This is a genomic window from Streptomyces sp. DT2A-34 (genome assembly GCF_030499515.1).
Classification (GTDB): domain Bacteria; phylum Actinomycetota; class Actinomycetes; order Streptomycetales; family Streptomycetaceae; genus Streptomyces.
The window spans coordinates 56,413-112,159 of sequence record NZ_JASTWJ010000001.1 but is presented as its reverse complement, the minus strand read 5'-3'; the positions used below and the strand labels follow the sequence as shown (position 1 = coordinate 112,159).

The 55,747-nt window shown below is 70.1% G+C and carries 51 protein-coding genes and 13 pseudogenes (2 of these 64 running past the window's edge); 31 read left to right on the top strand and 33 right to left on the bottom strand.

Going from position 1 to position 55,747, the window contains the following annotated elements:
• The 3 genes in view from QQM39_RS00605 to QQM39_RS00595 are tightly spaced (at most 17 nt apart) and all read right to left on the bottom strand, a layout consistent with a single transcriptional unit that may run on beyond the window.
• Positions 1–1,278: the 5' portion of a HAMP domain-containing sensor histidine kinase gene (locus QQM39_RS00605; RefSeq protein WP_301994590.1), read on the bottom strand. Its footprint begins 141 nt before the window's first position; only the first 1,278 of its 1,419 coding nucleotides appear in the window; the start codon lies at positions 1,276–1,278; its stop codon lies beyond the left edge, outside the window.
• A gap of 17 nt (positions 1,279–1,295) precedes the next feature.
• Positions 1,296–1,967: a response regulator transcription factor gene (locus QQM39_RS00600; RefSeq protein WP_301994589.1), complete on the bottom strand. Its 672-nt coding sequence runs from the start codon at positions 1,965–1,967 to the stop codon at positions 1,296–1,298.
• A gap of 16 nt (positions 1,968–1,983) precedes the next feature.
• Entirely contained in the window at positions 1,984–3,330 is a 1,347-nt protein-coding gene (locus QQM39_RS00595) for an MFS transporter (RefSeq protein ID WP_301994588.1), read from the bottom strand.
• A 156-nt stretch (positions 3,331–3,486) separates the two neighbouring features.
• Between QQM39_RS00595 and QQM39_RS00590 the strand changes: the two genes are divergently transcribed.
• The gene (locus QQM39_RS00590) at positions 3,487–4,587 is read left to right on the top strand and encodes a DUF3533 domain-containing protein (RefSeq protein WP_302003425.1); all 1,101 of its coding nucleotides are present in this window, start codon (positions 3,487–3,489) and stop codon (positions 4,585–4,587) included.
• A 98-nt stretch (positions 4,588–4,685) separates the two neighbouring features.
• Here the strand turns inward: QQM39_RS00590 and QQM39_RS00585 are convergent, their stop codons facing one another.
• The 7 genes from QQM39_RS00585 to QQM39_RS00555 all read right to left on the bottom strand — a co-directional run bounded on the left by QQM39_RS00585 (position 4,686) and on the right by QQM39_RS00555 (position 11,106).
• On the bottom strand, positions 4,686–5,813 hold the full coding sequence (locus tag QQM39_RS00585) for a hypothetical protein (RefSeq protein ID WP_301994587.1): 1,128 nt from the start codon (positions 5,811–5,813) through the stop codon (positions 4,686–4,688).
• Positions 5,814–5,963: 150 nt separating this feature from the next.
• Positions 5,964–7,877 (bottom strand): polyprenyl diphosphate synthase, encoded by a 1,914-nt coding sequence (gene uppS, locus QQM39_RS00580; RefSeq protein WP_301994586.1) that lies wholly within the window; start codon positions 7,875–7,877, stop codon positions 5,964–5,966.
• A gap of 16 nt (positions 7,878–7,893) precedes the next feature.
• Positions 7,894–8,286: a DUF6114 domain-containing protein gene (locus QQM39_RS00575; protein ID WP_301994585.1), complete on the bottom strand. Its 393-nt coding sequence runs from the start codon at positions 8,284–8,286 to the stop codon at positions 7,894–7,896.
• Entirely contained in the window at positions 8,283–8,885 is a 603-nt protein-coding gene (locus QQM39_RS00570; RefSeq protein ID WP_301994584.1) for a DUF6230 family protein, read from the bottom strand. The genes QQM39_RS00575 and QQM39_RS00570 overlap by 4 nt, the downstream gene beginning before the upstream one ends.
• Positions 8,886–8,974: 89 nt before the next feature.
• Positions 8,975–9,538 carry a 2'-5' RNA ligase family protein gene (locus tag QQM39_RS00565; protein WP_301994583.1) on the bottom strand — a complete coding sequence of 188 codons (564 nt, stop codon included), beginning with the start codon at positions 9,536–9,538 and terminating at the stop codon, positions 8,975–8,977.
• Between the two features lie 265 nt (positions 9,539–9,803).
• Positions 9,804–10,238, bottom strand: a complete 435-nt coding sequence (locus tag QQM39_RS00560; protein WP_301994582.1) for a hypothetical protein — start codon at positions 10,236–10,238, stop codon at positions 9,804–9,806.
• A gap of 28 nt (positions 10,239–10,266) precedes the next feature.
• On the bottom strand, positions 10,267–11,106 hold the full coding sequence (locus QQM39_RS00555; RefSeq protein WP_301994581.1) for a DUF1206 domain-containing protein: 840 nt from the start codon (positions 11,104–11,106) through the stop codon (positions 10,267–10,269).
• A 419-nt stretch (positions 11,107–11,525) separates the two neighbouring features.
• On the opposite strand from QQM39_RS00555, the pseudogene QQM39_RS00550 reads away from it, so the two are divergent.
• Positions 11,526–12,389, top strand: a pseudogene (locus QQM39_RS00550) (FAD-dependent oxidoreductase); the annotation flags it as partial.
• Positions 12,390–12,530: 141 nt separating this feature from the next.
• Complete coding sequence (locus tag QQM39_RS00545; RefSeq protein WP_301994580.1) at positions 12,531–13,358, top strand: trans-aconitate 2-methyltransferase; 828 nt, start codon at positions 12,531–12,533, stop codon at positions 13,356–13,358.
• 432 nt (positions 13,359–13,790) lie between these two features.
• Here the strand turns inward: QQM39_RS00545 and QQM39_RS00540 are convergent.
• Positions 13,791–13,940: pseudogene (locus QQM39_RS00540) on the bottom strand (SAM-dependent methyltransferase); the annotation flags it as partial.
• A gap of 30 nt (positions 13,941–13,970) precedes the next feature.
• Between QQM39_RS00540 and QQM39_RS00535 the strand changes: the two are divergent.
• A pseudogene (locus QQM39_RS00535) lies at positions 13,971–14,305 on the top strand (alkene reductase); the annotation flags it as partial.
• 116 nt (positions 14,306–14,421) lie between these two features.
• Here QQM39_RS00535 and QQM39_RS00530 read toward each other — a convergent pair.
• Positions 14,422–14,562 (bottom strand): annotated as a pseudogene (locus QQM39_RS00530) (ATP-binding protein); the annotation flags it as partial.
• Between the two features lies 1 nt (position 14,563).
• On the opposite strand from QQM39_RS00530, the pseudogene QQM39_RS46030 reads away from it, so the two are divergent.
• Positions 14,564–14,926: pseudogene (locus QQM39_RS46030) on the top strand (transposase family protein); the annotation flags it as partial.
• 316 nt (positions 14,927–15,242) lie between these two features.
• Here QQM39_RS46030 and QQM39_RS00520 read toward each other — a convergent pair.
• The 3 genes from QQM39_RS00520 to QQM39_RS00510 form a co-directional block, all read right to left on the bottom strand.
• Positions 15,243–15,878 carry a glyoxalase gene (locus QQM39_RS00520; RefSeq protein WP_301994577.1) on the bottom strand — a complete coding sequence of 212 codons (636 nt, stop codon included), beginning with the start codon at positions 15,876–15,878 and terminating at the stop codon, positions 15,243–15,245.
• A gap of 184 nt (positions 15,879–16,062) precedes the next feature.
• Positions 16,063–16,452, bottom strand: a complete 390-nt coding sequence (locus tag QQM39_RS00515) for a hypothetical protein (RefSeq protein ID WP_301994576.1) — start codon at positions 16,450–16,452, stop codon at positions 16,063–16,065.
• 148 nt (positions 16,453–16,600) lie between these two features.
• Complete coding sequence (locus QQM39_RS00510; protein ID WP_301994575.1) at positions 16,601–17,035, bottom strand: subtilase-type protease inhibitor; 435 nt, start codon at positions 17,033–17,035, stop codon at positions 16,601–16,603.
• Positions 17,036–17,332: 297 nt separating this feature from the next.
• Between QQM39_RS00510 and QQM39_RS00505 the strand changes: the two are divergent.
• Positions 17,333–17,431: pseudogene (locus QQM39_RS00505) on the top strand (IS5/IS1182 family transposase); the annotation flags it as partial.
• A gap of 711 nt (positions 17,432–18,142) precedes the next feature.
• Positions 18,143–18,943, top strand: a complete 801-nt coding sequence (locus QQM39_RS00500) for a hypothetical protein (protein WP_301994574.1) — start codon at positions 18,143–18,145, stop codon at positions 18,941–18,943.
• Here the strand turns inward: QQM39_RS00500 and QQM39_RS00495 are convergent.
• The 8 genes from QQM39_RS00495 to QQM39_RS00460 all read right to left on the bottom strand — a co-directional run bounded on the left by QQM39_RS00495 (position 18,856) and on the right by QQM39_RS00460 (position 27,356).
• Entirely contained in the window at positions 18,856–19,785 is a 930-nt protein-coding gene (locus QQM39_RS00495) for a DUF6215 domain-containing protein (protein WP_301994573.1), read from the bottom strand. The two genes, QQM39_RS00500 and QQM39_RS00495, sit on opposite strands and share 88 nt — an antisense overlap.
• A gap of 265 nt (positions 19,786–20,050) precedes the next feature.
• A complete protein-coding gene (locus QQM39_RS00490) occupies positions 20,051–21,265 on the bottom strand; it encodes a beta-ketoacyl synthase (protein ID WP_301994572.1) in 1,215 nt (404 codons plus the stop codon).
• A complete protein-coding gene (locus QQM39_RS00485; RefSeq protein WP_301994571.1) occupies positions 21,265–21,525 on the bottom strand; it encodes an acyl carrier protein in 261 nt (86 codons plus the stop codon). The genes QQM39_RS00490 and QQM39_RS00485 overlap by 1 nt, the downstream gene beginning before the upstream one ends.
• Positions 21,498–22,607, bottom strand: a complete 1,110-nt coding sequence (locus tag QQM39_RS00480) for a beta-ketoacyl-ACP synthase III (RefSeq protein WP_301994570.1) — start codon at positions 22,605–22,607, stop codon at positions 21,498–21,500. The genes QQM39_RS00485 and QQM39_RS00480 overlap by 28 nt, the downstream gene beginning before the upstream one ends.
• A gap of 68 nt (positions 22,608–22,675) precedes the next feature.
• On the bottom strand, positions 22,676–23,518 hold the full coding sequence (locus QQM39_RS00475; RefSeq protein ID WP_301994569.1) for an SDR family NAD(P)-dependent oxidoreductase: 843 nt from the start codon (positions 23,516–23,518) through the stop codon (positions 22,676–22,678).
• Positions 23,515–24,588: a 3-oxoacyl-ACP synthase III family protein gene (locus tag QQM39_RS00470; RefSeq protein ID WP_301994568.1), complete on the bottom strand. Its 1,074-nt coding sequence runs from the start codon at positions 24,586–24,588 to the stop codon at positions 23,515–23,517. Before QQM39_RS00470 ends, QQM39_RS00475 begins: the two co-directional genes overlap by 4 nt.
• A complete protein-coding gene (locus QQM39_RS00465) occupies positions 24,585–26,441 on the bottom strand; it encodes an acyl-CoA dehydrogenase (RefSeq protein ID WP_301994567.1) in 1,857 nt (618 codons plus the stop codon). Before QQM39_RS00465 ends, QQM39_RS00470 begins: the two co-directional genes overlap by 4 nt.
• A gap of 30 nt (positions 26,442–26,471) precedes the next feature.
• Positions 26,472–27,356, bottom strand: coding sequence for an acyltransferase domain-containing protein (locus QQM39_RS00460; protein WP_301994566.1), 885 nt, complete (start codon positions 27,354–27,356; stop codon positions 26,472–26,474).
• A 317-nt stretch (positions 27,357–27,673) separates the two neighbouring features.
• Between QQM39_RS00460 and QQM39_RS00455 the strand changes: the two genes are divergently transcribed.
• The 17 genes and pseudogenes from QQM39_RS00455 (at position 27,674) to QQM39_RS00375 (ending at position 42,644) form a co-directional block, all read left to right on the top strand.
• Positions 27,674–29,032 carry a hypothetical protein gene (locus QQM39_RS00455; protein ID WP_301994565.1) on the top strand — a complete coding sequence of 453 codons (1,359 nt, stop codon included), beginning with the start codon at positions 27,674–27,676 and terminating at the stop codon, positions 29,030–29,032.
• 193 nt (positions 29,033–29,225) lie between these two features.
• On the top strand, positions 29,226–30,347 hold the full coding sequence (locus QQM39_RS00450; protein WP_301994564.1) for a 4-hydroxy-3-methylbut-2-enyl diphosphate reductase: 1,122 nt from the start codon (positions 29,226–29,228) through the stop codon (positions 30,345–30,347).
• Positions 30,348–30,951: 604 nt separating this feature from the next.
• Entirely contained in the window at positions 30,952–31,302 is a 351-nt protein-coding gene (locus QQM39_RS00445; RefSeq protein WP_301994563.1) for a hypothetical protein, read from the top strand.
• Positions 31,242–32,150 carry a site-specific integrase gene (locus QQM39_RS00440; RefSeq protein WP_301994562.1) on the top strand — a complete coding sequence of 303 codons (909 nt, stop codon included), beginning with the start codon at positions 31,242–31,244 and terminating at the stop codon, positions 32,148–32,150. The genes QQM39_RS00445 and QQM39_RS00440 overlap by 61 nt, the downstream gene beginning before the upstream one ends.
• A 574-nt stretch (positions 32,151–32,724) precedes the next feature.
• Positions 32,725–32,946 carry a hypothetical protein gene (locus QQM39_RS00435; protein ID WP_301994561.1) on the top strand — a complete coding sequence of 74 codons (222 nt, stop codon included), beginning with the start codon at positions 32,725–32,727 and terminating at the stop codon, positions 32,944–32,946.
• A gap of 352 nt (positions 32,947–33,298) precedes the next feature.
• Positions 33,299–33,487, top strand: a pseudogene (locus tag QQM39_RS00430) (transporter); the annotation flags it as partial.
• Positions 33,488–33,489: 2 nt separating this feature from the next.
• A complete protein-coding gene (locus tag QQM39_RS00425; protein ID WP_301994560.1) occupies positions 33,490–33,816 on the top strand; it encodes a hypothetical protein in 327 nt (108 codons plus the stop codon).
• A gap of 108 nt (positions 33,817–33,924) precedes the next feature.
• Positions 33,925–35,172 carry an MFS transporter gene (locus QQM39_RS00420; protein ID WP_301994559.1) on the top strand — a complete coding sequence of 416 codons (1,248 nt, stop codon included), beginning with the start codon at positions 33,925–33,927 and terminating at the stop codon, positions 35,170–35,172.
• A gap of 602 nt (positions 35,173–35,774) precedes the next feature.
• Positions 35,775–36,200 carry a WXG100 family type VII secretion target gene (locus tag QQM39_RS00415; RefSeq protein ID WP_301994558.1) on the top strand — a complete coding sequence of 142 codons (426 nt, stop codon included), beginning with the start codon at positions 35,775–35,777 and terminating at the stop codon, positions 36,198–36,200.
• Positions 36,201–36,264: 64 nt separating this feature from the next.
• Complete coding sequence (locus QQM39_RS00410) at positions 36,265–37,881, top strand: peptidoglycan-binding protein (protein WP_301994557.1); 1,617 nt, start codon at positions 36,265–36,267, stop codon at positions 37,879–37,881.
• Positions 37,882–37,898: 17 nt separating this feature from the next.
• Positions 37,899–38,339 carry a protease inhibitor I42 family protein gene (locus QQM39_RS00405; RefSeq protein WP_301994556.1) on the top strand — a complete coding sequence of 147 codons (441 nt, stop codon included), beginning with the start codon at positions 37,899–37,901 and terminating at the stop codon, positions 38,337–38,339.
• A gap of 17 nt (positions 38,340–38,356) precedes the next feature.
• Complete coding sequence (locus tag QQM39_RS00400; protein WP_301994555.1) at positions 38,357–38,746, top strand: hypothetical protein; 390 nt, start codon at positions 38,357–38,359, stop codon at positions 38,744–38,746.
• Positions 38,747–39,163: 417 nt separating this feature from the next.
• A pseudogene (locus tag QQM39_RS00395) lies at positions 39,164–39,841 on the top strand (BTAD domain-containing putative transcriptional regulator); the annotation flags it as partial.
• Between the two features lie 210 nt (positions 39,842–40,051).
• A pseudogene (locus tag QQM39_RS00390) lies at positions 40,052–40,357 on the top strand (HAD family hydrolase); the annotation flags it as partial.
• A gap of 57 nt (positions 40,358–40,414) precedes the next feature.
• Positions 40,415–40,939 (top strand): hypothetical protein, encoded by a 525-nt coding sequence (locus QQM39_RS00385; protein WP_301994554.1) that lies wholly within the window; start codon positions 40,415–40,417, stop codon positions 40,937–40,939.
• Positions 40,939–41,397 carry a hypothetical protein gene (locus QQM39_RS00380; protein ID WP_301994553.1) on the top strand — a complete coding sequence of 153 codons (459 nt, stop codon included), beginning with the start codon at positions 40,939–40,941 and terminating at the stop codon, positions 41,395–41,397. The genes QQM39_RS00385 and QQM39_RS00380 overlap by 1 nt, the downstream gene beginning before the upstream one ends.
• A gap of 455 nt (positions 41,398–41,852) precedes the next feature.
• A complete protein-coding gene (locus QQM39_RS00375; protein WP_301994552.1) occupies positions 41,853–42,644 on the top strand; it encodes an IS5 family transposase in 792 nt (263 codons plus the stop codon).
• On the opposite strand, the gene QQM39_RS00370 is transcribed toward QQM39_RS00375, so the two are convergent.
• The 5 genes and pseudogenes from QQM39_RS00370 to QQM39_RS00355 form a co-directional block, all read right to left on the bottom strand.
• Positions 42,601–43,152: a hypothetical protein gene (locus tag QQM39_RS00370; protein ID WP_301994551.1), complete on the bottom strand. Its 552-nt coding sequence runs from the start codon at positions 43,150–43,152 to the stop codon at positions 42,601–42,603. The two genes, QQM39_RS00375 and QQM39_RS00370, sit on opposite strands and share 44 nt — an antisense overlap.
• A 109-nt stretch (positions 43,153–43,261) precedes the next feature.
• Positions 43,262–43,897, bottom strand: a complete 636-nt coding sequence (locus tag QQM39_RS00365; protein WP_301994550.1) for a helicase associated domain-containing protein — start codon at positions 43,895–43,897, stop codon at positions 43,262–43,264.
• Between the two features lie 279 nt (positions 43,898–44,176).
• Complete coding sequence (locus QQM39_RS00360; protein ID WP_301994549.1) at positions 44,177–44,614, bottom strand: cytidine deaminase; 438 nt, start codon at positions 44,612–44,614, stop codon at positions 44,177–44,179.
• Positions 44,615–44,635: 21 nt separating this feature from the next.
• Positions 44,636–44,761 (bottom strand): annotated as a pseudogene (locus QQM39_RS46025) (transposase); the annotation flags it as partial.
• A gap of 42 nt (positions 44,762–44,803) precedes the next feature.
• Positions 44,804–45,680, bottom strand: a pseudogene (locus QQM39_RS00355) (IS5 family transposase).
• 322 nt (positions 45,681–46,002) lie between these two features.
• Between QQM39_RS00355 and QQM39_RS00350 the strand changes: the two are divergent.
• Complete coding sequence (locus tag QQM39_RS00350) at positions 46,003–46,575, top strand: hypothetical protein (protein ID WP_301994548.1); 573 nt, start codon at positions 46,003–46,005, stop codon at positions 46,573–46,575.
• A 164-nt stretch (positions 46,576–46,739) separates the two neighbouring features.
• Here QQM39_RS00350 and QQM39_RS00345 read toward each other — a convergent pair whose 3' ends face one another.
• Both QQM39_RS00345 and QQM39_RS00340 read right to left on the bottom strand, forming a co-directional pair.
• Positions 46,740–47,303, bottom strand: coding sequence for a hypothetical protein (locus tag QQM39_RS00345; RefSeq protein WP_301994547.1), 564 nt, complete (start codon positions 47,301–47,303; stop codon positions 46,740–46,742).
• Positions 47,304–47,647: 344 nt separating this feature from the next.
• Entirely contained in the window at positions 47,648–47,803 is a 156-nt protein-coding gene (locus QQM39_RS00340; RefSeq protein WP_301994546.1) for a hypothetical protein, read from the bottom strand.
• Positions 47,804–48,243: 440 nt separating this feature from the next.
• Here QQM39_RS00340 and QQM39_RS00335 point away from each other — a divergent pair, with 440 nt between their 5' ends.
• A complete protein-coding gene (locus QQM39_RS00335) occupies positions 48,244–48,600 on the top strand; it encodes a hypothetical protein (RefSeq protein WP_301994545.1) in 357 nt (118 codons plus the stop codon).
• Positions 48,601–48,979: 379 nt separating this feature from the next.
• Complete coding sequence (locus QQM39_RS00330; protein ID WP_301994544.1) at positions 48,980–49,495, top strand: putative immunity protein; 516 nt, start codon at positions 48,980–48,982, stop codon at positions 49,493–49,495.
• Between the two features lie 261 nt (positions 49,496–49,756).
• Here the strand turns inward: QQM39_RS00330 and QQM39_RS00325 are convergent.
• Positions 49,757–49,872: pseudogene (locus QQM39_RS00325) on the bottom strand (IS5/IS1182 family transposase); the annotation flags it as partial.
• Here QQM39_RS00325 and QQM39_RS00320 point away from each other — a divergent pair.
• A pseudogene (locus QQM39_RS00320) lies at positions 49,873–50,118 on the top strand (transposase family protein); the annotation flags it as partial.
• 19 nt (positions 50,119–50,137) lie between these two features.
• Here QQM39_RS00320 and QQM39_RS00315 read toward each other — a convergent pair.
• Positions 50,138–53,668, bottom strand: a complete 3,531-nt coding sequence (locus QQM39_RS00315; protein WP_301994543.1) for a CHAT domain-containing protein — start codon at positions 53,666–53,668, stop codon at positions 50,138–50,140.
• Positions 53,669–53,737: 69 nt separating this feature from the next.
• On the opposite strand from QQM39_RS00315, the gene QQM39_RS00310 reads away from it, so the two are divergent.
• Positions 53,738–54,094: a hypothetical protein gene (locus QQM39_RS00310; RefSeq protein WP_301994542.1), complete on the top strand. Its 357-nt coding sequence runs from the start codon at positions 53,738–53,740 to the stop codon at positions 54,092–54,094.
• Positions 54,091–54,987, top strand: a complete 897-nt coding sequence (locus tag QQM39_RS00305; protein WP_301994541.1) for a hypothetical protein — start codon at positions 54,091–54,093, stop codon at positions 54,985–54,987. Before QQM39_RS00310 ends, QQM39_RS00305 begins: the two co-directional genes overlap by 4 nt.
• 320 nt (positions 54,988–55,307) lie before the next feature.
• Here the strand turns inward: QQM39_RS00305 and QQM39_RS00300 are convergent, their stop codons facing one another.
• Complete coding sequence (locus QQM39_RS00300; RefSeq protein WP_301994540.1) at positions 55,308–55,490, bottom strand: hypothetical protein; 183 nt, start codon at positions 55,488–55,490, stop codon at positions 55,308–55,310.
• 148 nt (positions 55,491–55,638) lie between these two features.
• Between QQM39_RS00300 and QQM39_RS00295 the strand changes: the two genes are divergently transcribed.
• Positions 55,639–55,747, top strand: partial view of a hypothetical protein gene (locus QQM39_RS00295; protein WP_301994539.1) — the 5' portion only. 47 nt of this gene lie beyond the right edge of the window; only the first 109 of its 156 coding nucleotides appear in the window; it begins with the start codon at positions 55,639–55,641; its stop codon lies beyond the right edge, outside the window.

Sequence of the window (55,747 nt, the reverse complement as noted above, 5' to 3'; positions counted from 1 at the left end):
ACCGAGGCCGCTGCCGCGTACCTCGCGGTGCCGCTCCGAGCGCCAGAAGCGGATGCCTGCCTGGGGGAGTTCGCCGGTGGCGAGGCCCGGGCCGTCGTCCCGTACCTCGAACACCGCGTCCGGGCCGTCGGCGAAGCAGCGCGTCTCGACGCGGGCGCCGCTCCCGGCGTACTTGATCGCGTTGTCGAGCAGGATGTCGGCCACCTGGGCCAGTTCGCCCTCCGTGCAGACCATGCGGACGGAGGAGCCGGTGGTGAACTCCAGCTGGACTCCGGCCTGTTCGGCCACCAGGTGCCACAGCTGTGCCTGGGCGGCGGTGACCGCCGTCGCGTCGCAACACGCTTGCGGCCCGTCCGCCACGGCCAGTTCTCCGGCGCGGTGTTCGGCGTTGGCGAGGGCGAGCAGGTCGTCGAGGAGGTGCTCCATGCGTTCGAGTTCGGCGGTCACGCCGGTGTAGGTGCGGGTGGCGGAGTCGGGCAGGCGGGGCTGGAGGGAGTCGATGCGCAGGCGCAGTGCGGCGAGCGGATTGCGCAGCTGGTGCGAGGTGTCGGCGACCAGGCGGCGCTGCTGTTCCAGCGCGGTGGTCACCGCGTCGGCCATGCGGTTGAAGCCGGTGGCCAGCTGGCGCAGTTCGGGCGGGCCGCCGGCCCGGGCGTGCTCGGCGGGCAGCCCGGCCGCCAGCGCGCCGACCGCCCGGTCGAGGCGGTGCAGCGGGCGTACGACCCACCGCGTGGCGGCGCGGGCGAGGAGCACGCACGCCACCGCGAACAGACCCGCACCGGCCAGCACCAGCGCCCAGCGCAGGGCGATGTCGTCGGCGGCTGCCCGTACCGAGGCCCGCAGCACCACGGCGCCGGACACCCGGGTGCCCGTGCCCACCGGGCGGGCGAGCAATTTGTCGCCGCGCGACCAGGGGCGCAACGTGCCTCCGGGGGAGACGGGTTGGTTGCGCAGCGCCGCGTCGACCAGGCGGGCGACGGCCGGGTCCGCGGCGCGCATGCCGCCGGTCTGCGCGACCGGGGCACGGCGGGCGTCGACGACCACGACCGCCTCGCCGTACAGCTCGGTGTACCGGGTGACCTCGGCGGTCAGCGCGCCGGTGTCGCCGCTTACGGCGGCCTGCTCGGCCAGCCCCGCGAAGCGGTCGAGGTCGGCGGTGCGGGCCGCGACGAGCTGCTCGGTGCGCTGGGTGGCGGTGACGCCGAGCAGCGGGACGGCGAAGCCGGCCACCGCGAGCACGGCGAAGGCCAGGACGACGGTCAACACCCGGGTACGCATACGAGGCCCCTGCCGGCTCAGCCGCCGAACCGGTAGCCGAAGCCGCGGATCGTGGTCAGCACCTCGGGCCGGCCGATCTTGGCCCGCAGCTGGGTGAGATGGACGTCGAGCGAACGGGACACGGCCAGGTAGGCGTCGCCCCACACCTCGTCCATCAGCTGCTGGCGGCTGACGGCCGTACCGGCCCTGGTCGCCAGCGCGGCGAGGACCGCGAACTCCTTGGTGGTCAGCCGCACTTCGGCACCGCCGACCGTGACCCGGCGCGCGTCGAGGTCGACCTCGACGTCCTCGGCGCGGACCGTACGCGGCGCCGGAGCGGCGGCTGTCGCGGCGGCCGTCGTGGCGCGGCGGGTGACGGCCTCGATCCGGGCCAGCAGCTCGGCCAGCCGCACCGGCTTGACCAGGTAGTCGTCGGCGCCCAGCCGCAGGCCGCGCACCACCGACCGTTCGTCGCCCCGCGCGGTGAGGACCACCACCGGCAGACCGCTCACCGCGCGCAGCTTGCGCAGTACCTCCAGCCCGTCGAGGTCGGGCAGACCGAGGTCGAGCAGCAACAGGTCTGCCTGTCGGTGGCGGACGAGGACCTCCTCGCCGCGCCGGACCCGGGTGGGGAGGTGACCGTGCTCGTACAGGGCCTCGGTGAGGGCGTCGGCCACCCCGTCGTCGTCCTCGGCCAGCAGCACACGCACGGTCGCCTCCCTTCCGTCAGTGGTCGCGGATCTCGGTCTCCAGCGGCGATCCGTCGGACGTCTCGCGCATCCGAATGTAGACGAGCAGCGAAATCAGGACACAGGCGGTGACGTAGTAGAAGTACCAGCTCTCGTGACCGGCGTTCTTGAACCACAGGGCCACGTACTCGGCCGTCCCGCCGAACACGGCCACGGTCAGCGCGTACGGCAGACCGACGCCCAGCGCCCGGATCGAGGTGGGGAACAGCTCGGCCTTCACCACCGCGCTGATCGAGGTGTACAGGGAACTGACCGCCAGCGGCCCGACCATGAGCAGGAACGCGTACACGGGATCGCTGGTGTGGGACAGCAGCGTGAGCGAGGGCACCACCACCACGGCCCCCAGCACTCCGAACGCGATCAGCATCGGACGGCGACCCACCCGGTCGGACAACAGCCCCATGACCGGCTGCAGCACCACGAACACCAGCAGCGCGAAGAAGTTGATCCAGGCCGCCGTCGGCTTGGCGATACCGCTGGTGTTGACCATGAACTTCTGCAGATACGTGGTGTACGTGTAGAAGAACAGCGTGCCGCCCATGGTCAGCCCGACCACGACCAGGCACTGCCGGGGGTACGACAGCAGCATCCGCAGACTGCCGCGCGCCGGCCCACCGCTCTCGCCGTCGTCTCCCTCGGCCGCCGCACGCTCGAAGCTCTCCGACTCGTCCATGCCGCGCCGCAGCCACAGCACGACGACCGCCCCGGCGGCCCCGACGACGAACGCGACCCGCCAGCCCCACGCCTCCATCTGCGCGGCGCTGAGCACCTGCTGCAGGACGATCTGCAGACCGAGCGCCGTCAACTGGCCGGCGATGAGCGTGACGTACTGGAAACTGGAGTAGTAGCCGCGCCGACCGGGCGAGGCCACCTCCGACATGTAGGTGGCCGACGTCGAGTACTCACCGCCGACCGACAGCCCCTGCAGCAGCCGCGCCGTCACCAGCAGGACCGGCGCGGCGACCCCGATCGCGCCGTACGACGGGGTCAGCGCCACGATCAGGGAACCGGCCGCCATGAGCGTCACCGACAGCGTCAACGCCGCACGCCGTCCACGCCGGTCGGCGTAACGGCCGAGCACCCAGCCGCCGATCGGGCGCATCAGGAACCCGACCGCGAACACCGCGGCGGTGTTCAGCAACTGCGCGGTCTGGTCACCGGACGGAAAGAACGCGGCGGCGAAATACACGCTGAACGCGGTGTACGCGTACCAGTCGTACCACTCGATCAAGTTGCCGATCGATCCGCGCACGATGTTGCTGACGACCCTGCGCTCACCGTGGCGCGACTCCCGCGCGCTCACGGGCGTGGTCTGTGTGGCCATCGAAAACTCCCTTGTCTGCGGCCCGGGAGCACACAGAGTCGACGGCACGACAGGGCCGTTCAACAGCGCGAACGAAGTCCTAACAGTCCCTTAGGGCTGAAGCGGCGGGGCGTACGACATCCACACCGAGGGGCTCGTTCACATACCCATGCGATCATCAGACCCGTGAACTCCCAGTCCAGCCCACCGCCGGGCATACCCCCCACGGACGCCGCCGCCGACGCACCCGTCGACGCCGCCGCCAAGGCCCCTGCTTTCGTCGCCGAGTTGAGGGACGCCGTAACGCTTCGGGCGTTCGGGCTCGTGCTCGGTGGCCTGCTCGTCCAGCTCGCCTTCGTCGTCTCCTACGTCGGCGCCTTCCACTCGCCCACGCCGCACCGGATCCCGGTCGCGGTGGCCGCTCCGCAGCAGGCGTCCGCGAAGATCGTCGCCCAGCTCAACGCCCTCGACGGCGACCCGGTCGAGGCCACGGCGGCAGCCGGCGCCGCCGCCGCCCGCCAGTGGGTCCTCACGAGGAAGGCGGATGCCGCCTTCCTCTTCAACGCGACCGGCACCAAGGACACCCTCCTGGTCGCCTCGGCGGGCGGGCCTTCGGTGTCGCAGACCGCCACGCAGATCGCCCAGAAGATCGAGGCGGCGCAAAAGCGCCAGATCACCGTCACCGACATCCGGTCGCCGAACGCCGGGGACGGGCGCGGCATGACGTCCTTCTACCTCGTGCTCGGCTGGGTGATCGGCGGCTACCTCACCGCGACGATCATGGGCATGGCCGCGGGTTCCCGGCCCGCCAACCGCCACCGCACCCTCATCCGGCTCGCCGTCCTCGTGCCGTACGCCCTCGTGTCGGGCATCGCCGGAGCGGTGATCGTGGGGCCGGTGTTCGACGCGCTCGGCGGTCACTTCTGGGCCCTGAGCGGCCTCGGCGCCCTCATCGTCCTCGCCTCGGCGGCGACCGCGCTCGCCCTGCAGACCCTGCTCGGCCTGCTGGGCACCGGCGTGGTCATCCTCCTCTTCGTGGTGCTGGGCAACCCGAGCTCCGGCGGTGTGTACCCGGCGCCGCTGCTCCCGTCGTTCTGGAGCGCGATCGGCCAGGCCCTGCCGCCCGGGGCGGGCACCACCCTGGTCCGCAACACCGTGTACTTCTCGGGCAACGCGACCACGTCGGCACTCTGGGTGCTCGGCGCCTACGCCGCGGGCGGTGCGCTGCTCGCCTGGTCGGCTTCGTGGTGGCGCGAACGCGGACACGCCGACGCCTGACCCGCGCTACGACGGGGCCCACGCGAGGGCATCGCGTGGGCCCCGGCTGTCGAGGATCAGGGGGCTGGATTCGGCCCCAGCCGCGTACGGGATCCGCGTCAGGCCTCGATGCGTTCCGTGTACGCCTCGGTCGGCGGGGCCGGTGCAGGACTCGTCATGCCCGCCGACCAGAACCCCGCGGTACCGGGAATCCACGTCACGTCGTTGAGGTACGGCGCCGGCGCCGTACCGGCCGGGCCTCGGACGACGGTCCAGGTGTCACCGTGCCGGCGCAGGTACGTACTGCGGCTCTGGTCCTGGTAGTTCCAGCCCGCTATCCACGCGGCGCGCCCCTGCGCATCGCCGGCGATTCCACTCAACGACCCGACGGTGAAGCCCGCTTCCACCCGCGTCCAGGCCGTGCCGTCCCAGTGGCTCAGGGCGGGGTTGCCGGGACGGCCGGGCGGCCCGCCGACACCGGCCTCGGTGCCCACCGCCCAGACATCGTCGGGACCGGCCGAGTGAAGATCGGCGATCCCCAGACGCAGGCCCGCGATCGGGGGCAGGACCGTCCAGGCTCCGTCCCAGCGGGCCACGAGCCCGGACCATCCTCCGCCGTTCGACTGGTCGCCGCTCACCCAGACCTCGCCCGGCGAGCGCAGTACGACCCGGTACAGATTCGCGCTCGCGACGGGCAGCGGGTCCAGCCATTGCCATCGTTGCCCATCCCAGTGCAGCAGACGGGCGGCGCCGCCTCGGCTGCCGCAGATCCACACCCGCCCGTCGTGGCCGACCGCCACCGCGTCCAACCGAACGTCCGGCTCGCCCCTGCCCGGGAACGTGGTTTCCCGCCAGGTGGTCCCGTCCCAGCGCAGCAGCGGGCTGCCGCTCCCGGCAGGCCGGCCCACACTCCACGCCGCGGTGGAGCAGACGCCGGCGACGTCGCTCAACCGTGTGTGGTCCAGGTGCGACAGGTCGGTCCTGGTCCAGGCGCCGCCGTTCCACAGCATGGCCAGCCCCCGCCCCTGCGACGACCCGGCCCGGCCCTCCTCGCCGACCGCCCAGGCCAGCTGGGATCCGGCTGCGGCGATACGGCGCAGCTGCGCGGCCGGAGTGCTGCCGGGCGCCGGCACGGCCTGCCAGCCTTGCGCACGGGGCGTCGCCTCGTCGGCCCGGACCGGAGCCGGGCCGAGCCCGATCCCCGACAACGCGCCGATCGCCCCTGCGACAAATCGCCTTCGTCTCACTGCGGAATCCCTCCAGGCGGACAGCGCCGGACAGTGCCGGACAGTGCCGGGCAGCGCCGGTCAGGGACCGACAAGGCCGGACAGGAGGGACCACCGTGAACCAGCGAACCGCGGAGGTCTAGATACTCACGTGACAAAGCCCGTATCGCGTCATGGCTTCGAAGGTCCGGTGGCGGAGAGCTGGGCCGGGATGCGGGGGAGTGAGCCGTAGCGGCGGCTGCGGCGGGCGTACTGTTCGATCGCGTCCCACAGGTCACGGCGGTCCACCTCGGGCCAGGGGGTGTCCAGGAACAGCAGCTCGGCGTAAGTGGCCTGCCAGGGAAGGAAGTTGGAGGTCCGCTGGTCGCCGCCCGTGCGCAGCAACAGGTCCACGTCGGGCAGTTCGGGGACGTGCAGGTATCGGGCGAAGGCATGCTCGGACACGGAGCCGGGGTCGACCCTGCGGGCGACCGCTTCCTGGGCGAGCTTGGCCGCGGCCGCCGTGATCTCGGAGCGGCCGCCGTAGTTCACACACATGGTCAGGGTCAGCCCGGTGTGGTGGCGGGTGGCCCGCTCGGCCTCGACGAGGGTCTCGACGACGTCGGCCGGCAGGCGGGAGCGCACTCCGGCCCAGCGCACGCGGACGTCCAGTGTCGTGTCGCCGTCCGTCAGGCGACGCAGGCACTCGGGGATCTCGTACATCAGCGCGTGCAGTTCGTCGGCAGGGCGCTTCCAGTTCTCGGTGGAGAACGCGTACACGGTCAGGTGTTCCAGGCCGATCTCCAGGGCACCGTGGACGACGTCGATCAGTGCCTCGGCGCCCGCCCGGTGGCCGTCACTGCGCGGCAGCCCGCGGGCGACAGCCCAACGGCCGTTGCCGTCCATCACGATCGCGACGTGGCAGGGCATGGCCTCGGCGGGCAGCCGGGGCGGGCGGGCGCCGGACGCGTGCGGGGCCGGAGGAACCGTCGGACGCCGCTGGGCGGCAACCGAGCGCATCTCCTCGGCCCAGCCGGACGCTTCGGGCGCGTCTGCCGGGGCGAGGCCCGGCGGGCAGGACCGGATGGGGTCCGGCGAGCAGGTCCGGATGGGGAAAGGGAACAGGCCCCAGGCCAGCGCGGCCTTCGCCCGGGCAGGCAGCAACAGGCGCAGCCGGGCGCCCCGCGGCAACGCCGGGCGGCGGTGCAGCAGCGCGGCGGGGGCGTCGGCCGCCGCCTTCAGGCGCAGCCGGTACAGGTCGGTGTAGGCGCCGAGCGCGACGCCGACCGCCGGGTGCAGCACCGGTGGCAGCGGGGTGCGGTCCAGCCATGCGCGGGCCCGGTCGGCCAGGCGGCGCACCAGTTCCTCGAACTCCGGGGTGGCGCGCCGGGCCAGCAGGTCCGCCCGGCACACGCCGACCTCGTCCAAGGCCTCCTGCGGCAGTGGCACATGGCCGCGGCCCAGGTCCTCGGAGAGGTCGACGAGGGCGTCGGTGAGATAGAGACCGTCGACGGCGGTCTGCCACGCCACGGCCGCGTCGGGCACGCCCGCGGCGATCGCCTCCGGCTCGGCGGGCAGGCCCGCGACCCGCAGCACCAGTGAGCCCGCGCGCAGCCAGAACGGGGTGTTGACCAGGCTGCTGTAGCGCCGCCACTCCTGCCACGTGGCGAACTGCCGCCCGTGGACGTCCTGGCGCAGCTCCTCGAACACCGTGTGCAGGAATCCCGGCGGCAGGTTCCAGGTCAGCATGGTGTGGATCAGCGCCTGCCGTACCGGGTCGCTGCTGCGGCCGTCGCGCAGGTCGGCGTCGAACGCCGAGATCCACGCCTCCAGCCGCCCGGCCCGCCCCGGATCCCTCCCGTCGCCGCCGGTTCCGCTCCGGCTGCCAGGGGGTTCTGTGCCGTCGGCTGCGTCGGCCAGGTCGTCCACGGCTCGTACGGCGCCGTACAGGGCCCAGGTGGCGGTCCGCAACGGCGGCGGCAGCAGCAGCGAGACGGCGTACTCGATCTCGCCCGTCGCTCGGGTGGCGCGGCGGCACGCGTCGTAGCCGCGGCGCAGGGCCGCGTCGTGGATGCCGCTGCGCTGGTAGACCCGGGCGGTGGGCACAGCCGGAAACCTCACCTCACGCCTCCACTTCTGCGGTCGAAGCTGCCGGCCGGGGGACCCAGGCCAGGGCCAGGGCACTGCCGACGGCGGTGAGCAGGAAGCCCAACAGCAGGCCGCCGAGGTTGGCGGCGACCAGACTGACCAGGGACAGCACCGCGGCCAGGACGCCGGAGAAGTAGCGCAGGGCAGGGTGGTGCCACGTCGTCACACCGGCGACGACGAACAGCGCGCCGAGGGCCCACGACGCGGCGCCGGCGGTGCCGGTGAACCGCAGGAAGCCCAGCCCCACCCAGGAGACGCAGATCAATTCCAGCCCGCCGAGGCCCAACAGCAGCCCCGCCGTGAACGGGCGGCTCCGCCGCCATCCTCGCCGGCCGAACCGCCGGTCAGGCCGCATTGCCGTACTCATCGGGCCGCTCCCGGTGCGCAGCCGCCCGCACCCTGGCGCACATCGATGGAGACACCCCGGGACGTGATCGTCCCGGCGGTGAAGGCATGCGGCTGCGTGGTCACCGTGCTGCCGCTGACCTTCTGCGCTCCGACGTTGAACAGGCCCGTGGGCTCCTGCAGGGACAGCCGCGGGGTGCTGAACCTCGCGCCGGAGAGCTTCACCGACCGGGCCGTGGCCTTGCCCGCCTCAACCGTCAGGCCAGTGGCGGAGGCCTGCTCGATACGTACGACGGCCGTGACCGCTCCGACGACCGGCAGGCGGGCGGTGGAGGTGACGCAGGCGTCCTCCACCGTCGCCTGCTCCGCGCGCGTCGCCAGCGCGGGCAACAACCCGCCGCGGCCGGCGGCGGCCGGCGAGGCCGACACACCCGATACGGACACCCGCGCGGCATGCACGGTGACCGGAACCTCCCCCGCGAACGCCACGGACACGGCCCCTGCCGCGCTCCCGGCCAACAGGACGGAGGCACCCACGAGCAGGGGAGCCAGCGCCAGAGCGAAGCGGCGGCGGCTTGTCCGCCCGCCGCTGGTCATCACGGGGAAGTCGTCATCGATCACGACCGACCCAACGACCGACCCGGACCGAAGTACCGCCAAACCCACGATCGGCTGATACGACTCCGACTCCGCGGCCGGTCGCCGCACACTCAGTACGTGCCCGGGTCGCGGACCTCGCCCGTGCCCAGGGCGATCACGGCCCGGGGCACCATGGGCTCCTCGCCCCGGCGGGAGAGCAGAACCACCTCCTCGACCGACGCCGACAGCGTGCCGAGCCGGAGGGCACACTCGGTCGCCAGGGTCTTCGGGTCCTGCGTGCGGCCGAGGGACAGATGCGGGGTGAAGCGGCCGCCGCGCCCCTGGCAGAGCGGAAACCGCAGCCGCAGCTCTCGGTGGAGGCGGGCCCATGGCGCCGTGTCCGCCGCGGCCGGATCGAGCCAGACCGTCGCGTATTGCCGGTGCCGGAAGTACCGCACACCGGCCAGGCGCGCCGTGAACGGCGTGCTCTGCGCCGCGACGGTGGAGAGCAGCGGCGCGGCCCGGTCGAACGCCTCCTCCGGCACGAAGCCGAACAGCAGGTTCACATGCGGCGGCCAGCGCCGCACCTGCGGATCGTGCTCCCAGCGGATGTCCTGAATGGCCGGCCACAGCTCCCGCGGCGGAAGCCACGCCACCGCAGTCCGGGCCGTCGGCGCCACCTCGAGCGCATCCATCGGCTCGATCCCACCGAAAGCCGGATTCCCGTCCACCTGGCCATGCTCCCAAATCGGGCCAGTTCTTGGTGTAGCCCAAGTGGGGCCACTACTACTGGTTCGTACCCGATGTGATCACCGGCCCCGCCCCGAACGGCATTCCCCAGACCGACCGACCAGCGCCCACAGTTCGCCGAGGCGATCACATGATGGCTGCATCTCGATCGCCTGGGCGGTCGGCAGGGCAGCTACCGCAGACCCTCAGCGCTGCCGCTGCCGCTGCCGTTCAGAAGTCCGTGGGCAGCCCGCTCACCTCGGCGATGCCCCGCAGCTCTTCCGTCTGCTTGTTCCGTTCCCTGATGTATGCGGCGATCTCGCCGAGGCGGACGGGATCGGAAGCGGTGGTCGCGTCCGTGACGATCCTGACCGGGCCGGTCTCGTCGACATCGATCTCGATCACTTCATTGTCCAGGCGGCCGGTGACAGCGGTGGCGATCACGAGCGCGGCCTCGTCACGGACCTCCTGGGGCAGCTCGTCGCCGTCCCCCGTGTCGAGCGCGAGGTCGAGGCTGGAGAGGCGCTCCTCCTCGATCGCCTGGAGGGCGGGTTCCACCACGCGCAGCAGAAGGCGGTAGTCGTCCGTGTCCATCCGGATGCGCAGGAGGTCCAGGTAGACGTCCACGGGCCGGCCGTCGCCATGCGGAATCTCGGATTCACTCATCCGCTTCGTGTTCCCCACAGAACGCCGCTCAGACCCGTCGCCAGCGGGCCATGGCGAAGGAGAACACACCGAACAGCACCAGCCCGGCCGCGACGCAGACCAGCAGCCAGGGGCCGAGCGGGGTCTCGGCGAAGGTGCGCAGGGTGTCGTCCAGCCCCTTGGCCTGTTCGGGTTCATAGTCGATGGCCGCGCGGACGGCGAAGACGCCGGCCAGGGCGAACACCAGCCCGCGGGCGGCGCCGCCGGCCACCCCGGTGACGTCCACCAGCTGCCGCGTCCGGTGGCTCATCTGCCCGAGCCTGAGCTGGTCGCGGTACTTGCGCAGGACCGCCCGTACGCCGATCCAGCCGCCGGCCACGACGATGGCGACACCGGCCGCGCCCACGAGCCACTGACCGGCGGGTATCTCCAGTGCCCGGGCGGTGGCGTCCCGGGACTGCTGGTCGCTGGATCCGCCGCCGCTGTGGTTCCGGCTCGCCGCGAACGACAGCACGGAATACGCGACGAAGACGTAGAACGCGAAACGAACGGTCGCCAGCAGCCGCTTGCGCGCGCTGCGACCGTCCTGCCCGACGGAGCCGAAGAGCGCCTCGGACAACCGCCACAAGGCCATGCCGACGAGTCCGATGCCCAGCGCCCACAGCAGCACCGCGCCGAACGGCTTCTGCGACAGCTCCGCCAAGGCCCCTGCGCGGTCGGCCTGCTTGTTCGTGTCGCCGAAGGCGATCTGCAGCGCCAGCACACCGACGAGCAGATAGATCACACCCCGTGCGGCGAGACCCGCCCGCGCCGCCCCTTCGGTGACCGAACCCCGCGCCACCCGCCGGGCCCGGAAGCGCCCTGTCCATGCCAACGCACTCGTGTCCATGTAGACCTCCTGGCAGTCCGAATGCCCCGGCACGGCCACCACACACGCGGCTGTGCCGCCGGCCAGGGGAGTAGGCCGTGCAGGGCGACGATGAGCAGCCGCTTCGCGGCCCGTGTACGGCACGGACCGCGACCACCCAAGGCGCATTCGGGATCCGGGCGGTCCTGTCGCCGGCGGGCGGTGGTGGATGCTGCGTGACCGTGAGTGCTGTGCCGGGCGGCGCCGGACGGCGGGCCCGGGGCGGGCGGGTGTGTTCGGGGAGGCGTAAAAGGGCTTGAACGCGGTCAACCCGTCCTGCGGAGCGGGATACTGGTGGCTTCTCGCGTCGTGGCGATCAGGGGAGCGGCTGAGTGAACTCTGCCGGAGGAAAGGGCGGTTGGGGCGTGGGCGACGGCTGGGGTGGGCGGCACGCGGTAGTGGTGGGCGGGAGTCTCGCGGGGATGCTCGCGGCGCACGTTCTGGCGGGGCATGCCGACCGGGTGACCGTCGTGGAGCGCGACCGGTTCCCGGAGGGGACGAAACCGCGCCCCGGCGTACCGCAGGGCCGACATCCACATGTCCTGCTGGAGGGCGGGCAGGTGGCCATGGAGTCGCTGCTGCCGGGCTTCCTGGCGGAGTTACGGGCGGCGGGGGCCCCGCGGGTGGGCATGCCGTCGGACATGGTGCTGTGGCAGAACGGCCGCTGGTTCCGCCGACTGCCCGCGACGACGCACATCTACACGGGTTCCCGCGCGCAGCTCGAGGAGCTGGTACGGCGGCGGGTTCTGGCCAACCCGGTGATCAGCGCGGTGGACGGGACCGATGTCGTAGGGCTCCTCGGCGACGCCTCGCGCGTGCGGGGCGTGCTGCTGCGGGACCGCACCGGCGACGCCCGCGGGGACCAGCGGGCCCTCGAGGCCGACCTGGTCGTCGACGCCTCCGGCAGCGGCACGAAGGCCCCGCAGTGGCTCACGGCGATCGGGGCCGAGGCCCCGCACGAGGAGACCATCGACACGGGACTTGCGTACGCCTCGCGCGTCTACCGCGGCAAGAACGGCGTCCTCGACGGCGACACCCTCGGCTACTACGTCTACCCCGGCCCCGACCAGGTCCACGCCGGCGGTGCGCTGCCGTTGGAGGACGGCAGCCATCTGGTCATCGTCTCGGGACTGCGCGGCGACGAACCGCCCACGGACGACGACGAGTTCGTGACGTACACCAAGAGGCTGCCGCATCCGCTCCTGCACCGGTGGCTGGACGAGGCCGAACCCCTCTCGCCGGCCTTCGGCTACCGACGCACCGCCGGCGACACCGGAGCAACCGGCGGTCTGAGCGAGGCACAGTCCTAATCGTTCACTGGATTCGACGCCTTGGGCGGGCGAGGCGTACTCCGCACGTCTCTGGCTCCGCTCCTGACGCACCGGACAGGCCCTATTGTGCTGCCCATGCGCGACGACACGCCTGACGAAACGCGCCGTGTCCGCCTGAGCCGGACCTTCGACGAGGACGCGGAGCTGTACGACCGGGCCAGGCCCGGATATCCGCCGGAGTTGTTCGACGACCTCGCCGAGGTGGCCGGAACCGGCCCCGGCTGTCGTGTCCTGGAGGTGGGAGCAGGCACAGGCAAGGCGACCTTGCCGCTCGCCGAGCGCGGTTGCCGGATTACCGCTGTGGAGCTGGGCGCGGACATGGCTGCCGTCGCCCGGCGCAATCTGGCCGGCTTCGAGACGGTGGAGATCGTGACAGCGGACTTCGAGACCTGGCCGCTGCCGCAGGAGCCGTTCGACGCCGTGGTTTCGGCGACGGCGTTCCACTGGATCGATCCGGCGGTGAGGATGGCAAGAGCCGCCGACGCGCTGCGGCCCGGTGGCGCCCTCGCGGTAGTCGCCACGCAGCATGTGGCGGGCGGCAGCGAAGACTTCTTCGTCGAGGTTCAGGGCTGCTACGAGTGTTTCGATCCGCACACTACTCCGGGACTGCGGCTTCCTGCCGCGGCCGATGTCGACACCTCGGATCACGCGGATGAGGTCGCACGCAGCGGCCGGTTCGGACCTGTCATCTTCCGCCGTTACGTGTGGGACCTGACGTACACCACGGCGGAGTATCTGGCAGTGCTGCGGACCTACTCCGGCCACCGGGCGCTGTCGCCGCAGGCCAGGGAGGGCCTGCTGGAGTGCATTGCCGGGCTGATCGACAGGCGCTACGGAGGCCGAGTCACCAAGCGGTATCTCACGGAGCTGCGGGTGTCACGAACGGCTCCGGCCCTACGGTAGGCGCACCTCCACCCGTGCCCACCCGCACATCTCCATCTGGCAACGCACCGCGCCTTTGTCGCATGTTCCGGCTGCCCACTATTTCGACTACGGCGCTGACCGCAACGTCGTTCCTGCCGCGATCAACAATCTCACCACCCGCGAACGGATCACCAAGGGCTAGACGACTTCCTGGGGGTGCAGGACCTGCCAGACGCGGTAGCTCGGATCGGTCTGCGACCGGGCGATCCGGTGTTCCTGAGACCGGATCGCCCGGTCGGTGAAGATCTGCTGGACTACGTCCGTTCCAAGGAATTCCGGAATCTGGAACGCGAGTCGAAGCGGAATTACGCGACGGATACCCGGCTGCTGCTGGAATTCTTGTCCTCCCGCGGAGTGGCGTGGCGGAAGGCGACCGAGCAGGACTTGGCTGACTATCGGGCGCGTCCCGTTTCAGCTCACCTGCCGCCTGAACAACCCCGTCCACAAGAAGTCCTCCCCGAACCACGGCGAGTCCGCCGTCTCGTCGCGCATCCGGCACAGTTCCACCTCCGTCAGCTCCGAGAAGATCCACCGCAGGGACTCGGTTGTGTACGCGAGCCCGACGCTCCCGCAGCCACGGCGACGGAGCTGATGGCGACCTATTACGCCCAGCGAGCGAGCGCCGGACTGATCATCACCGAGGGCATCCAGCCGTCGGTCGGCGGCCAGGGCTACACCAACATCCCGGGCCTGCACTCCGCCCAGCAGGTCGACGCCTGGCGGAAGGTGACCGACGCCGTCCATGCCCAGGGCGGCACGATCTTCGCCCAGCTGATGCACACCGGCCGGATCAGCCACCCCAGCCTGCTGCCCGACGGATTCATCCCCGTCGCCCCCTCCTCCGTCGCGGCGGCGGGCCAGGTGTTCACGTACCAGGCCCCCAGGACTACGTCACGCCGAAGGAACTGGACCAGGACGACATCACTTGACCTGAAAAGAAGTCATCATCCGCGAGTGCGGGCGAGGCAAGACGCCGCGTGGCCGCAGTGTGCGCGTACTCGTGCGAGTGCGCCACCTCGTACGAAGCTTTGTGCACCACGGCTCAGGCCGCGTCGGTGTCCCGCTGGATGGCCTGGAGGCGGTTCTTGAGCCGGCAACTGTTGCTGTTGATCGAGACGGCCTCGCAGCGGTGCAGGAGGCGGTCGAGGATCGCGGTGGCCAGGACCTCGTCGCCGAAGACCTGGCTGCTGTGGGTCTCGGCGGCCCGACCCGGACGCACCTCGGAGATCACCGCCTGCCGCCACGACCAGCTCACCGCCAAACTGCGGGCGGCCGGACTCGGGGCCATCGCAGACCTGGGATATGTCGGCCTCGACGACAGTGATCCCGACGCCGACCCGGCCGTGATCACCGGCTACAAGACCGCCCGGAACCGGCCCCTAACGCGAGGTCAGAAGCTGTCCAGCAAGGCGCTGGCAGCCGTGAGGGCGCCGGTCGAGCACGGCTTCGCCCACCTGAAGAACTGGCGGGTCCTCGGCAAGGTCCGCACCGACCCGACATGGGCGACCGCCCTGGTCAGGGCCCTGCTGGTCCTCACGAACCGCGAGCCTCCCGATGACCGACGATCTTCGCCGAAGTCATCCGCCCACGACCAGCACGAGCACCCCGCCCCCCCCGCACACCAGACCCGTGACCGGCAACTTCACGATGCATACCGCTCATTGTCGACGGCATGCCAGAGGGAGAAGGACGTGCTGGTGAGTGCCTGCTGGGGCACTTTCGTGCTTTGGTGGCACTGACACAAGCCCCCCGCTTGCTCACGCCAGTACCTGGGGAAATGCGTGAACTTCTGTCTGGGGAATTGCGCGAGGCACAGCAGACATACGGCGAAACCCCTTACGCCGATGGCGGCGTACGCCTGCCTCACCCCTTCCCCGGCGAGGCGGCCTCCAACGCGGTCGTCCACGCGAAGCCGTCCGGGTCGGTGAACGGCCCCGCATCGCCGCCGATCGTGAGCCGGTGCGATCCGGTGCCGCCGGCGGAGACGCCGACCACCTTGGCCAGGGCACGGCGCTTGTACAGCGCCAGCTTGACGGGACCCGACCCAGTCACGAACTCTACGTACTTGCTGCCAAAGCTCTTCGCCACGGCCAGGCCGCGATCGACGTAGAACTGCTTGCTCGCCTTCACGTCCTCGACACCGAGCAGGAGCACGATCTCGTCGACCTGCCAGGTGGCCGGCCCGGTGTCCTTCTTCGACGACGATGCGACCTGCCAGACCGTCCCGTCCGGGGCCTGTACGACGCCTCCGTAGCCCCAAAGCGACTTGGCGGCAGGCTTCAGCGTCGCGGCGCCGGCGTCCACGGCTGCGTCGACGAGGGCGTTGACGTTGGCCGGCTGGGACACCACGAGCGACAGCGTGAACCCGCGGAAGCCGGTTGTCGGTGCTTCCGAGGACCGCAGTTGTATCTGGCTGCCCAAGCCGAAGGCCGCGGTGTAGAAGCGGTGGGCGGCGGTGGGGTCGGCCACCTCAAGGGTGACGGATTTGATCGAAGTCATGACGACGACGCTAGCTACGGCTCTCAAGCCTGCGCTTCTCGATTCCTGACCAGAACGAAGACCTGGCAGAGCCCTGAGGCCTCGCCCCTCTACGGCAAGCACACTCCTTCCGCCTACGAAGCGGTGGACTACCACGACTGAAAGCGGATTTGGCCAGAGGTGACGGCCAAGCGGTGGGGCTGCGTCAGGCACAAACATCGCCTGTCCGGGCATTGCCTTCGCCGCCCTGCACTTCGCCCTCAACGGCGGACCGGGCTTCCAGGGGCATGTCGCCGGTTTGCAAGTGTAGGGCGGCGGTATGCAGGAAGGCATCGATAGCTGTATGTGGGTCAATGCAGCCCATGCTGGAGGCCGAAGCACGGTCGTGGTTGCCGGCTGCAGCAGTCAACTCGCCGTCGTAGTGGGCCTGCTCGAGGCGCCCGGGGTCGTGTTCGGCGCGACACAGGTTGTGCAGCGCTTCAGCCGAGGCACAAGAAGCCGCGAGTCGTTCACTGCGTGTTCGCTCGTCTCTTGGAAACCGCTCGTTGCGCTCGGCGATGCGCGCTTGGAATACATGGCGTTCGGCGAGTGCCAAGAGTTGAGGTTGGGACCGTGCCGTGTGCGTACGGCGCGGCCCCATGTGTGATTCTGCCGAAGTTGTGGCCGCCGATGCGGCCGGATCCTCCTTACTCCAGTACGACCACTAGGTCCGGCCCGTGAGAGGCCTTACTGGACGTGGTGGCTCAGAAGGCGAATACCGATGCGCCTTGGGTTTCCTTGATGCAAGGATTGGCGAAGGTGTGCTCGTAGTTCACGCGTGTACCGCGCCATACGCCTTGTACGGTGACCACAACGGGGCGGTATTCCTTCGTGCAGTGTCGTCCTGTCCCATCAGCGCGGAGTGTGGCCAGGCGCTCGAGGTCTCCGTTCACGCGATCCAGATCCGTGCACGCTTGTCGCGGATCGGGGTGAGTTCCCGAGGTGGTGTATGCGCAGTTCACGGTTACTGCGCGCTCCGGTGCTGTTGTGGCGGCGTTCTCGCCGTGGCCGGTGGTCAGGACCAGGGCCGAAGGGGCGTACAGCGCGGCGGGGGCGCTGTGGGCGGGCATGGCCAGGGGACCTGTCAGGGCTGCGGTGAGCAGTACTCCTGTCATTGCCCAGCGTGTCATTGGTCGCATGGTGCATCTCCCTTCTTCTTGCGGTGTTCAGTGCCTCGAAGTACCCACTGTGTTGCTCACGTCTCAGGGCGGAATAGCTGAAGTGTTTCCCGTCACTGAAATTCAGACTCGATTGCCAATTCAATCACTGGCTTGATTGGCTAAGCGGCCTTCATGACTGAGGAGGTGAGCGATCCTTCACCCTGTTCGCCGGCGGAAGGCGTGGCCGATGTGACCGGGGTGTGAAATGGCCTGAAATTGGTGAGCATACTTTCGGCGGCGGGTGTGTGAGCGACGGTGTACGGCGATGCGGCAGCCCCTCTAACCAGACCGGATGCGGTCCTGGCCGACAAAGGTTTCTCCTCACACGCCATTCACGACTACCTGATCAAGCGCGGCATCCGAGCAGCCACACCCGCCAACATGGGCGGAACGCCCGACATACACAGGCGGTTTGGCCCTTCACCCCCTGGCGATTGGGGACATGGACGAGTTCACCGACAGGTGGGGGCGCCCTGGTTCGCACAGGCGGCGAACGGCCGGCTCGCCCACTCCAGCCACATGCCTGGACGCACTCCCCAGGGACCCTGGCGGCAGCGGTGACCATCACGCGGGTTCCTGCAGATCCTGGTACGCCCCCACTAATCGGCAGGGCCGTATCAGCCGACCTCGCGCTGGGGTCGGCACCATGATCTCGTCTGGCCGGTGTGAGAGACGCCAGGGGCGGTGGGGCCCTGGGAGAGATAGAGAGAGCCATGACATCTCCCGGGCCCCTGGCGTATGGAGCCGTACGGTTCAACCGATCACGGCCCCAGGGATCACCACCCCACAACGGGTCGAAGATGCGGCACATCGTCGGCGACACGGGCTCCGTCCACCACCAGCACCGTCCGCCCCCGCCGGCCCGATCACCGGTAACGACCGGAAAACCCAGCCCCCGAACACACGATCCGCCCGCCATCCAACGGGCGCAGGCGCAGCCCGCCGACTCCCCGGCGACCGAAGCAGACCAGCACTCCCGCTCAAGCGCCGCCCGGCCCAGCATGCGCAGGTGGACGACTTTGCAATCCGCCAACGGTGAAATCTTGCGTCGAAGTTCGGCCGAAACTGGGGAATGCCCACCGCCTGATGGCCGCCCGTGTCAATCTCCCGCCAGTACGACGCCGAACCGAGGAAGTTATGCGACTGCGAGTACTGACGTGGATGTTTCTCCTGGCCGTTGCCGGTCTTCTGCTGACTTCCTGCGGCGCGGGGGGCCAAGAGTACGCCGACCAGGTCTGGAACGCTCGCAAAGCACTGGTCGATGGTCAGATCAGCTACGCCCCGCTGCGGGGGATGGAAGTCGGCGAGACGAAGTTCTTCACCGCCTACGTCGGCGGCGTCGAGCGGGCCCAATCCACGAAGGACAAGCAGCAGACGAAGCACAGGAGAGTGCCCGTCAACGCTGACATCGGCGTAACCCTGACCTGTAGTGGAAACGTCACCTGTCAACCTGATGGACCGACTCGCCAGGTCGTACTCGCCGGCGACACCAGGGAATGGAACTGGTCGGTCCGCCCGACCGGAAGCGGGAAGTTCACCCTCGTGGTGACAGTGACGGCGTACCTCGCCGACACGAACACCGTGGTAGAGGCGGTTCACCTGCCTCCCCTGAGCATGGACGTCCCCCCGTCGCTCACCGAGTTGTTGAAGAGCGTGCTCAGCGTGTGGGTCATCGGGATCGTGGGGGGCCTGTGCCTCGTGTTCGCCGCCCTATGGCCGGTCTACCGGGACATCGCCGACCGGCGTACCACCCGCCGACGCCGGCAAGAAGCAGAGCAGGCCTCTGCCGCCCAGGCCGATCACTCCGACGAAAGCCCACCTGCGGCCCCACCAGCTGACTCCGACTCCGATGCACCGCCGAAGGCCGAGCGGAGCCCTGGCTCCTGAACCGGACCAGGACCAGGACCGGGACCACCGACTGGTCCACGAATCTTCAGCTTCATGGTGTGATCCGAGGAGAAAACCGCCGGCCGGCCGAGAACCGTGAGCGTCTTTACGTCTTTCTCGCCCCCCATCTCCATCAGCTTCACGTACTGGTCGGTCGACAGCTTGTTGTAAGTGGCCGAGATATTCACGGTGTACGTGCCGAATGTGACCTCGGCCTCCGGCTGGGCCACTCTGCCGTCGGTCAAGGGAGCCGTGTTGCTGGTGCCGGAAGCCGTGGTCGCGCTCTCTCCGGGCGTTCCAAGGAGCTCGGCCAGGTCTGGCCGGTTGAGTGCCTCGCACAGCTCTTCACCAGTCACAGCCTGGGGCGTCTCCTTGTAGGCCCTCGGGAGCTCCTCGTGTTCGCCGCCCGAACACGAGGCGGGCTGCGGGGTGCTGTCGTCAGACGGCATCACGCGGGGGGCCACCCACAGGGCGGCCGCGAGTGCCCCGAACACGGCCACGGCCGCGACCGCCTGGCCCCAGGCGTTGGGCTCCTTCTCCGTAGTGTCCGGGCCGGGACGCGGCCCGGCTCCGGCCTGGGCCTGGGCATGGGCGGCAGCATCGACCGCTGCCCCGTCTACCGAGGCCACCGGACCCGGGTTCCGGCGTGCGCGCAAAGCCCGCACCACTGCGTGGACACGTACTGCGGTGAACAGGAGGAACACCACGCCGAGACCGGCCGCGACCCGGTCGTGATCGCGGACGGCGAGGTACATGATGCGTATGCCGAGAACGGACCCGACCGCGATGAACAGGGGTTCGCGGACCCAGAATGGCAGGAGACGGAGGAGGAAACCGAGCATCCGGTGATCTCACCAGGACAAGACCAACGTTCGCCGTGGTGGAAGCCACAGTTCCGGGCACGTGCAGGGCCTGCCGAAGCCAAGGCCGCTCATGGAGATCGAGCCTTGGGGCGGTGGGGTGCCCGATCTGTAGGTTGAGCGTGCAGATCATGACGGCGACCAGGCTCACGACGCAGTCGGGCAACCAGCCGCGCGGATCGTCGCGGGCGCCCCTCCTGCTGCTTCTCCGCGGCCGCGCAGGGTCGGATCGTGCCGAACCCGCGGTTCAGGCCGACGTGAACGCGAGCACGGTGTTGTGTCCGCCGAAGCCCAGCGAGTGGCTGAGAGCGAGCCGGATGGGTTGTGGGCGGCTGGTGCCGTGGACGATGTCGATGCCGGTGGTGCTGTCGTCCGCGGTGGTGAAGTTGGCGGTGGGCGGGACGGTCCGGCGGGCGATGCTCATCGCCGTCAGGGCCGCTTCGATGGCGCCGGCCGCTCCCATCGTGTGTCCCAGGACGCCTTTGGCCGAGGTGACCGTCGGGTGTCTGGGGGCGTAGAGGTCCCGGATCGCTGCTGCCTCCGCCGCGTCGTTGAGCGGAGTGCTGGTGCCATGGGCGTTGACGTGGTCGACGTCGGTGGGGTCGGCTCCGGCACCGGTGAGTGCCATCGAGGTGGCCGAGCGCAGCCCCGCGCCTGTGGGGTGCGGCGCCGTGGGGTGGTGGGCGTCGCTGGTGGTGCCGTGGCCGGCCAGGACCGCCAGGACGCGTGCGGCGCGTGCGTCCGCATGCTGCCTGCGCTCCAGCACGAGCAGGCCGCAGCCCTCGCCGAGGACGAAGCCGTCGCGGTCCTTGTCGAAGGGGCGGGAGGCACGGGCGGGGGCGTCGCACCGTGTGGAGAGGGCGCCCATCTTGGCGAACGCGGCGGCGCACAGGGGGGTGACCATGGCGTCGGTGCCGCCGGCGACGGCGATGTCGCAGGCTCCCGCTCGCAGCAGGAAGGCGGCCGTGATGAGGGCCGTGGCTCCCGAGGCGCAGGCCGTGGAGGTCTGCAGGGAGGGGCCGGTGACGCCGAGTTCGAGCGCGAGGTGACCCGCGGCCATGTTGGGCAGGAAGGCCGGCAGCGTCATGGGGGAGAGTGCGGTGGGGCCGGTGGCGAGCAGCTTGTGGTGCTGGGTTTCCAGGGTGCCGATGCCTCCTGCCGCGGTGCCGATGACCACCGCCACGCGTCCACAGTCCCAGTCGGCCGGGTTCAGTTGGGCGGAGGCCAGGGCTTCCCGGGCCGCGATCAGCAGGAAGCGCGTACTGCGGTCGAAACGCCACAGCCGGCCGCGCCCGGACTCCAGGGGCGGTACGCGGCAGGACAGGTCCACCGGCGCGTCGCGCAGGGCGGGGTCGGTGTGTGCGGTGGACCGGCCCGCGCACACTGTCTCCCAGGTCTGCTCGGCGCCGATGCCGCCGGGAGTCACCAGCCCGATTCCGGTGACGGCGATCTCTTCGCCCACTACGCCGTCCCGCGGCCGGGTGCCTGCGCGCCGAGGAGTTCGGTCACCGTGCGGGCCACGTCCTCGACGGTGAGGTCGGCGGTGGCGGCGGAGTCGTCGAGGGGGATCTTCCACTGCTCCTGGAGGGTGACGTACAGCTCCACGACGGCGAGGGAGTCGAGCTCCAGGTCGCCGAGGGTGGCGTCCGGGGCGATGCGGTCGGCCGGGACTTCGAACTTGTCGCCGAGAAGGGTCACGAGGTGGTCGTAGACGCGGTCCACGGGTGGCTCCTTGAGAGGTCGGTGGTGGACAGGGGCTTGGTGCCCGGACGGGCGGGCGGCGCTTCGTGCCGAGGCACCGCCGAGGGCCAGTTGAGGGCGACGGATGCCCAGGTGAGGCCGCCGCCGAAGGCCGTGAACAGACTCCGCTCTCCGGGCGCGACGGCGGTGTGCACGGTGGGGTCGGCCACGACGAGGGGGATGGAGGCGGCCGCGGTGTTGCCGAGCTCGTGGATGTTGCCGAACCGGTGGGCCGGGGCGATGCCCAGGCGTTCGCCGACGGAGTCCAGGATGCGCTGGTTGGCCTGGTGGCCGATGAAGGCCCGGACGGTTTCCGGTGCCCAGCCTGCTTGCCGGAGTGCCGAGTTGGCGGACTGGGCCATGCGGCGGACCGCGTGGGCGTAGACCGCCCGGCCTTGCATACGGAAGGAGTACGGGTCCGGGGAGGACGGAGGCAGTCGGCGCGGGTGGCGGGAGCCGCCGCCGGGGACGGTGATGAGGTCGTGGCCGCTGCCGTCGGCACCCAGATCGGTGGCGATGACGGCTCCGGGATCGTCCCGGGCACCCGGGCGCAGTATGACCGCGCCGGCGCCGTCGCCGAAGATCGGCGCGGTCTGCCTGTCCCGCGGGTCCACGATGGAGGTGTAGGTGTCGGCGCCGATCACCAGCGGCATGGCGCAGGCGCCACCGCGTATCAGGGCGGTGGCGGTGGTCAGGGCGTACAGGAATCCGGAGCAGACCGCCGCGAGGTCGAAGGCGGGGACGGTGCCCAGACCCAGGCGGTGGGCGACGGCGGGGGCGGTCGCGGGGCACGGGTGGTCGGGCGTGGTGGTGGCGAGGAGCAGCATGTCGGGGCGGTGGTCCCCGGCGGAGGCGATGGCCGCCCGTCCCGCGCCGACGGCGAGGTCGCCGGTGCTGGTGCCGGGTGCGGCGTGGCGGCGGCGCGCGATGCCGGTACGGTCGCGGATCCAGGTGTCGTCGGTCCGCAGGGCACCGCGTGCGATGACGGTGTCGTTGTCGACGACACGGTCCGGGAGACAGGCTCCGATTCCGGTGATGACCGCGGTGGTGTCGGTCGGCCGCATGCTGTTCCTTCCCGGGGGTCTTTCAGGCGGGTCTTTCAGGCAGGCCTTTCCTGTGGGCGGGCGGATGTTCACGCCGCGGCGAAGGGCGAGGGGGGTTTGGGGTGGCCGGCCAGACCTCCGTCCGGGACGGCCAGTCCGCCGTCGACGACGAGCGCGTGACCGGTCACGAAGGACGAGGCGGGGGAGGCGAGGAAGAGCGTGGCGCCGACGACCTCGTCCGTGGTGGCCCAACGGCCGAGCGGGACGTGGCTGGTGAGCCAGTCGGACAGCGGTCCGGTCCCGCTGGCGAACGCGGTCATGTCCGTCCGGGTCCAGCCGGGGCACAGGGCGTTGACGCGGATGCCCTGGCGGGCCCAACCGACCGCCAGGCTGCGGGCCAAGGAGAGCTGCGCGGCCTTGGTGGCGGCGTACGCCTCCATCATGGGGGTGCCGACGAGACCGGCGACGGAGGACATCAGGATCAGGCTTGCGCGGTCCGATTCGGCCAGGTGGGGGTGGGCCGCGCGGCACAGGGCGGCTGTGGCGTTGAGGTTGACGGCGACGACGGCGTCCCAGTCCTGCTGGCGGGCGGCCTGCAGCGGTGCCAGCAGCGGGGTTCCGTCCTCGGCCGCGGGGAGGGTTCCGGCGTTGTGCACGATGACGTCGAGACCGCCCAGCGCGGACGCCGCCCGGTCGACGAGGCCGGCCGCGACGCCCGGCTCGGCGAGGTCGCCTTCGAGGGCCACGGCTTTCCTGCCGCGGTCCTCCACCGCGCGCACGGTGGCGTCGAGGGCGGGCAGGGTACGCGCGGTCACCGCCACATCGCAGCCCGCGTCGGCGAGGCCCTGCGCGACGGTCTTGCCGATACCTCGTGAGGCGCCCGTCACCAGCGCGCGGGCGCCGTCCAGACGGAAGAGATCCAGAGCGTTCATTGCGGAGAACCTTCCGGCTCGCAGAGAGGGAACAGAGGTGTTCCTGGTGCCCCCGGCACCCCGAGCGCCGGTGCTCCGCTCCAGGTGAGCAGTGCGCTGCCCCAGGTCATGCCGGCGCCGAAGACGGCCACGAGAACGCGGTCGCCGCGGCTGAGGCCGTGCCGCTGTGCGGCGCGGGCGAGTGCGTACGGCGCGCTGGCGGCGCCGATGTTGCCGACCTCGTCGCCCACGACGATCAGGCGGTCGGGAGGAATGCCGAGGTCGTCGGCGATACGCCGGAGAAGTACGGGGTTGGGCTGGTGGGCGACGACACAGGCGATGTCCCGCATGCTCAGCCCGGCGCGGTCGAGGATGTCGGTGATCAGCCGGGGGAAGACATCGGTGATGAAGCGGCTGATCGTCCGGCCGTCCATGCGGATGCAGTGCGCTTTGTCGACGACCGTGTCCGGCCCCGCCGGGAGGCGGCTGCCGCCGGCCGGGATGAGGACACGGTCGGCGAGGGTGCCGTCGCTGCCCAGGTCGAAGTGGGTGAAGCCCTGGGTGGTCTCCACCGGGCCGAGGATCGATGCTGCGGCTCCGTCGGCGAACAGTACGGCGGTACCGCGGTCGGCCGGATCGAGGAACTTCGAATACGCCTCGACGCCCACCACCGCGGCGTAGCGGATGTCCGGGGAGCCCTGCAGCCAGTCGTGCGCCACCTTGGTGGCGAACAACCAGCCGGAGCAGGCGGCGCTGACGTCGAGGGCGACTGCGTGCGAGGCGCCGACCGCCGCCTGGACGCGGCACGCGGTAGACGGGCCCAGTTCGTCTGGTGTGGAAGTCGCGCAGACCAGGAGGCCGAGGTCGCTCACGTCGATGTGGGCGGCGGCCGCCGCCGAGCGGACCGCGTGCGCGGCGAGGTCGGACGCCGCCTGGTCGGGAGCGGCGACGTGGCGCGCGTGGACGCCGGTCCGTTCGCTGATCCAGTCCGCCGTGACTCCGGCGCCGCGCGCCACCTCGGCGTTGGTGCGCACCGTGGGCGGCAGATACGTGCCCATGCCCAGGACTCCGATGCGGCGGGTGCCCCTCATACCGCCCCTCCACGGGTCCAGGTCAGTGTGGCGTCCATGGCCGCGGTGCAGTCCGTCGCGGCCATGGGAGCGCCGACGAGGTCCTCGGGGTGGGCGAACGCCTCGGTCAGCAGCGGCAGATGGGGCAGCACCGCGTCGCACAGCCGGTCGGCGGCACCGGACAGGGCCTCGATGTCCGTGCGCCCGAGCGTGCCCAGGGTGAGCAGGGGGCCGGCCCAGCGGCGTGCCGTCATGACGCCGTGCAGGGCTGCCAGAGGTGTGAGGGCGTCCGTCAGGGTACGGTCCTGGATACGGTCGAGCACGCGCGTCAGGTCCTCGGCCACGAGTCGCATGGCGTGCGTCCCGCCCAGCTCGCCGGCCTCCTCCAGCAGCGGGTTCCATACGTCGAAGTCGGCCGTGTCCCGGGCTCCCGGGTCGCTCAACTGCCGCAGACGCCCGGTCAGCAGGGCCTCGTGACGGCGCACGACCGTGGCCCACCAGTGCGGGGACACCGGCGGTGGGTCCGGGGGCGTTGGGGACGCCGGGGCGGGGGAGCGCTGCTCAGCCAGGGCGCGTCCGATGTCGTAGAAGATGAGCTGGCTGTCGCCTCCCGCCGGGTCGAACGCGTGATGGAAGCCGTGGTAGGCGGCGAGCCGGTTCACGTCCAGGTGTCCGGCAAAGCCGCAGCGGCGCCGGCAGTCGGCGATGACCCGGGCTGCCGTACGGACCGCGACCGCCTTGTACGCGGCCAGCGGCTGGTGAACGGCGGTCCAGGGTGTGAAGCCCATCGCCGCGTCGGCGGGGCGGAGTTGAGGGCCCGTGGCGGACTCGGCCCAGAGGCCGGCCGCCCGGTGCGCGGCGCACGTCAGGGCGAAGGCGTCGGCCAGTGCGCCCAGGACGGCGCGCTGCTGGGTCCGGTACGAGAGCAGCGGGGCGCCGGGCGCCAGCCGCCCCTGAGTGCGGCGCTGCCGTGCGTAGTTGACGGCCAGTACCGCGGCCTGGCGGGAGGTTGCGGCGGCGACCGCGGGCATGGTCGCCCACAGCCCCTGCCCCACGCGCAGGGTGCGCTGCAGGCGCAGATCAGCCGAACCCGCCGGGTCGTGGAAGGCTCCGTCGTCGCCGATACGGGCACCGTCGCCGAGCCAGTGGGCGTACGGCACCCGGACATGGTGGAAGCGCACCTGGACGTAGTCGAGCGGCAGGGCACTCAGCCCGAGTGGCGAGGACATCTCGATGCCGGGCAGCAGACCGTCGCCGTCGGTGAGGCCGACCACGAACGCGAACACGCCACGGTCGGTGCCCCCGACGAACAGCCGGGCGAGAACCACGGCCGTCTGCGGGACACCGCGCGTCCCGGCGCTGCCGAACTTGGCGGCGCGCGGGTCAGGAGTGTGCAGCACGAACCCGCCTGTGCCGGGGTCGAAGTCGGCCCGGGTCCCGGGGGCGAGGTGGCTGTTGGCTCGGCCCACCTCGGTGATCAGGTAGACACCCTTGGCCCGCCCCGACTCCAACGCCGCCATGTGCGTCTCCAAAGGCTCGCTTTCGCCGGAGAGCTGTGCCATGGAGCCCAGGCAGAGCAGGTAGTGCACGAGTGCCGCCAGACAGAGGGAGGGATCGGCGACCGCCGACCAGGCGTGGACGGTGGCAAGCTGCGCGGGCTCGTCGAAGAGGCGGCGGGCCGGGGGCAGCAGTTCACCCAGCACGCGCAGCCGCCGCAGGATGCGCTCGCCGTCGCCGACGGACGCCGCGGTCTGGGGTTCGGGGCCGGTGGCGAGCGCCTTGTGCAGGGAGGCGAGGAAGGCGGGATCGACAGGCCCGTGGACGAGTCGGTGCAGTTCGTCGTGGGTGGCTGTGGGCAGGGACGCGAGGAGCATCGCCGGTCTCCAGAGCAGGGAGTGGGGGGATCACCAGGGAAAGTCGGGTTCCGCAAGCGGGGCGTGGATGGCCGGTGGGCTGTCGGCGAGCACCCTGCGGGCGCTCAGCGCGAGCGACTCGCCCGTACCCGCCTCGAAGAGAACGCCCGGCTCGTGCCGGGCCGCCTGACGCAACACCGCGGGCACCATGGCGGGGCGGATCAGACAGTCGGCCAGCCGCCGGGGCAGATCGTCCGTCGCGTCGTACGGACGACCGGCCACGGCCGAGTAGACCGGGAAGCGCGCCGCGGACCGGGGGTAATCACGCACGGCGTCGGCGAACGCCTCAGCCGCGAAGCCGAGCGCGGGGTGGTGAGAGGCGAACGGCAGGCGCAACCGTACGGCGGCCAGGCCCCTGTCCGCTGCCGCCTTCTCGACGTGGGCCAGCGCCGCCGGCGGACCGGCGACCACCACGGACCGGTCGTCGTTGACCACGGCTACCACCGCGTCCCGGGCCCCCGCGTGTTCCAGCAGGCCGCGCGCGGCCTGCTCCGAGCAGGTGAGCAGCGTCAGTCCGCCGGGACAAGAAGACAGGACGAGCGCGAGGTCATGGGCCGCGCGTGCGCCGTCGCCGACCGTGAACACCCCGGCCGCGGTCAGTGCGGCGATCTCACCGAAGCTCACCGCCACAGCGGCCGACGGCATCCCATAGCGGTGGCACAGCGCTTCGTGCACCGCCAACGACGCGCCGAACAAGGCGAGTTGCGACGTGCCCGCGGCGGCGTGCGCCAGGTCGCGTCCGTTGGGCGGCTGTGGACCCAGCAGCCAGGGACCGAGCGGTGGCAGCCCGCGCTCGACGGCGACCTGGTCGACCTGCTCGAAGACCTGCTGGATGGCCGGCTGTATGACCCCGCCCGCGTGGAAAGCTCTTACCAACGAGGTGACGGAGAAGTCTCCTTGCCCCGGGAACAGATGGACCGAGCGCCCCCGGCCGAGTGGGTGACTGGGGGTCCTGGCCGGACTCGTGCGCATTCCAATCCTTCGATCGAGCAGGTCATCGTGGTGTGAGGGGGCGCACGGCTGCGGGAGGTGCGCCTCGAGTGCGCACTGCACGCGGTCACGGACGGCGCCTCAGTCTGAGTCTGCTCCCCGGCACGCGCTTTCCGCGCAGGTGCACGGCGCAGGAGCGTTGAACCCATGCGGATGTTGAACGTCCGCGCTGATCCGGGGTCGTGGGGGACAGGAGGAGGAGTGTGCGATCTCCCCGTACACCGAATCAGGCACTGCGTGCCCTCCTGGCCGAGGCCGGGTGGAGCGGGGCCCAACTGGCGCGCGAGGTCAACGCCCTCAGCCTCGCGCAGGGAACCGTGCTGCGTTACGACCGCACCACGGTGGCGCACTGGCTGGCCGGCAGCAGGCCCCGCCTTCCCGTGCCCTCCCTCGTCGCAGAAGCCCTCTCCCGGCGCCTCGGCAGATCCGTCCGGACGCAGGACACTGGGCTGATCGACGGCGTAGACGCGGGCCTCACGCCCGGAGCGCCCGTGTCCGAAGGGAGCGGTGTGGACCGCCTCGACCACCTGCTGCACACCACCGGCCGGTGCGGCATCGCCATGGCCGGCGCCTACTCGCTCGCGGCGCTGGCGATACCCCCCGGGCGGGTGCCCGCGGGTGGGACCCCGGACCCCACGCTCCGTTCACCGGCATCGGCCACCCGGGCTCAGGTGGAATCCGCCCGGGAGCTCCTCGCCGTGTTCTCGTGCAGTGACGCCGCCTTCGGAGCCGGATCGATACTCCGGCCGCTGCGCCAGTACCTGTCCGCCACGTTGCTCCCCTGGTTGCGAGGCGACATGAAACCGGCGGTCCGGCGCGACCTGTTCACCGTGGCCGCACAGCTCACCTACCTGTGCGCGTTCGCCCACTTCGACATGAACCGCCATGCCGAAGCACAGCACTTCTACCTCGCGAGTATCGAACTCGCCCGTGAAGCCGGAGACCGGGTGGGATACGCGCTCGGGCTGCGGGGCCTGAGCGTCCAGGCCCACGCCCTGCGGCACTTCCCCGAGGCCCACCGCCTCGCGGAGCAGGCCGTGACCGTCGGCCTGCGGCACACCCCACCCCATCAACAGGCCTTCCTTCTCGGCCAGTTGGGCGTCGCTCAGGCGGGCCACGGCGACACCGGCCACACCCGTTCCCTCGCGGCGGCCGAACGCTGCCTGGAACGCTCGTCGAGCGGAACCTCTCCGGTCGGAGCCTTCCACCCGGGGTCCCTCGCCCTCCAGCACGCGGCCGTGGCCAAAAGCCGTGGCGACCACCGTGCGGTCGTCGGCGCACTCGGCGTCTCGCTGCGGCTGAGGCCCGCGGGTGAGCACCGGTCCCGTGCTCTCGGCCTGGCGGAACTGGCGGAGGCGCAGTTGACGGCCGGTCACCTCGAGCAGGCATGCGTGACCTGGCACGGGTTCCTAGAGCTCTATCCGCAGATACACAGTGACCGCGCCGACGAGCGGCTGCGCGCGCTGGCTGCCAGGCTTCGCCCGCACGCGGCCACCCCGGCCGCGGCAGCACTGATCCGGCGGGCACACGAGGTGAGAAGGCGGCCATCGGCAACCGTGTGAGCCGCCACAGGCTGAGCGCTTCCGCTACCCGGCAGGCGAAGTACCCACGACGCGAGGGGAGACCGCTCGCCCGTCGGGGTGAGAATCCGAACATGGCGGAGAAGGGGCACAAAATGAATCAAACGCATCGGTTGAATGGCGGTCGTCCACCCCTCCGCTCCTTCACCCGAGTTCAGGATCGATGAACCGAAGCGTGCTCTCAGAGGTACTCCACTCCGCCACCGTCCACGTCACCCCCGGCACACTCGCCGTGGCCGAATCGTGGACACACCCCACCCGTGGCCCCGTCGACTGCCCGGCCCACCACCTGCTCACCGCACATGCCCAGGAAGCCGGATTCACCGCCGAGACCCGCGCCTTAGGCCGGGCGGACCTCGGGGACGGCGCCACCACACCCCGGTCAACCGTCTTCGCCGTCTCCTACGCAAAGCCCGACGGCGGACATTGCGGTCTCGCTCTCGCCGCCTGTGCCCAGGACACCGCCGCGACCGCCTTCGCACGTCGTCAGATCGAATCATGGAGCGCGGTGCTGCGCACGCGCCGCGTACTCTACGTGGTCACAGAGGCAGCCCGGCGGGAAGAGGAGGCCGCTCAGGGGCCGAGTACTTCGGTACCGCCGCAGGCATCCGACAGCGCCCGCGGCCCCTGGCAGGTCTGCGGATGTCCCACCGGCGTGGCGTGTCCCGCGGCCCGGAGCGCGGCGCGCTCCCTGCGGAAGTTCCTGGGTCGGGGAGACGAGGTGATCGTCGTGGGCGCACCGGCCGACGGGGCGGAACCAGGACAGGACCCGGCCTTCCACGCAGACGGCGTGCGGGTGGCGACGCCGCAGCAGGCCGAGAGTCTGACGGTCGCCGACCCGGACCGCCTCGCGTTCGTCGTCACCCCGGGTGCCGTCGTGTCCGATGCGGTGGCGGTCCTCGCAGTGCTGCGTCGGCGCTTTCCGCGATTGCGGGGCCAGCACCCACAGGAGTGGTGCTACACCATGGATGATCTGCATACGGCCATCGGCTCGGCGCTGGCCCAGTCCGACGTACTCCTCGTCACCGGCCGGGGAACCAGCCCCGCGGCGAGGGCAGCTGCCGTACTGGCGGCCCGGGCACGGGTACGCCTTCGCGAGGTCACGTCGCTGGAGCGCCTGAGGCCCGATGACGTGGACGCCGCGACGATCACGGTGCTGGACGCGACAACCGACGGACTGGACTGCCGGGCGGTCGGCCGAGCCCTCGACGGACTGGGGCCGACGAGCCACGTCCGGCGACAGTCGTGTTCCTCCACCCTGTCCGCACCTCCCGCAGTCCTGGCGGACCATCCGTGACGTGAGTGCTGCCGTCCGCACAGGCGCGGCTTCCGCAGCCGCGGTCGCCGCGCAGTCGGCCGGAGGACGATGTCCGCCGGGCTGCCGGGCTGCGGGGGAGCGCCGGAGGCATGCTGTCCACAAGTCGACTGGGCAGGGCGCCCCTTGGCCGGCGCAGCGACCTTCGTGACGTCCAGGTGAACACCTGTGAAGGAGCGGTGGCGACCAGTTCGGGCACCGTCTTGGCGGGTGGGTGGCCTGCCGACGACACCGCATCACCCCACACATCCGGCTCAACCAGCGCTGGCACTCAGGAACGGGCCGTTGGCGCGGATTTTGTGGCGCCACGAGAATGGACGAGGTCGCGCCGCGTCTCGCTGAGGTCGAGGCAGATGCGCAGGGCCTCGTCGAGGCGCCTCCACGGAGGGCCGAGGCGCCTCCACGGAGGCCGGATCGGCTCGCTCGGGCTGGACGAGAACGGCTCGCCGGTCATCGTCGAGTTTACCGACCGCAGGTAGTTCTGCCCGCGATGTCCGTCTGGGACTGTGAACCAGCACGTTCTGGGCTTGTTTTACCGACCTTGTCCGGGGCGTCTGTCATGTTCTGGAGTCGGTACGGAGGACGAGTGGTTCGGCACCTGGTGGTCGGGGACTTGAGGGTGCAGCAGATCGAGCGGAAGGACGGGCGGCGGTCGTGGACGATCGTGTGGCCCGAGGGGACGGTCCATGCGGAGGCGGATCGGTTCCTGCGTCTCCATGATGGTTCGGGAACGCAGAGGACGTACGCGTATCTGCTGGTGGACCATCTGCGGTGGCTGGAGCGAGAGTGCCTGACCTTCGCCGAGGTCCAACTGCGGGACCTGGAACGGTACATGGGCCTGCTGGGCGCAGAGGTCCGCATGCTGCTCGGCGAGCCGTGGCGGGTCGGCAAGCGCCCATACGGCCACTCCGCGCTTCGACCGCCGCGGCATGTCTGAAGGGCTTCTACCTGCATCAGTCCGCCCTCGGCGGGAACGAGGACCTCGGCAAGAAGCTCGGCACGTCGCTCCGCTTGGACTGCATCGGCCGTTACGGCGGGCTGCCCCTGCTCTGGCACGACCAGACCAAGGTCGGCAACCTGAACGCGGCCGTCCGCATCCCCGACCATCTCCTTAACCGGCTCGAAGAACGCCGCCAAAAGACCCTGGCCCACTACGCCGACCACCACGCCGGCCGCCCGCCCACTCCCGCCGAGCGCGCTCACCTGGCCCTCTTCCCCACCCACATCCTCAACCCCGACGGCCGCCGCGCTTTGTCCTACACCTGGTTCCACACCGGCTTCCGCTCCTGGATCGCCGAGCTTGACCTCGGCGGTCACTACGTCGCCCACCAGGCCCGGCACACGCTGGCCACCCGGCTGCTACGGCACGGCGCGACCCTGACCCACATCCGCCGCTACCTCGGTCAGGTCTCCGACCGCATGGCCGAGCACTACGTCCACCTGACCCAGTCGGACCTGGACAACGTCCTCCAGCACGTCTGGGTCGCCGGACCCGGCACAGCCACTCCCGGCGAAATCCTCACCAGCAGGGCCAGGGTGTCGGTTCCGGCCGGGTCGTGTTCCAGGAGGCCGGCCAGGCCGCAGGGGCAGGTGTCCTTGATGACGTGGCGGATCGTCGCGCCGCTGTGCGGGATCCGCACGGCCAGGGCGGTTGCGGTGCGGGCGCCGAGCCGGGCCAGGACATCCTGCGGCGCGTCGGCCGCCCACTTGCCGATCGCCACGAAGCTCCTCGCCCCGGTCACTACGGCGGAGCAGGCGATCAGCAGCACTGCTACGAAGGGCTGACGCCTTCCCGCGCCGACACCGTTCGCGCGGTGCTGACGGGTAGGCGATTTGACCAGACAGACGGTGGCAGACTGACGGCACATCGAAGCTCCGTTGTGCGAAGGGGACTCGGCAAGGTCACCTCACAACGGAGCTTCGATGTATGCGGTCGCGCATCCGTCCGGCATCGTCCTACTGCCGTGACCCGCACACTCATCAGATCATCGGGACTTTGCAAACGCCCTGGCTGGAGGCGGCCCAAGAAGCACCGATCATGATTGTGTTACGAGACATAGGCATGGGTGACCGCTTGCGCGCACCGCTTGCCAACCTGGATACCGGAGCAAGACCAAACCGCTGCATCTGGCCGACGGACTCAGCAATTCGGAACTCGCCGACCGGCTCAAGCTGGCCGAAACGACGGTGACTCGGCGAACAGAAACTCACCGATCGTTTTCGGAATCTTCACAAGATCGATGTTTGGTACTTGCTAAACGTCATGTAATCTGAACGCGACGGGATATTCGATTAGGTTTCCGTTGTATCAAAAATGCCTCTATAAATTAGTCAATTATTCGCAAAAGGGGAAAATTTAATGCGTAAGAAGCTCGCGCTTTTCGCCGCAGGTGTCGCGGTAGCCGCCGGCGCCGGCCTCGCGACCGCTGGTTCTGCTCAAGCCGCGACCTACTACAGCACCAAGGCCGAGTGTGAGGCGGCGCTGAGCCAGCGGGCCGACGCGGCGCTGTGGCAGTGCCAGCAGACCCAGGGTAATGCCCCTCAGGGCTGGTTCATAAACGACGCTGCCGCCCAGGGATAAGCGTGGCGTAGAGCTCGTAACACGGTCTTGTTGAGGTGTGCTGGTCGGGCGGGACCGAAGTGCTCGACGTGTGAATCGCGACTGACAACTTGCCGCGACATGGAACGCCGAACAGAATTCCACGACGCCTCAAGAAACACTGGCCGTGTTACGAGCTCTAAGCACAGCTGACATGAGTCAAATTCATCATCCCGGCGGGTCGAGTGGGTGAGACCGGCCGCGTACCCGAATAGAGCCCCGGCATGACATCACCCAACCGAGTTCCGGCAACGTCTCCAACTCCCGTCACGGACATGTAGTCTACGAATCGTCGCAGTTCAGAGCCAGTCGACGAGCTACTGCGGTCGGTAAGGTCGAATACAAGCGCGGTGTCGACGCCGGCGTCATCAACCAGGACCTGTTCTACCTGGCGTGGCTGATGGACCATCGCGCCGCGTTCGAGCGCCTGGTCCGCGACCGGCTCGGGGCTACGGCCACGTCCCAGGTGTTGCGGAGCGGACCGCGCCTGATCTGTATCGCCGGCGACTTCACGCGCTACGACGCATGCGGCGGGGCCTGAACCTGATCGTGGAACTGCTTGTCCAGCCCGCGGTAGCCGACGTCAACCTTCGCCTTGACGTCGGCGAACTGTTCGAACAGGTCGGCGATGCCCTTGGCGCGAAGGGCGGTCCCGTCGTGCGTACGCCCAGGTCGGAACGGTCCGGCCCACAGGTGCGGCCCTTCTCGTCGGTGATGACGGTGGCCTTCTTGGTGTTCGTCTTCTTCTTGCCGGAGACGAACGCCCGGCGGCCGGGCTTGTTCGCGCCCGGGCGGCGGACCTGGACCTCGGTGCCGTCGATCCGCAGGGTCACGCCTGCCGCGTCGGCGTAGGCGAAGGCGTCGGCCAGGGTGCCAATGAGTGGGCAGCCGCACACCTGGCCTGGTGCCAGTCCTATAACCCGTTGACGGGCGCGCCGCCCAGCTCCGACGATCAGGCGCATGTCTGCCGCCCTGGCGCCTCTGCGCCACCGCCCGTTCCGTCACCTCTTCATCGGTACGACGGCCAACCTGCTCGGCAACGGGGTGGCACCGATCGCCCTGGCCTTCGCCGTGCTCGACGCCACTGGCTCGGTCGGTTCGCTCGGGTTGGTGGTCGGTGCGCACTCTCTCACCAGCATCCTCTTCCTGCTGTACGGCGGGGTGTTGGCGGACCGGCTGCCGCGCGGCCCGCTGCTGGTCGGCAGCAGCGTGGTCAGCGCCGCGAGTCAGGCGGTGATCGCCGCCCTGGTCCTCACCCACAGCGCCGCCATCCCCCTGCTCATGGTGCTCGCCGCGGTCAACGGGGCGTCAGGTTCCTGCTACCAGCCCGCCGCCCAGGCCCTGCTGCCCCAGACCGTGCCGGCCGAGTCCCGCCGCGCCGCCCTCGCGCTCTCCCGGATCGCGGGCAGCAGCGCGATGATCGTGGGCGCCTCGCTGGGCGGCGTACTGGTCGCCGCGGTCGGCCCCGGCTGGGGCCTGGCCGTCGACGCGCTCAGTTTCGCGCTCGCCGCCGCGTCCTTCTCACTGGTCCGCGTCCAGGTCGCGCCGCCCGCGCCCAGCCCCGGCCTGGTGCATGAACTGCGCGTCGGCTGGCAGGAGTTCACCTCCCGCAGCTGGGTGTGGGTGATCGTGGTGGCCTTCTGCTTCCTCAACGCCGGCGGCACCGCCTCGTTCACCGTCCTCGGCCCGGCCGTCGCCGACACCACCGGGATCGGCCGCACCGGCTGGGGCCTTGCCCTCGCCGCGGGCTCGCTCGGCGCGGTCGCCGGCGGCGTACTGTCGCTGAGATGGCGGCCCCGGCGCGCGATCCTGGTCGGCTGCGCGCTGATGGGCCTGACGGCGATGACCCCGCTGCTGCTCGCGCTCGCCCCGTACACCTGGGTGCTGGTCGTGGCCAACTTCGTGGCGGGCGTGGGCGTCGAGCAGGCCGGCGTCGCCTGGTACTCGACCCTCAACGAGCAGATCCCCGAGGACCGCCTTGCCCGCGTCTACGCCTACGACGACCTCGGCTCCTACCTCGCGCTCCCCCTCGCCCAGTTCGCCGCCGGACCCGCCGTACTCCTCCTCGGCCTCCATGCCACCCTCTACGCGGCCGCCGCGCTCATCCTCCTCGCCACCCTCGCCATGGTCGCCACCCCCTCCATCCGCGCGCTGGCCCCGAAGACCGCAGAACCGCTGCCCGCCTCCGAAGATCCGGTGCCTCGCTGAGCTCGACTCTGACGCCCAAATAAGCACAGGCGGGCGGTATTTCGGGCACGATGGTGCGCCCAGCGGGTCCGTGCCAGCCGGGTTTCGTTCCGGTGGGTTCATCCGGTGCCCTCCGCGGGGCGAGGGTGACCCGGTAGCCGATTGAAGCTTCCCCCGGACCTTGAACACCTGGATGTCCTGGTTATCAGGTTGCCGACGACTCCACCGCCGCTACGAGCGCCGGCTTCCACATCCGGCGCGATGGAGAAGAGCGTCGTGCGAGTCCGCGCTCCGGGAACGACGCGGCCACGACCGTCAGCGGGCGGCTGGTGCCGGGCCCGATCACCAACTGGTCTTCGTCGACCGGGTGCAGGCATCTGATTGCACGTCAATCCGGCCGACCGTCTGCCCCGCCGCCCTGGCCAGTGGCGAGTGTGTCCGCCGGGAGCGCTGCCCTCGGACCGCCCCGCCGGGGCCCGGATCTCAAACCGGCTCTCCAGGCTGGGACTCCGGGGCCCTCGACTTGGCCCGCTGTTGTGCGCGGGGGTGGTGAAGGTCGTAGTGTTCATGCCACCGTCCCCTGCTAGATTGCGCCCTCAAGATCAGAAAAACGGGGGCCGGACATGACCGTGCAAGGGCACGCCGGGGGCTATCGCGTCCAGACGAGCGCGATGGACAGCGAGGCGCAGACACTCGACAAGGCGGGTGACGACGTCGGTGCCATCGCCAGGGCGGTCAAGGACACCGCCTGCTACACCTTGGACGTCCTCGGCGGCTCCGACGCGGGCCCCGCCTACAACAACTTCGCCGGTGACTGGCAGGCAGAGGCCAAGGTCCTGGAGAGCGCCCTGCACGAACTGGCCGACAAGGTGCGGGTGTCCAAGGCGAACTACCAGGGCGCCGAGCACGCCTCCATCCGGGGCATGAGCGCGGCGAGCGGCGAGGGCGTGACGACGATGCCCGCGCCCGCGGGGGACGTTCCCGTGCCGGGCCACCGCACCATGCCCGCGCCCGGCACGCCGCCGCGCGGCCTGTCCGACTTCGGATGAGCGTCCTTCGTACCGCGTACGAATCCGCACTCCTGCCCTGACCACGACAGAAGGCCGCACCGTCATGCCCGACGCAGGCGAATCCACCACCGACCGCCGCCAGAGGCTCGCCGAGTACCACGACTCCATCTCCTCGGCCGACAGCAAGAACGATCTCATCGGGGCCATCAACAACGCCCTGGGCGTCTCGGCGCCGGTCGGTGAACCCGGGGTCATCGAGGGTCTCGCCCAGACCTACCGCAAACAGATCGACGACGTCGCCGACGTGCAGCGGCGGGTGCAGAAGGTCGCCAACGAGGGCCTGCCCGACGCCTGGGTGGGCACCACCGGGGCACGGGCGTCCGAGGTGGTGATGGCGGCGGCGCGCTCCGCCGAGCAGATGGAGCAGGCGTTCAGTGGCGCGGCCGGCGCCCTGTACCGCTTGGCCGACGCGCTGACCAACGCCAAGGCCCAGGACAAAGGCGGCCGCGAGCAGTTGCGCGAGGCGCTCGGCATCCTCGGCGGTGAGGACGGCTTCTTCGACGACATGGTGGAGAAGGACGCCGAGGAGGCGGAGCGGCTGCGGGCCCGCAGCATCGCGGCCACGGGCGCCAAGACGATGCACACCGCAGCGGAGGTGGCCGACGACGCGGCGCGGGCCGCGGCGCGCGACCTCAACAAGCTGGCGTCCGAGGCCCGGGCGGGCCAGATGAAGACCGACAACATCTCCGCCGCCGACCGCCTCGTGCTGGCCGACATCGCGGGCCCTGGCGGCCCGGCGGAGATGAACGAGCTGCTGACCGCGAACGACCTGGAGCGCTCGGGCCGCGCGATGGAGCGCCTCGACGCCCGCGAGGAGGCCGAGTTCGAGCGGATGCTCGCCGAGGCGAAGACCCCGCAGGAACGGGCGTACCTGGTGAAGGCACTGGCCGCCGGGTACGACGTCAAGGAGGTCGGCGAGTTCCGCGACAAGATCCACGGCAAGGACCCGGACTGGCTGCAGCGGCACTTGACGCCGGTCACCACGGCCGGGGACAGCATGGCCGACGAGGGGGTCAACACCAGCGGCCCCTACGAGGGTTCCAACCACAACACGGACCAGCAGACGTTCAAGGGCGAGAGGTGGTCGCAGGAAGGCAACACCTGCGTGCCGTCGACCGTCGTCACCGGGCGCGCCATGGTCGATCCGGTGTACGCCCTCGAACTCACCGGCGGCCCGTCCGGGCAGGAGGACGACCCTGGCGCCTTCCGGGAGCGGCTGCGCGACGAGCAGCTGCGGATGCACGACGAAGGCGACGGAAACGACGCGTACGACTTCCCCTTCGGCTCGACACCCGACGGCATGGACAACGACGGCAAGACCGAGATCTCCAACAAGGAGATCAGCCCGCACACGGGCGGCGAGTACGAGTTCCAGGAGATCAGGAGCGCGGACGACCGCCGGGACGCGCTGCCCGACATCCAGCGGGCCGTCGCCGAGGGCAGACCGGTGCCGATCGGCGTCGAGGGCGAGGACGAGAACGGCGACCGGGTCGGCCACTCCATGATGATCATCGGTCAGGAGGGCGACATGCTGCAGGTCTACAACCCCTGGGGGACGACCACGTGGGTCAGCGAGGACGACTTCGTCAACGGCAACATGGACAAGGCCTCCGACAAGGACCTGCCCGACGCCTACGGCGTCCACCTGCCCGCCCAGTGAACGGAAGGCCGATCCCCGTGAAGACCAGCCACCGCCTGTCCACCGCCCTGGCCCTGCCGCTGACGGCCGTGATGCTGTCCGGGTGCGGCCTCTTCGGCCCCGAGACGTTCGAGGCCGACGAGCGGTCCATCGAAGTGGACGCGGGCGACACGTTCGAGCTGACGCTCCCGGCCAACCCCTCGATGGGCCAGGACTGGAGCATCGTGCGCCCCGGCCCCGACCGTGCCACGGTGCGCCAGGAGGGCGGCCGGGAGGAGGACTTCGAGGGCGACAGCGGTGTCGACGGAGGTGGTGACGGTACGCAGACCTTCACCTTTCAGGCCGTTGCCGCGGGCACCACGAAGATCAAAATGAGCTACTGCGTGCTGGGTGCCTGCCCCGACGGCGACGACCGCACCGCGACGGGCAGCCCCGGCAACGACCCGGCGTACTTCATCTACACGGTCACCGTGCGCTGACCGGAACGGAGGTACCGATGAACCCCGGCAAGACCGACGAAGAGTCAGCACAGGCCGACGTCGCCATGCTCCTGCGCTACGGCATCGGCGCCCAGGGCCCACGTCGCAGCGCCCTGTTCGGCGACGGAGCCGTGGGCGCCGCGGTCGAGCTCGACCGCCTCGGGGTCCAGCCCCGCTCGGTGGCGTTCCTCGGCAGGACCGTCCGCAGCGGTGGCACCGGCTACACCGCCCGGCTGCCGGAGCTGCTGCCCGATCCGGCGGCCTCGGACATGATGCGCGGCTGGCTGGATGCGGCCGCGTCGGTGGCCCGGCCCGTGGAGGGTGACGAGGTCGTGGCCCGCTGGCTGGAGGCGGTCGCCGAACTCATCGGGCTGCGCCGCACCACCCGGGAGCGCGCCGCCCGCTGAGCTCAGCCCCTCAACCGCCCTCGACGACCCGCGGGGCGTCGAGCGCCTCAGGCGGGCCGTGGGCGGAATTCGGCGGGCCACGGAATGACACCCCGCCAGCCCGCGCTACGCCCCCCTCGGCGGGCCGCCCACCGACCGGGGCCGTGTCCACTCAGCTGCAGGATGCGCCGCAGCTGGCCGGCGAGAATTCTGGCCTAGGCGGTGTTGTGCTACCCGCCGTCGATGGTTGTTGACAAAGCTTCCGTCGCGGCTACGCCGTACGGGGACCGAGGGCGAAGGTGATCACCAGGGGGCTCGGCGGCCTGCACTTCATGTGTCTGCTGCCAAGCTGCGTACTAAGACGCTGTTGTCGTTCCGATCTTGAGGGGTGTGTGTCGAACAGGAGTCTCGATCGGGTGATCGGCGTCGGCTGTGGGCATGAGAACAGGGCCTCTTGGTAGCTCGGGGTTGCGAAGCCGACTGAGACCCAGGAGACCCGACGAGTCCTACCGCCTACCACCGCAGACCGCGGAGCTTCTGGCCTACCTCGAACTGCGCGAAGGGCGAACCGCTCGCCGCTCCGCGATCATCAGACCCCTGTGGCCTGACAAGGCGGAGCGCCTCGGGCGGCGCAGGCTGAGCCGACTGCTGTGGCGGGTGGACCAGGCCGCACCCCGGGAGTTGGTGATCGCGGAGGGCGAGACCGTACGCATCTCGGCAGTGCTCACGAGCGACTGGCAGCAGGCACACGATGCTCTCGCCCACCCGGACTGGCCGCACACGCCATCCCTCACCAACGATCTCGAACTGCTGCAGCTCCCTCTGTTGGTCGACGTGCATTCGCCATGGATTGAGGAACATCAAAGGACGTGGGATCAGCGCAGGTTCTATGCCCTGCGTGAAGCGGGCGAGATCCTGCTGTCCGGCGAGCGACTGCGGGAAGCCGTCGAGATCGCGGAGCTCCTGGTCACGTGGGAACCGCTTGACGAGCCCAGCCATCTTCTTCTGATACGTGCCCACCTGAAGCTTGGCGCCCCGGGAAGATCCACGGAGTTGTACCAAGAATTCCGGCGCCGCCGCCTGCGGAAGGAGCTCGGAGTCGAGCCCGCGTTCGAGCTCGCCCATGTGACATCTCTGGCCGGACGATCATGGCTTGGCCGTCATGGGCCTGGACGCCTACGTAATAGGCGGACCAGCTGTCATGGATCCGGTCAAGGTCAACTCTGCGCCACGCACATTCTTCTATCGGCCCGCGGCGCCAGCGCCACCCGGCTGACGAAGTGGCTGGCCAACCGAAAGGTCCGCAATCTCGCTGCTCAGGCGCTGAACCGGTGGGGCGCGAGCAAGCCGAACGCGCTGTTCTTCGAGCGCGTCGCCGAGGTCACTCCGTTCTGCAATGACGAGATCCTCTACGTTGGCGACCGCGTCGACAACGACCTTCGCCCGGCCGTCGCCCCGGGCATGCACGCCGCGCTGGTCCACCGTGGCCCTTGGGCGACGATCCAGTGGCGAAGCGAGGAAGCCGAGAAGCTCCCCACCTTCCGAGTGGAGAGCCCTGTGTGTACCGGGTTTTGTGCTGAATGCCTCAGATCTCACTCAACTGCGCTTACGTCGAACAGAGTTGCCACCTAGGGTCGGTGATCGACGGCCTGTTCGGTCGTTTTTACCGAGGAAATCAGGGGGAATCACGTGCGCCTCGCGCCCAGGATCATCACAGCCGGCTGCGCCACCGTCGTACTCACCGGCATAGGCATCGCACCCGCGTCGGCGGACACACGCGAGGAGGTCGGTCCCCTGGTGTGTCCGTCGGACCGGGGATACGACTTCTCCGGCAGCCGCAACTACTACAGGGACATGGAACCCCGATCCGGAGGTGATAGCGGTACGACAATCAGCATCACCTTCCACAAGGGAAAGACGACGACGTCCACCGTGGGCGGAGCAATCTCGGGCGAAGCGAAGGTGGTCTTCGCCAAGGCGGAGGCGCAGTTCGACTACCATTTCGCGTGGCAGTGGACGAACAGCTCGACCTACACGTGGTCGTGGAAGGTGCCGGACACGATGAGGCATGGTTACCTGCACGCGGGTGTGAAGGTCAAGTACACGAAGTGGAACTACAACGAGACGCAGCCCAACTGCACCACCAAGGTGATACGCAGCGGAGAAGCGCGGCTGGTCTACGAGGGTCGCGAAACCTGGCACGGAACGAACTGATGCGCAGAACACGTCTGGCCGTACTGCCGGTCATCGTCGTCCTGGCCGCCGGGTGCAGCGAGAACGTCGCACCCCGCCCGGCCCCCACCTCCACCGAGTCGGCCGTCCCACGGGTGTCCGATCCGGACCACCCCGACGGCGGTGAAAAGAAACCTGGCCGCCTCGGACCCGGTACGGTCAAACTGCCTGTATCTGCCGACCGGATTGCCGAACTCGGCGTGCGCTACACCTGCCTCGGACCCGCAGGGGGTCTCGTGGTCCGTAACGGGACGGCGCTGAATGCCGACGTCGGCGACTGCCACGACGACGCCACGTACGGCGCCAGCATCAAGGCGAAGGATCTGAACGGCCGAAAGTTCGGCAGTGAGATCACCGTCACGGTCGACAAGCGGACGAGGTGGCGTATGTCCGTGGACATCACCGACAAGGACGGTGTGAGACAGACCGTCCACAGCTGACGCCTTGGCGAAGCCCCCGTGAGCATCCACCCAACGCGGGGCAGGCCGGAGCCTCCATCAGACCCGGGGTGGCTCTGTATCTGTCAACCGGCTTGATACAGCCTGCGGTTGCGCTGTTCATCGGTGAGCATGACGCGCCAGACGTGGTCGGCCAGGCGACGCTTGAGACAACGCTTGGCTTCCTTAGTAGCTGTTGTCGTTCCGATCTTGAGCGGTGTCCGTCGAACGGGAGTCTCGATTGGGTGGTCGCGAGGTGTTCGGCGCATACGAGCAGGGCCTCCTGAACAGCTCGTTGGTGTCGAATCACCGAGCAACATCAGGAGGCCCTGGTGCCGCAGTGTTCCGTGTCGATGGGCGCGCAGTCCAGTTCAGTCACGCTGGAGTGTGACTGTCTGGCTCACCGGTTCGGAAACGCCGCCGACAACGGGTTTCGGCAGTCGCGTTATCCGACGGACATGACGGACGCGGTGTGGGCCGCGGTACGGCCGTTGCTGCCGGTGCCTGGCTGGATGCGCGGCTGGGGAGGGCAGCCGGAGGCGTACTGCCATCGGGCGATACTCGATGCGATCCGCTACCTGGTCGACAATGGCATCAAGTGGCGGGCGATGCCCGCCGACTTCCCGCCGTGGGACCGGGTATACGCGTTCTTTCGCCGCTGGCGTGACCACGGCCTGGTCAAGGAGTTCCACGACCGGTTGCGCGCGAGGATCCGCGAGAGGCTGGGGCGGGATGCGGAGCCGTCGGCCGGCGTGATCGACTCGCAGTCGGTCAAGGCAGACGCCGTCGTCGGGTCGGACAGCCGCGGCTTCGACGGCGGCAAGCTGATCAACGGGCGCAAGCGGCACGTCGTGGTCGATACCCTCGGCCTGCTGCTGGGCGTGATGGTCACCGCCGCGGACGTCGGCGACCGCACCGCCGCCCAGGTGCTGTTGCAGCAAGTCACCGACACGCACCACCAGTTGGAGCTGGTCTGGGCCGACGGCGGCTACACCGGCAGCCTCGTCGGGTACTGCCTGGCCGCGCTCGCCCTGGTCCTGGCGATTGTCAAACGCAGCGACGACATGCGCGGCTTCGTGGTGTTGCCCAAGCGGTGGATCGTCGAGCGCCTCTTCGCCCACCTGATGCGCACCCGCCGCCTGGCACGCGACTACGAGCGTCGCACCACCAGCGCCGAGGCGATGGTCTACTGGTCGATGACCCTGCTCATGACCCGCCGCCTGGCCCGGCCACGCCCGCAGCCAGCGTGAACCGGCCTGGCTGCTGCTCGGCCAGCCAGCCGCGCGCGACCAGGCGCTTCGCCTTCGACCGCAGCGCCTCCACCCGCGTCGGCACCACGTCCATACCGAACCCTGCGGCCATCTCCTGGCAGGTCAGCGGCCCTTGATGGAGCCGGGCCCGGTCCGCGAGCGCACTAAGGATGCGCTGGTAGTCCACCGACAGCACCGACCAGGCCAGCCCCTCACGCCACATCGGAACCTGCGACTTCGTCTTCGCTGCCTCCGGCACCTGCGGCGTCCTTCCGATCTGCTCCTCGGCGGCCGGCGCGGTCCCCTCGGCCCGGGCGGGGTCCTGCCCGCTCTCGTCCACGGGGGCCAGCACCTCGCCGACCCGCGAGCAGGCGATGGCCCACTCCTTCCATTCCTGCTCGGCCACGGCCAACTCGGCCTGGACACGGTCGGCTTCCTCCCGCAGCTCGTCCACACGACGGTGAGCACCCAGCTCACGCTGTTCCAACAGCCCAACCACCGACGGCATCCACGACCTCCCGGGCAGCGACAGCACGACATGCCACAACTCCCACGGGATCGCCGACCCTATGCCCGACCAGCGGAAACGCAGTCCTCAAGTCCGGAGACAACAGCTTCTAACTCCCTTTGTTTGTCGTGTAGGTGCTGCTATGAGGCCTGCTGCTCGTGCAGCCACTGCCGGGTTTGGTCCTTGTCTGGTCTGCCGGGCCATCACACCACGCCTTCGGGCAGGCCGTGGAGATGATGGCGGGCGGCCCAGGAGTACCGCTGCCATTCCAGTGGCCAGGGCGGATCCACCAGGTGCCCAGGGCAGTGAGTCGTCGGCCGAGACGCGTGGGCTGGGTGGCGGCGCGCTGGCGGTGGCGCTGCTGGTTGAGCCACTTCCCGAGCGTGAACCTGTCGTGGGTGGTGAGTGGGGAGACGGCCAGGGGGCCGTGGTGGGCGGCGCAGTCGCGAGCAGCCTCCAAGCCGTGTGTGACGCTGCGGCGCCGCGCGGGCCAGGTGTGGAAGCGGTCGACCTTGGTGGGTGTGAGGCCGAGCTGGGCGAGCAATTGCCGCTGTTCTCCGGCCAGCTGGGGGAATTCGGTGATCTGGTGGCTCAGTAACCGCTCAAGCCAGCGCGGCAGCCGGACCAGCTCGTCCGCACCGGTGACGGGGCCGTGAGCGAGGGTGTGAGCACGGGCCCGGTGCCAAGTCCGCTGCCAACTGATGGGCCAGGGAGGGTTCCACCAAACGTCCAGCTCCGCCAGCACCCGTACATGCTCAGGCGGCAAGCCCGCGCAAGCGGCGCGCAGATTCGCCAGCCATCGGCCCAGATCGAACCCTGCCCGACACGTCGAGGCACCCACGACTCGGGTCGCCATCCCGTCGCCCCCATGTGCTCACCGGTGGCGTCGGGGGAGGGGCAGCCAACAAGGGCAGCCCCGACCCGACGTCGACAGGCCGGTGGGCCGCCTGCATCCACCACAACCCGCCGACTGCCGAACGAGTGCCGCATCAGGCAACGTTCGCCCTGTTGTCGGTTGGCGGAGTCAGCTCGGACTGGGTGACGCGGTTTGCTCAGCGTCGAGCTGGTGGTCGGCCCAAACGTAGCTTTCGGGGAGCAAGTCGGTGATCAGGACGGTTCGGATGCGGTCGTCTGAGCCGACGATGACCTTCAGGGCCGGGAAGTAGTCGAGGAGCACCTGGCGGCACCGGCCGCAGGGGGGAACTACCCCGCGGTCGCGGTCGCCCACGGCGACGATGGTGTCCAGTTCGTAGACGCCCTGGGCGGCTGCCGCGCCGATGAGGACCAGTTCGGCGCAGGGCCCTCCGGTGAAGTGGTAGGCGTTCACGGCGGTGACGATCCGGCCCTCCCGGGCGCGGGCTGCGGCTGCCATGGTGTGGCTGTCGCCGCGACAGCGGGTGCGTGCGACATGGGCCGCGGCCTGGATGAGTTCGTGGTCGACGTGGTGGGGATGTGCGGTCATCTTCTCTGCCTTCGTGCGGTGTCAGGCGACGTTGGCGCGAGTGACGATGGTGCGCAAGCGAATATCGGCGGTGTGCTTGTTCCGCCAGATGATGGAGCGGCGGATCATGCTGCCTTGGGCCTTGTGGGTGGGGTGGTCGGTGCCGTTGTCGGTCAGTCCCGCGCCTAGGGTCTGTTGGGAAAGTGCTGGTCACAGCCACTCGTTGAGGACTGCGACCAGCACGGTCGCCTCGTAGCGGACGGCGAGCTTGTCGTACCTCGTGGCCACGGCCCGGTGGCGCTTGAGACGGTTGATCCCGCATTCGACTGCGTGGCGTTCGCGGTAGTCGGTCTTGTCGAACTTCGGCGGCCGGCCGCCTCGGGAGCCGAGTTTCTGACGGTTGCGGACCCGGTCCGCGGGGACCGGGATGGTCGCCTTGATGCCGCGTCTGCGCAGGTAGGCACGGTTGCGGCGGGAGTCGTACGCCTTGTCGGCCCGCACTCGGTCCGGCCGCCTGCGGGGCCGGCCTGGCCCGAGGCGGGGCACCCGGATCGCCTCCAGGACCGGCTTCGAACTGCGGCGAGTCACCCCGCTGACTGGCACTGATCAGCACAGACAGCGGCTTCTGCCCCCTGCTCGACGGCGATATGGATCTTGGTGGTCAGTCCGCCCCGGGAGCGTCCGAGACCGTGGTCGGCCGGCTCGACGGCGAGGCCGCCGGGCGGCTCCTTTTGCAGGTCCCCCTTTTCGACGCCCCGGCGGCGTGCTGGTGGCCCCGGCAGACGGTGGAGTCGACGTTCACGTCCCAGGTGATCAGGCCCTTCGCGTCCGCCTCGGCCTGGAGCCGGGTGACGATCTGCGCCCAGGTGCCATCCCGCTGCCAGCGCCGGAACAGGTCGTAGACCCGGTCCCAGGGCCCGTAGCGTTCCGGCACATCACGCCACGGAGCACCGGTCCGGGTCCGCCACCGTATGCCGTCTATCAGCTGCCGCCGTGTCCACACCGGCGGACGGCCCGGCTTGATGCCCTGCGGCAACAACGGCTCCAGCCGGGCCCACTGGCCGTTCGTCAGATCACCACGCCCCACAGAGCGAAATCATCCACGACCAAGATCCACTTTCGCAACAGACCCTAGTGCCACCGAGTAGCCCCCCGACGCGAACAGCCGGACAGCCGCTCTGCACGTCGCCAGAATGCCTCGCGATGATGCGGCCCCGCTGGTGTCGCCCACGTCCAGCGGTGACCCTCATGTGGCAATGGCACCTGATGGACATCCGTCAAGGTCCCCCGTGCTCCTTCCAGATGCACCGGCATGCCGTCCAGTTCATTGTCACCGGGAAGGGTCTCGTCCCGCTTGTGGTGATCTTGCAGGCTCGGGAGGAGGGACTGCTGCCGCGTCGAGGAGGATCGTGTGCCCGAAGCCGACATCCTGGTGCCGCCCAAGACCGTCGTCGCACGCACGGCTCGGGGGCGATTCGCGGAAGCGGAACTTCGCCGACCTGCACGCGATCGCCGCGGTGATCCGCCCGTTCGACGTGGTCGCGGTACAGGAGGTGCGCGGCAATCTGCGCGCCCTGCGCTATCTGCTGAAAGTCCTCCGCGAGGACTGGGCGTTCCTCCTCACCGACGTGACCCTCGGCAAAGCAGGCAACGACGAGCGGCCGGCATTCCTGTTCGACACGCGCCGCGTGAAGCCGTCCGGGCTGGCATGCGAGCTCGTGGTGCCACTCGAGCAGGACGCGGAGGTGAGCGCGAGCGCGCTGGACCGGCAGTTCGCCCGCACCCCCTATGCGGTCAGCTTCCTCTCACCGGGCCAGACGTTCGCCCTGGTCACCACTCAAGGCCATCGCCCAATGGCTCGCCAGCTGGGCGGAGCGCGAGTTCGACTGGGACCACAACTCATCGCCCTCGGCGACTTCAACATCGACCGCGTCGCTGCCGTGCACCATCTTCGACAAGCCGGGCGCCGAACACTTCTATGACCAGATCGCCTGGTTCACCAAGGGGCAGAAGCAGCGCCCCGTCCTGCGGATCGAGGCCCTCGCCGGGGGTTAGGTCGACTTCGTCGAAGATGCGCCCGCTGGACGCAGATCATGCTCGTAACCGGCCGCCGCTGCACCGGCGGCCGGCCGTACACAACCGCTCCTCAGCCCTGGCCGGGAGTCAGCCGCCACACCGTGAGGTCGAACGCGAAGGCGGTGGAGCAGGACAGCGGGAGCCTCTCACCGAGTACATCCACCGTGGCCACCGTCCGCAGCGGTGTGTTGGTGCCCTTGGTGATCACGTAGTGTCCCGCCGGGTCCTCGACGACCTCATGCACGGGCTTCGGCCGTCCCGCGGCCGCGTAGGTGCCGCTGATGACGGCGTCGCCCACCGGCTCGGCCGTGTCGTCCAGTTCCCTGACCGGGATGTCGGCCGCGATCGTCCCGTTGGTGAACAGGGGGGTGTCCTGCGGTCCGTAACCGCCGCCGTACTCCCCGTCCGGCGTCTCGACCGACAGACTGGCGTGCGAGCCGAACGCGGAGTTCTGGTAGAGGTCCACCGCGACGGAGACCCCTCCGGACTGCCCCGTGCAGGACAGGGCGTGGCCCTTCTCAATCGTCTTGACCGGCTTGGATCCGCCCTCGGCCGCCGGAGCGGCCTGGGCGGCCCCGCCGACGGCGGTGACCATCCCGGCACCGATCAGGCAGGTCAGCGCGGTTCGTGTCATGTTCCTCAACTCGGTTCCCCCCTGGGCCCATGTGTGGCGTTTACGCGCGTTGTGGGATCTGAGACACGCCAGATACGTGTTCGGTTGTACCGAAGGGGAAAGGCCGATACGTACTGGCCGCCAAACTCGTCAACGCCGGACCGTGCAGCGTCCGGTCCGCTGGGCGCCAATCGGGCCCTGGAACCGCTGCGGTGACACCACGTCCGCCCGCCTCTGGAGGGGTTCGTGTGGAGGTCGGCCGCCCGGCCGCTCAGGAGGTCGTCGGGCGGCAGCCTGTACGAGTCGAAGTCGATGTTCATGAGAACGGGCTCTGGTTCAACTTGCGCACGGGCGGGTGTAGCGCGTCATCGGCGGAAGCCGGACGAACGGAGTTCGGTCTCGTTGTCGGAAGAGCGGCGGAGCGTCGTGCTGGCCGCCGCGGCCGCGCCTGCTCCCTTGGAGCAGTCACCGCTGCCCGGCTGGCCGGTGAAGTACAGGTTGACGCCCAGAAGGAAGAACACCGGGGAGCACATCGCGAAGCCGCCCATCAGCGGCGTGGCGTGCCACCGCGCGCGGGTGGCTGGTTCGCCGTCGAGCCATGGGGGGGGGTGGCGGGGAGCGGCAGGCCAGCAGCCGTGCGCCCGTCCCGTCCCGGCGTTGCGCCTCTCGGCGCGGCATCCTGGCAGGTCAGCGGATTGACGTCCCGTGTGGGCGTCACCTGGCCGAAGAGCCTTGCTGGAGGTCTGTTCCGGCAAGCAGCCTCGGTGGAGCGAAAGGGCGATGCCATCCACGCCGCACCGCCCTCGGACTCTGCAGGAAAGGAATCTGGTTCATGAATGCTCGCAGGCGTATTGCTCTTGCCGTATCGGCAGCCGCTCTCGGTGGCGGCCTTGCGCTGAGCGGAGCCACCGGAGCGGGCGCCTCGATGCCCGCTGGAGTCACTGTTCAGGAGGGCTCGCCAGTGGACTCCGCCGACGTCGGGGCCGCCGCGTGCACGGTGAAGAAGTGGGGGTATTCGTTCTCCTACAAGTGCGACGACCCGCCCGCGTACGCGGACTGGGACGACAACGGGACGACCGACGAGATATTCGCCATCGCCCCCAACCGCAAGATCTACCACTCCTGGGACGCAGCCAACGGTTGGAAGGAGATGCCCAACGGCGGGCGCGCGGACTACACCATCCAGGCATGCTGGGCTGACGGGCGCCGCACGATCACGGTGTCGGTGGGCAACGGGCAGTCCCAGGGCGTCCGCTGGTCATCCCACTTCAACCAGCGGTGGATCGGCTGGTACAAGAGCGCCAAGTGCGACATCTGACGAATATCGCAGCTGTGGCCGGGCCCTTCTGAGGGCCGGCCATGGCAAGGTCTGTCCACGCCGCCAGCGCGCGTAGGGCAGCAGAGCACCTGATGGAGGCTCACCAGTTCCCGGAACGGTGACCGACGCCGCGCTCGGGGCGCTGGTGATCGAGCAGGCCCGGGATCTGCGCAGCTGGTGTTGTCATGACCGCCATCCTGCCTGCCACCATTGACAACGCACCGGGTGCGGGCCAGGGGCAGGCTTGGTTCTCGGGTTCTGCTGTATTCGAGAGGGGACTGGTCAGCACTCTGGATCATTCCCGGACCCAGGCGGCTGACTGGCCACCGGGGCACACCGCAGCCAGTAGCGCCGATGTGCGCAGGAGAGAGTGCAAGTCATGATCCTCCCGAAGGTCCGGGACCCTCGCTTCGTGACGATCCGCCGTGGTGGAACTCTCACTGATGCGGATCACCGTCTGCTCGCTCTATGGGCTGCCTCGTGTGCAGAGCACGTCCTCGGCCTCTTCGAGTCGGCCCAGCCTGGGGACCCGCGACCGCGCCAGGCGATCGAGCATGCCCGGGCCTGGGTGCGTGGCGAGGTCAAGATGATGCAGGCTCGCGCGGCGGGCGGCCATGCGATGGGGGCAGCCAGAGACCTGAGTGGGGCAGCACGGCATGCCGCGTACGCCGCTGGCCAGGCCGGGGCCGTCGCGCACGTCGCCGCGCACGAGCTCGGCGCGGCCGCCTACGCGATCAAGGCTGCACGTGCAGCGGCACCGGAGGGCGAGAGCGAGGCCGCGGGACGACTCGAGTGCCAGTGGCAGCGCGATCAGCTCCCGGAGGCGATCCGTGAGCTCGTACTTGATGACCAGAGGTTGCGCAACGACATCTGCTGGTCGGTGTTCGACTGTTGAGTCGGATTCTGCTGCGCCTGCCGTAGGGGTCCGTCTACGACCGCCGCCGTGCGGATACGCTGCCGGGTCGTGGAGGAGCAGTAAGCGGGCTGTCGGCGCCAGTTGGGTTGTGCCAGCCTCCGTGGTTCGCCAGGTGTTCCTGGAGATCCTCGGCGGCTGGGACGCACTGCTGCAGCAGGGCGACCTCGAACAGCAGGACCCTCGCCGTGCTGCATCGCGGCGTCACCCGCCGCAATGTGAGCCCGTACCGGCGAGGGCTTCGATGATCCCGTGCTGTCGCGTGGCGGTCAGGCCGTCAGTCGAGCCGGGCAGAGCCGGTGAGCCCAGAGCAGCCGTCCGAACGGGTCGGTGAGGACCTGGATGTTCATGCCGTGGCGTGGCTCTCACCCGCCTTGCCGGGCCGAGCCCACGACCTGACCGCCGCCCGCACCCACCGGATCATCCGCATCTGCGAGCGCCAGGGCGTCCCCCTCCTGGCCGATCTTGCCTACCCGGGCGGCGGCCCCTGGGTGACCACGGCATCAAAACGCAGGCCCCTGCGGGAACTCACCCTCACCGAGAAGACCGTCCACCTGACGCTGTCTGCGGCACGGGCACCGGTCGAACGCGGCGTCGCACGCCTGGGTGGCAGCGTCCAGCAGCTCAGTCGCCGACGTGCACGTGCGCGGCCCACCGCGTCGGCACGGCCGGGTAGGCGCCCCTCATGCGACGTGAGGTCTCGGTGAGCGCTGTGGCCGCCTGGGCGGTGTCGGCGGGCCGGGTGCCGTGCGCGGTGAGCGCCTCGTACACCGCCACGGCGGTCTCGGCGCTGTCCGCGGTGTGCCACAGCGTGCCGATGACGCCGCGGAAGCCGGCGAGGTGGAACGCCGATGCCAGGTTCAGCGGCTCGTCCAGCAGCGCCGGGTCGGGACTGGCTGTGTCGCACGCGGACAGGAACGCGAGCTGCGCTTGCGTGGTGCGCAAGTCGCGCACGAACGACGGCACGAACATCCCGTCGTTGAGCATCAGCCCGCCGAGGTCGGGGTGCCCGGCGGAGCTGACCGCACGGCCGTGGCAGGCGAAGTGGGCGATCGCATGGTCGTGCAGGCCTTCCTTGATGGCGTCAGCGGAGGCGGCGGAGTCCATGAGCACAGTAGAGCCGGGCAGCAGCGCGGCCACCGCCTCGGCCTCGTCGCGGGCGCTCGGCAGCGTGGGCACGCCTTCACACTCGCCGACGCCGACGACGAGCGCGGTGGGCCGGGGGTGCTGCGGAGGGGGCGTGTGGACGGTGTCGGCGAGCGCGGTGAGCGACGGCGTGTACGAAGCGACAACGCGGTCGAAGACGGTCAGCCCTGCGCGGTCGCGGTGCCTGCCTGCCGCGTGCAGCGGCAGCCCTGCCATGACGCCGACCGGGCACCACCACAGCCGCGAGTCCGCGACCCGGTCCAGTACCGGCCCGGCCGTGGTGTCCCACAACCACTCCAGCACGGCGTGCAGGTCCAGCTGTGCCTGCTCGCGCCGGTCGAACGAGCAGCCAGGGGCCTTCACGTCAGCGAGCGCCGCCCGCAGCTTCCTGAGCTGGGCGCGTGCTGTGCTTGCGGTCATCTGTCGCAACGGCACGGCCTCGACGGGCCGCAAGTAGTCACCGGGAACGACGAGCGCGGTGCCCGCCGCGCTGACGATCACCGCGGTGTGCCCGATCAGGCGCTCGCGCAGCAGCTCAAGGTCCGGCGGCATCAGCAGGTTCTCAAGCCCCCGCACGGCCCGCGCAGTCTGGATCAGTCCGTCCCGCCGCGCCGCTAGCCGCCTGATCCGTTCCACGGCCTGCGGTCGCGGATCCCAGTCCCTGGTGGAGGTCCGGCCGCGGTATTCCACCTCGATCTGGAAGGTCAGGTCGGAGTAGAAGTCGGCGTTGGCGAGATCCTTCTCAACTTGGCTGAGCTTGTCGGCGAGCTCCGGCCGGATCTCGACCAGCTTCGCCCAGCCGCGACGGATTCCCCACGCATCGCCGAACAGCACGGCCCGGCACTGTTCGAGCAGCTCCAACGCCCTGTCCAACTCGCCGGACCGCGTGCCGGCGTCCACCACACGGTCGGCGAGGCCGTCCAACTGCCGCACGGCCCGCAGCCGCTGACTTCGCGGCAGCGCCCGGCTGATCGTCGCGGGAATGGCTGCGATCACGCGTTCCAGCGCGTTCAGCATCGTCGCCGGGTCCGCCTCGACGAGTATGGCGGCCTGCCCCCGCTCGCACAGCATCCGGTGCTGCGCGGTGGCGGCCGGGTGCGTGCCGACCGCCCGGTAGTGGGCGATCGCCTGTTGGCGCAACTCGTCGGTGCGCGGTCCGCCGAACGTCGCGAGCGCTCCAGCCGAGCGCGCGAGTACGAACGCTCGCAACGGCCACCAGTGGTGGTCCCGGGGCGTCTCGCGAACGGCTTTCTCGGCGAGGTCGAGCGAGTCCTCCAGTGCTTCCAGGTCGCCGCACTGCTGGTACCGGTGGTAGAGCAGGTCGGCGATCGTGCTTTCGATGCGCGGGTTGTCGGGGTGGTCGGGAGACAGCAGTGCGAGCGCGGCGCGGTAGGCGCGTTCGGCCTCGCGAAACGGCTCGGCGTCCGTGACGTCGGTCGCGACCGCCTGCGTCTGCACGGCGGCGGCGTAGTTGAAGAGCATTCCGATACGGCGTACGTCGTCCTCGGGAATGGCGGCCACTGCCTGCGCGCCCGCCTCGACGGCCCGGGCGAACAGAGCATGGTCGCCGGACTCGGCCACCTGCAGCGCCGCGGTGGACAATCCCGACCAGCGCAACGGGAGGTTCTCGTCGCCTGGTGCGGTCAGCGCGACGGCCTCCTCCGCGACGGTGACGGCCTCCTGGCCGGCCGCCGGGTTGGCGCCGCGTTGGAACTGCTCGACCAGCGCGGATGCCAGGGTGGCGAGCCACAGTGCTCGCTGCCCCTCGTCGCGGGCAGGCATCTCCAGCAGGGCGCGTGCCGCGGCGACCGCGACCGTCGCGTCCTCGGGGGAGCCGGTCTGCACGGAGAGGGTCGCCGCGGCATGGGCGAGCGCCGTCAACAGCTCGGCTCTGCGTGCGTCGTCGGGTGAGGAGGTGAGCATCGCTTCGAAGACCGTGTCGTAGGCGAGCCCGATCGCCGCGGTGTCCCCGCCGAGCTCCCAGAGGTCGATGTGCTGGTGATAGAGGTCCAGCAGCGCGTCCAGCCTGTCCTCGTGGTCGAGCGGCAGCCCGATGGCGAGCAACCACGCCTGGTCTCGCCGTTCCACCAGTACGCCGGGCCCGATGTTCTGCCGCAGCAGGGCCGTGACCTTGTCGCGCTGCGCCTGCAGAGCGCTGGGATCGCGGTGGCAAGTCCGCAGGAACCGCGCCACGTCCGGCCCGATGCGGCTGCTGACCTCATGTTCGAGCTGGGCGAGCGCGGACAGGGTCACCGTGTTGCCGAAATCCCGCTCCAGCGCGTCGGCGAGGTCGCGGCAGGTGACGAACGCGCCTGCCAGATGGATCGGCGCGGCGCCGTTCGCGTAGAGGTCGGACTCGTACTGAGCGAGCTCGACCACGACATCGCGCCACACCGGGCGTTCGCGCAGTGCCAGCTGGGCGGCGGCCCGGTAGTCGGCGAGCACCTGACCTCGTCGCCTGCCCGCGTTCACTTGAGCGCGGGCGCGATCGACCAGCCGGCGGGCTCGTTGCGGGTCGGCGTCGGGCGTGCGGTCCAGCACCCAGTCCAGCGCGTTGAGGACCTTCTCGGCGTAGTCGCTCGTGCCGTGGTACTCGTCGAGCATGAGCAGCAAGGCGCACTGGTCGACGATGAGCGCGGCCTTCATCCGCTCGTCGTCCACCGCGTCCAGCAACGCGGTGTAGGCGTTCACGAAGTCGACGAGCGACTCGGGGTCCTGGCATTCAAGGAAATCCACCCGTGCCTCCACCAGCTCCCGGTACTGCTCCGCGGCGGTGACGGCGGCGACCACGGGATCGGCGTCCCCGCCCACGAGGGACGCCCAGAACTCCCGGTCGATCAAGCCGTCGAACCCGCTCTGCGCGCGGTAGCGGAGCCAGTACGCCTGTGCGAGGTGCGGCAGCAGGTGCGGCGGGCACTGCGATGGCGGTGGGAGGGCGGCGGCGAGGAGTGCGCCGACGTCAGCGGAAGACTCGAAGTTCTCGACCACCAACCGGACATCGTCGTACACGCGGCCCCCCGATCCGTTCCCTCCACGGTAGCGTGGCCGGGATCGTGGCGAAGGGGGTTCGGAGTCGGCATGGCACCAGCGACTGGCCCGCGTGTCGGAGCCCTCTGCGAGCAGGCGGGAGAGGCGTTGGCGGAACGCGCCGCGCGGTACGGCGTGGCGGAGGTGCTGGCCAGAGTCGTCGCGGCGGCTTCTCTGGGCGAGGTGCCCGAAGCCGACCTCGACCTGCTCGACAGCGCCTTCGCCGAGCACGGCATCGACAACCTGACACGGGCGTACCGCGGCTTCGCCAGGTGGCCGGGACCACGGAACGTGGTCGTCACGGCATGGAAATGCCCGACCGGAGCTTGCCCGCGCGAGGCGACCGACAAGCAGCCGTCGTGCCGTCTCACCGGGCAGCCGTTCCGCGAGATCAGGGTCGAGCTGTGAACGCCTTCCTCACGGAGCTCGGCAAGAACCTCGCAGGTCGCTGGGCCGCCGTACTCGCTCTTCCCGCCGCAGTGTTCGTGGCCGTCGTGGTGGCGGCGGTCGTACTCGGCCCCTCGCAGGCACTCGACATCGCGCTGCTGCGGACGCGGGTGATGGCGGTGTCCACGGGGCCGGCTCTGGTGTGGACCGCGGCGGGGTTCCTCGCCGCGACCGCCGCGGTGGGGCTCACGGTGACGGCGTTGGGCGATGTCGTGATCGGCTCCTGGGGAGCGACGGGCACGGGCCTCGGCAGGCCGTTCACCGCGCTGCGCTACCGCCGCTGGCACCGGGCAAAGGCGAAGGCGGACACCGCGATCAGGGCGGTGCTGGCCGACCCGGACAACCGCCAGGCCAGGGCCAGGGCGCGTCGCGCCGTGCTGCGCCGCGACGCGATCTCCGAGACCGAGCCGAACTGCCCGACGTGGGCGGGCGACCGGCTACGTGCCGTCGCCGACCGCGTCCGCCGCGGCACCGGCCTCGACCTGACCACCACGTGGCCGCGGCTGTGGCTGGTGCTGCCCGACGCGGCACGGGTGGAGGTGACGCAGATCCAGGAGCGGTGTGCCGCAGCCGCCCGCACGCCGGTGTGGAGCCTGGCCTACCTGGTCGTCGGCGCGTACTGGTGGCCTGCGCTCGTGCCAGGCCTTTGGCTGTTGTTGGTATCGCCACGGCGGATCCGCCGCTCGGTCGATGTGTACGCGGACCTCGTGGAGTCCTCGGTCGACATGCACAGCCGTGACGTCGCCCATCAACTCGGGTTCGAGCTGACGGGTCGGCTGACCCCGGAGATCGGCGCGCAGATGACCGAGGCGTTCCAGAAACACCAACCATCAGCCGATCCGGCCCACCAGTAATCCGACGCACTCTCACCTCTTCATCCCTGAATCGGTGTTCATCCGGTATGTCAGGGACGGCTGGACCTTCATCCACAGCTTCGGCACCCAGGTTTCCACCGCAGGCGATGAGCAGGGAGGCCGGGGCCGTCGGAACCGGGGAGCATACCTTCGACGACGTCGAAATCGACTCGGTGGGCGCCGGCCGGCAGCCAGGGGCCGAGCAGATGCGTGAGCGGGATTTCTCGGTCTCGTGCTGACGGGGCCTCAGAGCATATTCAAGAGTGCCGGTTCTTTCGGGGAACGCGCGTCGGGGGCCACCACGCTGCCGGCGCGTTTCTTCAGGACGACCGGCACCGGAACGCGGGTGCCGGCGAAGGCCGGTAGATGACGTCGTAGTCGTAGTCGTAGTCGTGGGCGTGGGCGAGGGCGAGGGCGAAGGCGTTGGCCTCGGCTTCGGATCCGGTGAGCCGGGCGAGGTGGAGCCTGTAGGCGACCGAGACAGTCTGTTCCGCAGGTTCCATCACTTATCTAGGGGTCGAAGCGCCAACTGGGTGCTGGGGTGCCGGTAAGAACCGTGTCACCAGCCGCAAACGGTCAGCAGGCCCGCCCCGCCCTCGCGAGATGCGTGAGCCGGAGTGCCGCCACTCGTGCGGGTATGAGGTGCCGAGGATGACGGAGCGCGAGGCGGTGTTCCGGCTCGTCGACGGGATGCGGGACTGGATTCGGGGGAACCCTGACTGGGGGATAGCTTCGGGCCGCTACCGGGTGGACGGGTCCG

Excerpts from the sequence above, each read along its gene's own strand:
- QQM39_RS00420 (WP_301994559.1), top strand. The coding sequence starts at position 33,925 with ATGTCTGCCGCCCTGGCGCCTCTGCGCCACCGCCCGTTCCGTCACCTC.
- QQM39_RS00510 (WP_301994575.1), bottom strand. The coding sequence starts at position 17,035 with ATGCGACCAATGACACGCTGGGCAATGACAGGAGTACTGCTCACCGCA.
- QQM39_RS00465 (WP_301994567.1), bottom strand. The coding sequence starts at position 26,441 with ATGCTCCTCGCGTCCCTGCCCACAGCCACCCACGACGAACTGCACCGA.
- QQM39_RS00400 (WP_301994555.1), top strand. The coding sequence starts at position 38,357 with ATGAACCCCGGCAAGACCGACGAAGAGTCAGCACAGGCCGACGTCGCC.
- QQM39_RS00360 (WP_301994549.1), bottom strand. The coding sequence starts at position 44,614 with ATGACCGCACATCCCCACCACGTCGACCACGAACTCATCCAGGCCGCG.
- QQM39_RS00555 (WP_301994581.1), bottom strand. The coding sequence starts at position 11,106 with ATGGACACGAGTGCGTTGGCATGGACAGGGCGCTTCCGGGCCCGGCGG.
- QQM39_RS00595 (WP_301994588.1), bottom strand. The coding sequence starts at position 3,330 with ATGGCCACACAGACCACGCCCGTGAGCGCGCGGGAGTCGCGCCACGGT.
- QQM39_RS00310 (WP_301994542.1), top strand. The coding sequence starts at position 53,738 with ATGGCACCAGCGACTGGCCCGCGTGTCGGAGCCCTCTGCGAGCAGGCG.
- QQM39_RS00480 (WP_301994570.1), bottom strand. The coding sequence starts at position 22,607 with ATGCGGCCGACCGACACCACCGCGGTCATCACCGGAATCGGAGCCTGT.
- QQM39_RS00545 (WP_301994580.1), top strand. The coding sequence starts at position 12,531 with ATGCGCGACGACACGCCTGACGAAACGCGCCGTGTCCGCCTGAGCCGG.
- QQM39_RS00415 (WP_301994558.1), top strand. The coding sequence starts at position 35,775 with ATGACCGTGCAAGGGCACGCCGGGGGCTATCGCGTCCAGACGAGCGCG.
- QQM39_RS00560 (WP_301994582.1), bottom strand. The coding sequence starts at position 10,238 with ATGAGTGAATCCGAGATTCCGCATGGCGACGGCCGGCCCGTGGACGTC.
- QQM39_RS00435 (WP_301994561.1), top strand. The coding sequence starts at position 32,725 with ATGCGTAAGAAGCTCGCGCTTTTCGCCGCAGGTGTCGCGGTAGCCGCC.
- QQM39_RS00470 (WP_301994568.1), bottom strand. The coding sequence starts at position 24,588 with ATGAGGGGCACCCGCCGCATCGGAGTCCTGGGCATGGGCACGTATCTG.
- QQM39_RS00330 (WP_301994544.1), top strand. The coding sequence starts at position 48,980 with ATGATCCTCCCGAAGGTCCGGGACCCTCGCTTCGTGACGATCCGCCGT.
- QQM39_RS00575 (WP_301994585.1), bottom strand. The coding sequence starts at position 8,286 with ATGAGTACGGCAATGCGGCCTGACCGGCGGTTCGGCCGGCGAGGATGG.
- QQM39_RS00375 (WP_301994552.1), top strand. The coding sequence starts at position 41,853 with ATGACGGACGCGGTGTGGGCCGCGGTACGGCCGTTGCTGCCGGTGCCT.
- QQM39_RS00300 (WP_301994540.1), bottom strand. The coding sequence starts at position 55,490 with ATGGAACCTGCGGAACAGACTGTCTCGGTCGCCTACAGGCTCCACCTC.
- QQM39_RS00380 (WP_301994553.1), top strand. The coding sequence starts at position 40,939 with ATGCGCAGAACACGTCTGGCCGTACTGCCGGTCATCGTCGTCCTGGCC.
- QQM39_RS00475 (WP_301994569.1), bottom strand. The coding sequence starts at position 23,518 with ATGAACGCTCTGGATCTCTTCCGTCTGGACGGCGCCCGCGCGCTGGTG.
- QQM39_RS00425 (WP_301994560.1), top strand. The coding sequence starts at position 33,490 with ATGCGGCGGGGCCTGAACCTGATCGTGGAACTGCTTGTCCAGCCCGCG.
- QQM39_RS00410 (WP_301994557.1), top strand. The coding sequence starts at position 36,265 with ATGCCCGACGCAGGCGAATCCACCACCGACCGCCGCCAGAGGCTCGCC.
- QQM39_RS00500 (WP_301994574.1), top strand. The coding sequence starts at position 18,143 with ATGGCCGCCCGTGTCAATCTCCCGCCAGTACGACGCCGAACCGAGGAA.
- QQM39_RS00370 (WP_301994551.1), bottom strand. The coding sequence starts at position 43,152 with ATGCCGTCGGTGGTTGGGCTGTTGGAACAGCGTGAGCTGGGTGCTCAC.
- QQM39_RS00520 (WP_301994577.1), bottom strand. The coding sequence starts at position 15,878 with ATGACTTCGATCAAATCCGTCACCCTTGAGGTGGCCGACCCCACCGCC.
- QQM39_RS00345 (WP_301994547.1), bottom strand. The coding sequence starts at position 47,303 with ATGACACGAACCGCGCTGACCTGCCTGATCGGTGCCGGGATGGTCACC.
- QQM39_RS00565 (WP_301994583.1), bottom strand. The coding sequence starts at position 9,538 with ATGGATGCGCTCGAGGTGGCGCCGACGGCCCGGACTGCGGTGGCGTGG.
- QQM39_RS00495 (WP_301994573.1), bottom strand. The coding sequence starts at position 19,785 with ATGCTCGGTTTCCTCCTCCGTCTCCTGCCATTCTGGGTCCGCGAACCC.